Below are 57,671 nucleotides of genomic sequence, written 5' to 3' on the forward strand. Positions count from 1 at the left end.
GGTGCGCAGGTAGCCGTCCGAGCTGGTCTCGGCGTGGCCGAGCAGCAGCGGCAGCACCGCCGGGTGCTCGGGCCAGCGCTTCGCCACCTCGTTGACCACGGTGTAGCGGTCCAGCGAGACGCCGTCGTCGACGAGCCGCAGCAACAGCGGCAGCACCTCGGGCCGTCCGTGCCAGCGCTGGGCCAGGGCGGACACCGCGGAGGCCCGGCTGCCGGACTTGAGCCCGTGGACGGCGAGCGCCAGCGCCGGCCGCACGTCGTCGTGCAGCGTGCAGGCGACGGTGGTGGCGTCCTCGGCCAGCGGCAGGAACTGGCCGCGCAGGCGGAACCAGCGCAGGTAGCGCTCCCGCCCGGACCACCCGGCGCCGAAGCCGGCCAGCGCCGTCAGCGCGGCGAGCAGCGGATTGCTCCCGGGGTGCCCGGCCGCGCCGGTCAGGGCGGCGGTCATGCCGTCGATCGCCCGGTCGCTCTGCGCGGTCAGCAGGCCGATCTTCCGGACCTCGGCCAGCGCACGGATCGCCAGGACCAGCGAGGCGGCGTCCCCCCGGTCGAGCAGGTGGTCGACCACCCGGCCGGCGTCCGCCTCGCTCAGCTCGTTGACGACCAGCAGCAGCACCTCGTGCCAGGTCGGGTCGTCGACCCGGCGGGCGAACACCTCCTCGATCAGCTCCTGCGGCGTCCACTCCCGGTCGACCGTGTAGCGGCGGACGACGTCGGCGGCCGCCAGGTACTCCAGGAACGCCCGGTGCACGAAGCCGTACACCTCGCCGCCGTACCGCGCCAGGATGAAGTTGCGCTCCCGCAGCTGGTCGCGCAGTGCCCGGGCGGCCGCCAGGCACTGGTGGGCGGGCAGGCCGAACTGGGCGAAGTAGTCGCGGAAGACCGTCTCCAGGTCGTCGGCGTGGATGTGGTTGCCCGCGATGCCGCCGATGCCCTCCTGCATCCGCCGGGCCAGCAGGCGCAGCAGTTCCAGGAGTTCGCGGTCGTCGAGCAGGTCGAGGGCCTCGGCGGCGGCGGGGGTCAGCGGGGCGCGCAGGTGCTTGGTGTCGCGGTCCAGGTGGGCGACGAGCACCCGGACGGCGTGCTCGTAGACGCCCCGGCGGTCCCGGGGCAGGGTCTGGCGCCGGCCGATGATCGCGAGGATGGTCAGCAGCAGCGGGTTGCCGGCGAGTTCGCGGATCGGCCGGGACGCCTCGACCGCGCCGCCGATCCGCTCGACCAGCCGGGCGGCGAGCTGCGGGTCGCTCGGGCAGGCGATGGCGTACCAGCGGCGGGCGAAGGCGGTGATCCGGACGGGGTCGAGGTCCTGCAGCATCAGGTGGGTGAAGCCGGCGCCGCCGAGGGTGGCGCGCTGGTAGCCGATGACCCGGGAGGTGACCACGACGCGGATCCGGTCGTAACGGGCGGCGAAGGCGGCGATCCGCTCCGCGGTGGCGGCGCGCGTCCCCGGGTCGAACAGCTCGTCCAGGCCGTCGAAGACGACCACGGCCCGCCCCTCGGTGAGCAGCCGGCGCAGTTCGGGGCCGGGGACGGACATCCCGGTGGTGCGGTGGCGGTGGTCCAGGAAGTCCTCGAAGGTGCGCTCGCGCCACTGCTCCTCGGCGTACTGGCGCAGTTCGACCACCAGGGGCAGCCGGCCGGCGAGCCGGGCGAGCGGTCCGGAGTCGTCGCCCCGGGTGAGGGCGAGCGCGAGGTAGCGGGCCACCGTCGACTTGCCGGAGCCCGGGTCGCCGAGCAGCACGACCCGTTCGCCGCGCGGCCCGGCGAGGACGTCGAGCACGTCCTCGCTCGGGCGGCTCAGGTACCCGGTGCGCAGCCGTTCGACGGTGGACTGCCGCAGGCCCGGCGGGAGTTCGTCCTCCGCGGTGGTCTGCTCGCCGTTCGCGAGCAGGCGCTGCACCAGCTCGCGCGGGAGCTCGACCGGGGGCGGGTCCTCCCGCACCTGCGGGGTGACGAACACCTCGCGCAGCTCCACCACCGGGTGCTCGCCCTGCTCGGAGAGCGGGGTGAGCACCTCCAGGTCCAGCCGCCCGAACGTCTCCCGCACCCGGCGTGCGTACCCGGCGCAGGCGGCGGCCAACGACTCGGCGGTGACCGGGCGTTCGCCGGTGCCACCGCCCTGGTGGACCGTCCCGGCCTGGATGAGGTCGCCGTGCACGACCACGGCGTCCGCCCGGTTGTTCGTCGTCCGATCAGGTTCCCCGCCCATCCGGTCAGGGTAGCCGCCGGTGCCGGTCAGGGCAGGCGTCGCACGAACCGCCGCTGCCACGGGGTCTCCACGGCGTGGCGGTCGTAGTGGTCGCGCACGTACCGGACGGCCTCGGCGGGCGGCACGCCGTCGAGGACCGCGATGCGGGCCAGCGCGGTGCCGGTGCGGCCGCGGCCGCCGGCGCAGCCGACCTCGACGCGTTCGGTCGCCGACCGCTCCCAGGCCTCGCGGAACGCGGCCGCGGCGTCGGCGCGGTCGGCGGGCAGCCGGAAGTCGGGCCAGCGCACCCACCGGCTCTCCCAGGTGACGGGGCGCGGCGGGCGGCCCAGCAGGTGGAGGGCGAAGTCGGGGTGCGGGCCCGGCGGCAGCGGGCGGCTCAGGGCGCGGCCGCGCAGCAGCCGCCCGGAGGGCAGCCGCAGGACGCCGGGGGCGGTCGGGTCCCAGGTGGTCGGTCCGGTCACGGCGTTCCTCGGGGTCGGCGGCGGGGTGGCGGTCAGGGCCTCGGCGGGCGGGTGGTCAGGGTGGCGGTCAGGGCCTCGGCGGGCGGGTGGTCAGGAGGCCACGTGCAGGGCCGGGGAGCCCGGCATCCCCGCGCGGTGCGCCAGCGCCGCCGCCTCGCCGCGCGAGGAGACGCCCAGCTTGGCCAGGATGTTGGCGACGTGGAACTTCACCGTCGACTCGCTGATGTGCAGCGCCGCGGCGATGTCCCGGTTGCGGCGGCCGTGCGCCAGCTGGTCGAGCACCTCCAGCTCGCGCGGCTGGAGCCCGTCCAACGGGTCGCCCGCGACCGGCTGCCCGGGGAGGGCGAGCGGCAGGTCGACCGTCACCGTGGTGCCCCAGCCGGCGACCGCCTCGACGGCGCAGGTCCCGCCCAGTGCGGCGATCCGGTCGGCGGTGCGGTGGACGGCGAGCGCGTCGGCGGCGAGCAGCCCCGGGCCGTCGTCGCGCACCACCGCGCGCAGCGTGTCACCGCTGAACCGCCAGCTCACGTGCAGCCTGCTCAGCCCCTCCTGCTCCAGCATGACCAGCACCGCCGCCCGGACGGCCTCCCGGGCGGTGTGGGCGGTGTCCGCCGGCACGGACCGGTCCGCCTCCACCGGCGGCGCCACCTCCAGCCGCACCCCGGTGTGCCGCAGCAGCGGCCGCAGCTCCCGGTCGAGCCGGGCGAACGCGGCGTCGGCGCTCTGCTCGCTCAGGGCGCGGTCCAGGTCCGCGCCGCGGCGCAGGTCCAGCAGGGCCGTCACCGCGAGTTCGGTGGCGCTGCGGCGCGCCGTGGCGTCGTCCAGCGCGGCCGAGCGCAGCGGCGCCAGGACGGCGGTGAGCGCCGCGCTGTGCATGCCGGTGAACTCGGCGATCGCCCGGGCCCGGGCCGCGGCCGAGGCGCGGGAGACCGCGGCGTGCTTGGGGGCGGCGTCGACGGCCCGGTGGTCGCCGTGGGTGACGACCAGCTCCCACAGCTGCTGGAGCAGGGCCAGCGCCCCCTCGGGGACCGGCTCGGCGCTCTCCCGGACCAGCACCAGCAGCGCGCTGCCGCCGCCCTCCGGGGCCGCCGCGGCGACCACCACCGGCCGCCGCCGGCCCGCCAGTTCGGCCTCGCCCTGCCAGGGGCGGCCGGTCGCGGTGGTCGCGGCGACCGCCCCGGCCAGCCGGTCCAGCTCCACGCTGCCGACGGCCCCGGCCAGTTCGGGCGGGCCGTGGGTGTACGCGGGGGAGACCGTGCAGACGCCGCTGAGCTGGGCGACCGCCACGTGCGGCACGAGCGTGGCGAGCACCTCGGAGAGGCGGTGCAGGAGCTCCGGCCGCGGGGTGCGCAGCACCTCGACGGCGCGCGCCAGGGCGTCCTCCGGGCGGCCCCAGTCCCGCTGCCGTCGTGCGTCCGCGTGCCGTCCGTCGGTTCCGTCCATGCCGTCGAGCCTACGGGCTGCCGGCCGGTCCGCGCCTGGCCGTTCGGCCGGGTGGAACCGGCCGAACGGCGGGCCCGGGCCGCCGCCGTCCGCGCCGCAGGATGGAACGGTCGGAGCGACCGACCACACCGGACCACGAGGACCTTCCATGACCAAGGCGATCGCCTTCCCCGAGTACGGCGGCGCGGACGTGCTGCGCCCGATCGACGTCGAACTGCCCGCCCCGGGCCCCGGCCAGGTCCTGGTCGAGGTCCGCGCGGCGGGCTTCAACCCGCTCGACCACAAACTGCGCAGCGGCGCCGTCCGGGAGTTCTTCCCGGTCGCCCTCCCGGCCGTGCCCGGATTCGAGGTGGCGGGCGTGGTCGCGGCGGTCGGCGCGGACGTCACCGCCTGGGCGCCCGGCGACGAGGTGTTCGGCGCGCTGATGGGCGGCGGCCACGCCGAGCGGGCGCTCGTCGAGGCCGCGCTGCTGGCCCGCAAGCCCGCCTCGCTGGACTGGGCGCAGGCCGCGGCGATCCCGGTCGCCGCGGAGACCTCCGAGCGGGCGCTGGACGTGCTGGGCGTGCGCGCCGGGGAGACGCTGCTGGTGCACGGCGCGGCCGGCGGCGTCGGCACCCTGCTGCTGCAGTTCGCCCGGGCCCGCGGGATCGCCGTGATCGGCACCGCCGGCCCGGCCAACCACGCCTACCTGGCCGAACTCGGCGCCGTCCCGGTGGCCTACGGCGAGGGGCTGGCCGAGCGGGTGCGGGCGCTCGCCCCGGGCGGGGTGGACCGGGTGCTGGACCTGGCCGGACTGGGCGGGGTGCTGCCGCTCTCCGTCGAGCTGGCCGGCTCCGCCGAACGGGTGCTCACCATCGCGGACTTCGCCGGCGCGGCCGAGCACGGGGTCCGCATCACCACGGGGGACGAGGGCGTGCCCTACCACCAGCGCGCCTACGCCGCCGCGCTCGCGCTGCACGAGGCCGGCACGCTGCGGCTGCCGCTGCACCGGGTGCTCCCGCTGGCGGAGGCCGCCGAGGCCCACCGGATCAGCGAGCAGGGCCACCTGCGCGGCAAGATCGTGCTCACGGTCTGACGCATCGCCACCGCCGGAGCCGTCCCGGCTGGACTCCCCGGCGTGCCGCCCAACTGTGCGCCTTGCCAGGAAATCTGACGGACGATCGGTAGAGTCCGGCGTCATGGTGACTGTGAACGAGACCGGAGGCGCGGTGGGTCGGCTGGCCGGCCGGGTCTGCGTGGTGACCGGCGCGGCCAGCGGCATCGGCAGGGCCGTCGCCGAACGCTTCGCCCGCGAGGGCGCGTCGGTGGTCGCCACCGACGTCGACGCCGCCGGTCTGCGCCGGCTCGCGGACCGGCTGCCGCACGCCGTCAGCACCGTGGTCGGCGACGTCTCCCTCGACCAGGACGCCCGCCGGATGGTCGAGGCCGCCGTCGAACGGCACGGCCGCCTCGACGTCCTGGTGGCCAACGCCGGTGTCCTCCCGCTGATGGAGGTCACCGAGGCCACCGCCGAGGACTGGGACCGCGTGATGGCCGTCGACGGCCGCGGCATGTTCCTCACCTGCAAGTACGCGATCCAGACGATGGCCGCGCAGGAGCGGCCCGGTGGCGCGGTCGTCTGCGTCTCCTCCATCTCCGGCGAGGCCGGCCAGCGGGGCCAGGCCGTCTACGGCCCGGCCAAGTTCGTGGCCTCGGGCATCACCAAGCACCTCGCCGTCGAGTGGGCGGACCGCGGCATCCGGGTCAACGCCGTCGCGCCCGGAACCATCACCACCGAGCGCGTCGCCCGGCTCCGGGACGAACCGGGCGGCGCCGAGTACCTCGCCGGGATCGAGCGGCTGCATCCCATGGGGCGCCTCGGGACCCCGGCCGAGGTCGCGGCGGCCGTGCTCTTCCTCGCCTCCGACGACGCCTCCTTCGTCACCGGCGCCGTGCTGCCCGTCGACGGCGGGTACCTGGCGCAGTAGCGCGGTCACCGCGCGGCGGCGGGTCCTCGGTGAGCGGCGGGTCCCCGGTGAGCGGCGCGGCCGTCGGGGAGCGGCGCGGTCACCGCGCATCGGCGCCGTCACCGCGCGGTGGTCCAGGAACCCGCCAGCTCCGCGGGCTCGCCGGAGAACACCACCTCGCCCCGGTGCAGGACGTGCACCACCGACGCCGTGGCGAGGGTGCGCGGCAGCGCCCGCGCGGTCAGCACCACCGTCCGGCCGGCGGCCGTGCCCGCCAGCAGGTGGGCGTGCAGCCGGGCCGCCACGGCGGGCGCCAGCCCGCGCTCCGGCTCGTCGAGCAGCAGCAGCGCCGGGTCGGCCGCCAACGCCCGCCCGATCGCGACCAGTTGCTGCTGGCCGCCGGAGAGGGTGCCCGCCCGCCGGTCCAGCAGCGCGGTCAGCTCCGGGAACAGCGCCGTCGCCCGCGACCGGGCGGGGCCGCCCAGACCCAGGTGCTCGGCCACCGTCAGCGACCCGAACACCCCCCGCTCCGCCGGCACCAGCGCCAGCCCCGCCCGGACCCGCCGGTGCACCGACCACCCCGTGACGTCCCGCCCCCGCCACAGCACCCGCCCGCCCGACAGCGGCACCAGCCCGGCTACCGCGTGCAGCACGCTCGTCCGCCCGGCCCCGTTGCGCCCGAGCAGCACCGTCACGCCGCCACCCGGCACGGCGAGCCCGACGCCGTGCAGGGCCTCCAGCGGCCCGTACCGCACCCGGGCGCCCTGCAGGGCGAGCTCGACGCTCACCGGGCGCCGCCTGCCCGGGCGGCCCGGGGGCGTGCCGCGGACATCAGCCGTGCCGCGGACATCAGCCGGCCCCCCGCCAGGCGCGGGTGACCCGGGGGTCGGCCAGCACGGTGCGGGTGGGCCCGCCGGCGACGAGCCGGCCGTCCGCCAGGGCGTAGACGGAGTCGGCGAGTTCGGCGACCAGCTCGGCGTCGTGCTCGACCAGCAGCAGGGCCATGCCGCGGTCGGCGAGGCCGCGCAGGACGGTCACCAGACGGGCCGTCTGTGCGGTGTCCAGTCCCGCGGCCGGTTCGTCCAGGAGGAGCACCCTGGGTCCGCCGGCCAGGGCCCGGGCCAGCTCCACCAGCCGGAGCACGCCGGTCGGCTGCTCCGCGGCCGGCTCGGCGGCGACGTCCTGCAGCCCGAACAGTCCGAGCGCCCGGGCCGTGCGCTCCGCGGCTGCCCGGGGGTCGGGCCGGCCGCGGTGCTGCTCGGCGCCGACCCGGACGTTGTCGGCGACGGAGAGCGTGGGGAAGACGGCGATCTGCTGGAAGGTCCGGGCCAGCCCGAGCCGCACCCGCCGGTGGGCGGCGAGCCGGGTGACGTCCCGCCCGCCCAGCAGCACCCGGCCCGCGTCGGGGCGGACGGTGCCGGCGAGGCAGTCGAAGAGGGTGCTCTTGCCGGCGCCGTTGGGGCCGATCAGTGCGGTGATCCGGCCCGGCGGCGCCAGCAGGTCCACCCCGGCGACGGCCTCGATCCCGCCGTAGCGGTACACGATGCCGCGCGCGGTGAGACGGGCGGTGGCCGTGGTGGCGGCGGTGGTCACGGCGGACCTCCGTCCGCCCGGGAGGGCCGGTGCCGCCGCTCGTCGGCCAGCCGAGCGGCGACCAGGGCCCGGACGCGCCGGCCGGCCGGGCTGAGGCGGGACGCGGGCAACGGGGGCGCCGTGGCCCGCGGCCGGCGGGCGGGAAGGGCGGCGAGGCCGCCGGGCAGACGGCCGATCGCGACGGCGAGGGCGCCGACGGCGACGGCGGAGACGCCCGCGGTGGTGCCGGCGTCGAGGCCGGTGAGCAGGGCGGCGACGAGGACGGCGCCGAGCGCGCTGTCGGCGCCGGCGACGACGACGGCGGCGAACCAGAGCAGACCGCGGACGGGGTCGAAGGCGGCGGGGTCGAAGGCCCGGCCGGCGAGGCCCATCAGGCCGCCGCCGAGCGCGGCGAGCGCGGCGCCGGCGACGAAGGCGAGCAGCTTGAGGCCGGGGACGTCCACCCCAGCCGCGGTGGCGCCCGCCTCGTGGTCGCGCACGGCGGTGAGGGCGCGGCCGGTGCGGCCCCGGTGCAGGGCGCGGACGGTGAGCAGGCCGAGGCCGAGCAGGAGGAGTTCGGCGAGGTAGAAGGCCCGGTCGCCGCTGAGCAGGGCGGGGCGGTCCAGGGTGAGCCCGGTGGTGGCGTAGGGCTGCTGGAAGACGAAGCGGCTCATCGCGGTGCCGACGGCGAAGGTGACGAGGGCGAGGGCCAGGCCGCGGCGCCGGATCGCGGGCCAGCCGGTGAGCAGGCCGAGCGGCGCGGTGGCCAGGACGGCGAGCAGCAGCGCGGGCAGGGCGGGCAGCGGTGGGACGCCGGGGATCCGGCCGGACATCAGCAGCCCGGTGCCGAGCGCGCCCAGCCCCGCGTACCCGGCCTGGCCGAGCGAGATCTGCCCGCCGTAGCCGGTCACGACGACGACGGAGAGCAGGACGAGGGCGAGCGCGGGCACCAGCAGGGCGCTGCGCAGGTCGTTGCCGCGGAAGCCCAGCGGCAGCAGGAGCAGGACCAGGCAGACCGCCCCGGCGACCCGGCCGCCGCGCCCGCCCCCACCGGGCCCGCCCCCACCCGGCCGGGCCCGGCGGGCGGCCAGCGGCGCGAGGTCGTGGCTGCCGCCGGTGATGTGCGGGCCGGCCAGCAGGGCGGTGACGAGCAGCGCGATGACGAACAGGTTGGACTGCACGGCCTGGACCAGCGGCAGCAGTTGGCCGGACGGCCGGAGCCGGGTGAGTTCCGCCTGGGCGACGCCGAGGCCGAGCCCGGTCGCGACGGCCACCGGGATGCTGCGCAGCCGGGCGGCGACGGCCACCGCCATGGTCTCCATCACCAGCAGCGGTAGCCCGTACGGGTCGAGCAGCAGGTAGGGGGCGAGGGCGACGCCGACCAGCCCGGCGGTGAAGGTGCCGAAGGCCCATCCGGCGGCGGAGAGCCGGTCGGCGTCGACCCCGGCGAGGGCGGCGAGGCGGCGGTCGTCCACGACGGCCCGCAGCCGCAGGCCGAAGCCGGTCCAGCGGGTGACGGCGGTGACGCCGAGACCGAGGACGAGGATGGCGGCCAGCTGGGCGACGGTGTCCGGCCGCAGGGTGTGCCCGCCGGGCAGCCGGATCGGGGTGCCGCCGAGCGGGGAGGGGGCACCGGCGAGCGGGGCCGGGCCCCAGAGCAGCACGACCAGGCCGATGAGCAGCACGAAGACGCCCAGCCCGGCGACCATGGTCTCGGCCGGTCCGGCGCCGCGCCGCTGCAGGGGGCGGTGGACGAGGACGTCGAGCAGGACGCCGAGGGCCGGGGCGACCAGCAGCAGGCAGCAGGCGACGGCGGGCCACACCGGCCAGTGCCGGACCACGACGAGGTCCCGCAGCAGGTAGGCGACGGCCATCGCCTGGGCGCCCTGGGCGATGTTGAGCACGCCGGTGGCGCGGTGGCAGACGACCAGGCCGATGCCGCTGAGCGCGGCGGCGCAGCCGACGGTGAGCCCGGCGAGGGCGAGGTCGACGGTGAGCCCGAGCGAGTCGGCGGGCGCGGCCAGCAGGACGTCCACCGGTTCACCCGCCGGGCGGGGCGGATTCGCCCGGACGGGTGGCGGGCCCGTCCGGGTCGCCGTCCGGCTCGCAGACCGGGCAGGGCGTCAGCGAGCGGTCCCGCACGGCCGCCGCGTCCACCGCCCCGGCCCGCTCCTTGCCGGAGACCAGCGGGCAGTCCGGCCGGTGGTAGTGGGTGCCCCCGGGGAGGGCGCACCGCCCGGTGGCGGCCCCGCCGCCGCCCTGCGGCTCGTCCGGTTCGACCAGCAGCTCGTACAGCCGCGCCACCCGTCGGCCGGTGAGGTCCCCGGGCCCGTCCGGCGGCGGCGGGCGCACGGCCACGATCACCGCGCCGGAGACGATGAGGGCCGCGCCGGGAACGGTCGAGGAGGCCAGGTAGGGGATCTGCTGTTCGGCGAAGCGCTCGCCGGAGACCCCGTACCAGCCGAGCACGCACAGCACCGCCCCGACCGCCAGGAGGATCCAGCCGGCCCACTCCCGCCCGCCCCGGACGGCCCGCAGCCGGCGGGCACCGCGCCGGACGGGGGAAGCCCCCGCCGCGGGGCGGGTGGTCCCTCCGCCGGATTGCGATTCGTCCATGGATCCGCCTTGATGGTGTCACTTGCGACGTTTCCAGGATCGGCCTGGAACAGCATCCGGGACACCGCGAGCGGGACCGGGCGGCGCAGTCGAGAGGGAACACCATGCGCGTGACGCGAAGCGGCACCCCCACGGGCGGCGGCCCGGCCCGGCGGACGGCGGGCGCGCTGCTCGCCCTGCTGCTGGTGGCCACGGCGGCCGCGTGCAGCAGCAGCACGTCCGGGTCCTCGGCGACCACCTCGGCCGCCGCGAGCCCGAGCGCCTCCGCGAGCGCCACCTCCGGCGGTTCGCCGACCGCGTCCGGCGGCACGGCGCCCGCCGATCCGGCCGCCGCGAAGACGGAGGTCACCGCCAACTGGGAGAAGTTCTTCGACCCCGCCACCCCGATCCCGGACAAGGCCAAACTGCTCCAGGGCGGTGACGCGCTGCTCCCGGCGCTGCAGGGCTTCGCACAGGACCCGCGGGTCGGCCAGGTGCAGGCGAAGGTCACCGACGTCGCGTTCACCGACGCGAACGACGCCACCGTCACCTACTCGCTCTCCCTGCAGGGCACCGTCGTCGAGCCCGCCGCGACCGGCCAGGCCGTCCTGGAGAACGGCACCTGGAAGGTGTCCCGCTCGACCCTGTGCGGCCTGATCACCCAGGCCGGCGGCGCCAGCGGCACCCCGATCCCCGGATGCAGCTGACGGCCCCGACGCTCCGCCGGGCCGTCGACGCGACGCCGCGCCGGCGGCCCGGCGGCGCCCCGGGGGTGCCGGGGCTCGCGGCCGTCCTGACGGTCCTGGCGCTGCTGCTGCCGCTCGCGGGCTGCGGGACCCGGCTGCCGGCCGACGCCTTCTCCGCCCGACCGACCCCGGCCGGCGGCACCGGCAGCCCCGGCAGCACCGGCGGGAACCCGGCCTCGGACACCGGCGTCAGCGCCACCGAGATCCGGGTCGGCATCGTCACCTCGACGACCAGCCCCGTCGGCGGCGACGTGTTCAGCGGACCGCGCTACGGCGCCCAGGCCTTCTTCCAGGCCCTCGACGACCGCGGCGGCCTGCACGGACGCACCGTCCGGATCATCACCTGCGACGACGGCGGCAGCGGCATCGGCAACCAGGACTGCGTGCACCGGCTGATCGACCGGGAGCACGTCTTCGCCTTCGTCAGCGGCAGCGTCCTGGACTACGCGGGCGCCCCCTACGTGAGCGCCCAGGCGGTGCCGGACGTCGGCGGCCAGCCGATCGGCACCGCCTACGACCGCTGGCCTCACCTGTACGGGATCTACGGCAGCAGCGCCCCGCGCGACGGACGGGCCGTCGGCTGGAACGGCACGCTCTACCAGAGCACCGAGGTGTTCCGGTTCTTCCGGGAGCGGCTGGGCGCGGGCACCGCCGCCGTGGTCGCCTACAACCAGGCCGACTCGGCCCGCTACGCCGGTCAGCTGAAGGCCGGGCTGGAGGCCGAGGGCTACCGGGTGCTGCTCCAGACGGTGGACTTCGCGCTGCCGAACTTCCAGGCGGTCGCCGCGGCCGTGCGGGCGGACGGCTCACAGCTGCTGTTCGACGCCATGGACACCCGGGGCAACGTGGCGCTGTGCCGGGCCCTGGACGACGCCGGGGTCGGGCTGACGGCCAAGGTCACCAACGTGCAGAACTGGTCGGAGTCGGTGCGCACCGACTACCAGGCCGTGCCGAACTGCCGCGACGTCCTCTGGGCGACCTCCTCCAGCCTCAACTACGCGGACGAGCAGTACCCGGCGGTGCACGAGTTCCGCACCGCGATGGCCCGGTACTACCCGGACCGCGGGCCGCAGCTGTCCGCCTGGGAACTGGAGGGCTGGGCGGGCGCGCAGTGGCTCGCCGACGCGATGGCGTCCTGCGGGGCCGCGCTGACCCGCTCCTGCACGGAGGCCTTCATGAACCGCGTGGAGCCCTACGACGCGCACGGCCTGATCCTGCCCGCCTCCTTCGTCCCGCAGCCGCCGCCCAGCGGGCCGACCAGGGCCTGTCTGAACGCCGCCCGCTGGCAGGACGCGGCGCAGTCGGGCCGGGGCGGCTGGGTCACCCAGGTGCCGTCGATGACGACCACCTGCTTCGAGGTCCCGCAGCTGCCGTACCGGCCGTGACCGGGGTGGTGCAGGGGTGGTGCAGGGGCGGCGTCGGGGGCGGATCCGGGGCGGCGTCGGGGGCGGTTCAGGGGCCACGGGGGCCGTACCGGGGCCCGGGCCGCGGGGCTCCGGGGCCGATCAGGGCAGCCGCTCGACCACGACCATCGCCGCGTCGTCGCCCAGCCGGCCGCCCGCGTGGGCGAGCAGGTCCCGGTGCAAGTGGTTCAGCAGCACGGCCGGGCTCTCGCCCTGCCGGGCCGCGAGGCGTTCGGCGAGCGGGTAGAAGTGCCCGTGCGCGTCCCTGGCCTCGATCACGCCGTCGGTGTAGATCAGCAGCCGGTCGCCAGGGTGGAAGGGGAAGGTCTCCGTCTCGTACCGGACCGGGGCGAGGTCGCCCAGGCCGAGCGGCGGCGCCGGGTGGCGGGCCGCCAGCGTGGTGATGCCGTCGGGGCGCAGCAGCAGCGGCGGCGGGTGGCCGCAGTCGATCAGGCGGACGGCCGAGCCGTCGTCGGGGATGTCGAGCAGCACGGCGGTGATGAAGGACTCCCCGCCGTCCTCCGCCGCCGCGTCCGCCTCCTCGCCCGGCGCCCGCTGCGGGCGGGACTGCTCGGCCGGCTGGGCGAGGCCCCAGCAGACGGTGCCGTCCAGGTAGGCGGCGAGGCCGGGCAGATCGGGGTACAGGTGGGCGGCGGCGCGGAAGGCGCCGAGCAGCAGGGCCGCGTCGCCCAGCGAGGGCAGGCCCTTGCCGCGGACGTCGCCGACCAGCAGCCGGGTGCCGGTGGTCGTGCGGGCGGCCGCGTAGAGGTCGCCGCCGACCTGCGCCTCGGCCTCGGCGGCCAGGTAGACGGAGGCCAGGTGCAGCGGGCCGATCCGCTCCGGCAGCGGGCGCAGCAGCACCCGCTGGGCGGCCTCGGACACCGAGCGGACCTGGGCCAGCTCGCGCTCGTGCCGGGCGCGCAGCACCCGCAGGCCGACGATCAGCACGGAGACGGCCAGCTGGGCACCCAGCTGGGTCTCGTGGTTGGCGGTGGTCACGCCGTCCCGGGCGAGGCCGATCACGGTGAGCCCGGCCAGGGCCAGCAGGGCGACGGCGGCGGTGGCCCGGGGCCCGGCGACGGAGGCGGTGAGCGCGGGGGCGACGATCAGCAGCGGGCCGAGGTGGATGTCCGGCGGGGAGACGATGTCGACGACGGTGATCACGACGATCAGCGCGAGCGACAGGGCCGTCATCACCCGGCTGTCGGGCCGCCAGGAACGGCGGCGGTCGCGGGGGCGGTCGCGCGGGCGCGGGTCACGGGGACGCTGCCGGAGTGGCACCCCTCCTCTGTACACCGTGCGGGCGGTGCGGCGCACCCGGAGCCGGCGGGCGGGCCCGGACGGCGCCGCCCCGCCGTCAGCCCTCTTCGCCGTAGCGGGCCAGGTAGTCGGCGAAACGGGCGACGTCCGCGTCGGACCAGTCGGTGAAGCGGGCCGTGAAGGCCAGCCGGCGCTGCTCGTTGGCATCCCGCAGCAGGGTCAGTCCGGCCTCGGTGGCCCGCAGGATCTGGCCGCGCTGGTCGTCCGGGTCGGCCTCGCGGCGCAGCAGGCCGAGCTTCTCCAGGGCGGTGACCTGGCGGCTGACGGTGGACTTGTCGAGCATGAAGTGGGCGGCCACGTCGGCGGCCCGGCAGCCGCCGCGCTCGGTGATCAGGTCGAGGATGCTGTAGGTGACCAGGGAGAGGTCGGGGTGCAGCTGGGAGGCCTTGTGCCGGGCACGGCGGGCGAAGGCGGTCAGCTCGCGCTGGATGGTGTCGATGGACGACTGGCGGCCGGGCACGGGGTTCCTACCTCCTCGAGATTTGTTGCACTATACAACGGAATCACTCGGGCCCGTGCGCCGCACCCCCGACGGCCGACCGGCCCGGGCCGCTTCCCAGGCGCGGGCTGCGGCGATCCGGCGGGTCGTACTCGGGTGAGTGGCGAACAGTAGCTCAAGCACCCTCGGCGGGTCGACATCGGAGACGTTCGCCAGAGCCAGTCTGCGCTGCATCGCGACGAACTGCTCGGGGTCCGCCGTCAGTTCGAGCGCGTGCCGGTCCGCCCTGGCCTCGATCCGGCGGCTCACCGCACACTGCGCCGGGCCCGACAGCGCGCCCAGCAGCGCCGCGCACGCCGCCAGCAGCGGCAGCGCCCGCGGATCCGCGGCGTCCGTCGCCCCGGCCGCCGACAGCAGCGGCGCCCAGCCGCTCAGCACGCCCAGCACCGCCACCGCCACCGCGGCGCCCAACGCGCCCAGCACGGTGCCCGTCAGCACGTCCCGGTGCTTCACGTGGCCCAGCTCGTGCGCCACCACCAGCTCCACCTCGCGGGGCTGCGCGGTCGACACCAGGGTGTCGTAGGCGACGATCCGCCGGGTCGCGCCCAGCCCCGAGACGTAGGCGTTGAGCGCGGTGGTCCGCCGCGAGGCGTCCGCCACCAGCACGTCCCGCACCCGCACGCCGTCCCGCTCCGCCAGCGCCAGCAGGGCGGTGCGCAGCCCGCCCGGCGCCATCGGGGCGAAGCGGTTGAAGACCGGCTCGATCAGCAGCGGGTGGAGGAAGGAGAGCGCCACGGTGAGCCCGGCCGCGGCCGCGGCCCCCGGCACCCACCAGTACCGCGGCGACCACGCGGTCAGCGCGAACAGCCCGAGCGCGAGCGGCAGCACCAGCGCGAGGCCCAGCGCCAGACCGCGCAGCGCGTCCAACAGCCACCCGGCCCAGCCCTGCGTCACCAGCCCGTACCGGGCCCGGACCACCCGGACCCGGGCGCCGAACGGCAGCTGCAGTGCCTGGCCCAGCACCAGCAGCGCCGCCGCGCCCGCCAGCACCTGGGCCGTCCGGGAGCCGCCGAACCAGCCCCCGACGGCGACGACCAGGCCGGCCCCGGCCGGGGTGAGACCGAGCAGCAGGGTCAGCGCCAGCCCGGCGAGCCGCCCGCCCAGCGCCCACGGCAGCTGGGCGCGGCGCAGCGCGCGGCCGCGGGCGAGCTCGGCGGGGGTGAAGTCGCCGGGGCCGGCGTCGGCTCCGGCTCCGGGATCGGGGTCGGCCGGCGGGGTGGTCACGGTCTCGTCCATGGGCGGCTCGCGGCTCCGGGTTCGGGCGGACGGGGTGGTCGGGGCTCCAGGATCCCGCACCACGGGCGGTCGGCGCCCGGCCCCCGGTCTCGGGGGCGGCCGGTGCGGTGCTCCGCGGGCCTCATCCGGCGCTCCCCGGCCGGGCTCCTCGGCCGGGCTCAGTCCTCGGCCGGGCCGGTGGCGCCGTGGACGCCGGCCCGCAGCAGCTGGTGGCCGAGGTCGACCAGGGCGCGGCCGGCCGCGAACTCGTCCCCGACGGCGGGCGCCGGGGCGTCGAACGGGCCGCGGCGGGCGAGGGCGTCGCTGTGCAGCACGGTGCCGTCGGCGTCCAGCACGGCGTGCACCCGGGTGGTGCCGCCGTCCTCGACCACGTGCAGGCTGAGCTGCCAGTCCTTGGTGCGGACGGGATCGGGGCCCGGTCCGCCGGGCTCCTCGCCGACCGTCGACCGCGCCGCGACGGGCGCCTCCGGCCGGACCGCCGCCCCTGCCGCCTCCGCCGCCTCCGCCGGGACGCGCGGTGCGGCCGAGGCCGTCCCGTCGGCGCGCACGATCACCACCGGGCAGGTCCCGTGTACGGCGCAGCGGACGCTGACCGACCCGAGCAGCGTCCGGGCGAAGGTGCCGCGCCCCCGGCTGCCCAGCACCAGCAGGTCCGCCTCCTCGGCCGCCTCCAGCAGCACCTCGGCGGCGTGCCCGGGCAGCAGGCTCTCCCGGACCTCCACCGGGCGGTCGCGCCCCAGCACCTCGTCCACCTCGGTGGTCAGGGTGCGCCGGGCCGTCTGCTCGAAGCCGTCGTCCACCACCGGCATGTACCAGCCGTACAGCGACGGGTACTCCCAGGCCGCGACGGCGTCCACCACCGCCCCGGTCAGCGCGGCCTGGTCGACCGCCCAGCGCAGTGCGGCCCTCGACGGCGCCGAACCGTCGATGCCGACCACGATCCGGCGCGAGCGGCCGGCGACGGCCTCGATGCTGCCCATGACGAACCACCTCCGGAACGGGCCCGCCGCCCGTGTCGGGCGGCCCCCTCCTCCACGCTGCCCGCCCGGGCGGGCGGAGCGCCAGGGACGGGACGGCCCGGTCCGCGTGCCGGTCGGGACGGACGGGCCCACTGGGGCCGGAGCGGGTCGCCGTGTCGGCCTGTGTCCGAAATGTTGCGGATCCGGGGCGGAGGGGTGGCGGAGCCGTGGCGTAGGCTGACCGCGCTCGGATCGACCTCGGGGGGAACCACTCATGCGCCGTGCCGCGGCCGCCGTCGCGCTGCTCGTCGGGCTGACCGCCGTCACCGCCTGCGGCCCGGACGACCCCGACCCGGCACCCGCCGCCGCGAGCCCCGCCGCCTCCGCCGCGGCGAGCGGCCCGGCCGCCACCCCCGGCGCCGCCCCCACCGGGAGCACCGGCGGGAAGGACACCACCACGCCCCGGCCCGACGGCAGCATCACCGTCGCCTTCGCCGGGGACGTCCACTTCGAGGGCCGCACCGAGGCCCGGCTCGCCGTCCAGCCGCCCGAGCCGGCCCTCGGCCCGCTCTCCCGGACGCTCGCCGACGCCGACCTCTCCGTGCTCAACCTGGAGACCGCGATCACCGATCGCGGCGCCCCCGAGCCGAAGACCTACACCTTCCGCACCTCGCCCAAGGCGCTCTCGGCGCTCAAGGACTCCGGCGTCGACGTCGTCTCGATGGCCAACAACCACGCCGTCGACTTCGGCGCCGACGGCCTCGCCGACACCCTCGCCGCCAAGGACTCCTCGCCGATCCCGGTCGTCGGCGTCGGCCACGAGGCCAAGGAGGCGTACGCCCCCTACGTCACCACCGTGCGCGGCGTGAAGGTCGCGGTGGTCGCCGCCAGCCAGGTGGAGGACCTCACCAACCAGAAGTGGCGGGCCGGCGCCAACAAGCCGGGCATCGCCTCGGCCCTGGACGTCCCCGCCGTGGTCAAGGCGGTCGAGGCGGCGAAGCGGCAGGCGCCCGTCGTCCTCGTCTACCTGCACTGGGGCGACGAGGGCAAGGCCTGCCCGACCGGCCCGCAGACCACCATCGCCAAGAAGCTCGCCGCCGCCGGCGCCACCGCGGTGGTCGGCACCCACGCCCACACCATGGTCGGCTCCGGCATGCTGGGCAGCACCTACGTCGGCTACGGCTTCGGCAACTTCCTCTGGTACGGCACCTCCAACTACGCCTTCTCCAACGAGACCGGCGTCACCACCCTCACCATCGGCAAGGACGGCAAGGTGGACGGGGAGGCCTTCGCCCCGGCGACCATCGACGACAAGGGCGTTCCGCAGCCCGTCACGGGTGCCGCCGCCGAGGCCGCCCTCAAGCGCCGGGACTCCCTGCGCGGCTGCGCCGGCCTCGCCCCGGCCCCGGCGGCACCCGGGGCCGGCGCGGCGCCGACCGGGTCGGGTCCGGCGACGCCCCGCCCGACGGGGGCGGGCCGGGCGACCGGGGCTCCCGCGGCCGGGGCGCCGGCGACACCGGCGCGCTGACCGCGGCCGAGGGCGCACGTTCTCCGCCCGCGCCGGTCCTGCGGCGGCCCGTCGCCGCCGGACCGGGAGCGCCGCAGGCGGGACCCGGCCCCGGACAGCGGTGTCAGAGCGGGCGGCCGTGCCGCCAGTAGCCCTTGGCGTGGAGCAGCTCGCGGGGGACGGCCCGCCCGGCGAGCAGGTGGCGACGGACGTCGTCGACGGCCGAGGCCTCGCCGGCGACCCAGGCCGCGGAGCCGGGCGGCGGCTCGGCGGCGGTGGCGGAGCGGGCGAACAGACGGCCCTTGTCGCCGGGAACGCCGTGGCCGCCGCCCGCGTCGCGCGGCAGCCAGCGCACCGTCAGATCGGCACGGGTGGCGAGGGGGAGGGCGTCCGCGGCGGTGGCGATCTCGAAGTGGGCGGACACCCGGGTGCCCGCGGGGAGCTGTTCGAGCAGGGTGAGCGCCGCGGGCAGGGCGGTCTCGTCGGCGGCCAGCAGCAGGTGCGCCGCGCCGTCGAGCGCGGGGCGTCCACCGCGCGGCCCGACCAGCCGGGCGCGTGCGCCGGGCCTGGCGACGGAGGCCCACCGGGAGAGCGGCCCGCCGCCGTGCAGCACGACGTCCAGGTCGACCTCCTGCTGCGCGGGGCGGTGGTGGCGGATGGTGTAGGCCCGGGACTGGCCGTCGGGGATCGCCAACTTCACCCACTGGGTGGGGAACTCGACGCCGAGGGCGGCCAGGGTGGGCCCGGCGAAGGTGAGCCGGGTGAGGGTGGGGGTGAGCGGGGTGACGGCGGTCAGCACCACGTCGTGCGTGGGGCGCAGGCGTCGGAACACGGCGACTCCTGGATCGGCCCGGGGCGGTCGCGCGCCGGGCTGGAGGAAGGTGGGGTCAGCGCGGGAGGTGGCGGTCGACGAGCGCGGACACGAAGGAGGTGTCCAGCGGGCGGCGCAGCACCAGGGCGCGGTGGTAGAGCGGGGCCAGCAGCGCGTCGAGCAGCGCGGCGGCGTCGTCCTCGGTCAGGCCGAGCTGCTCGCGGACCAGGGAGACGTCCCGGGCGCGCAGCCCGTCGAGGAATCCGGTGTGCAGCAACTCGGCCGTTCGGGCGTCGAGTTGGGCGTGCCCGAGGAGGGCGAGCAGGACCTTGCCGGCCGGTTCCTCGGCGAGGAAGCGGGCGTGCAGGTGGACGTAGCCGCGCAGGTCGGCGGGCTCGGGCCAGGCGAGGGCGCCTTCGGCGTCCAGCACCAGGTTGTCGAAGAGGATGTCGACCTTCGACTTCCACCAGCGGTAGATGGTCTGCTTGGCGACCCCCGCGGCCGCCGCGATGCCCTCGATGGTGAGCGCCTCGAAGCCGTGCTCGACCAGGAGGTCGTCGGCGGCGTTCAGGACGGCCAGGCGCGCGGCCTCGCTGCGGCGGCCGCTGGTGGCGCGGGTGCCGGCGGTGGCGGGGCTGGGCTGGCTGGCGATGGTGCTGGGGTCCTCACGCGGGCGGGGGTACGGCTCGGCCGGGGTCATCCTCTCACGCGTCCCTGCGGTGCCCGGGCCGCGTCCTCCCGGCGCCCGGGTGCAGCGGTGCCACCGCTGCGGAGCAGCCCGGCGGCGACCGCGAGCGCCAGGAGGGCGACGACGGCGCTGAAGACGACCCCGGCCGTGCGCAGGTCGGTGGCCCGGATCAGCAGGCCGACGCCGACCACCGGCACCGACAGCATGGTGTAGAGCACCGCGAAGAACGCGGAGACCGCCTCGCCGCGCTGCTCCGGCGGGACCCCGCCGTTGACGGTGCCGAGTCCGGTCGCCACGGCCGTCCCGGTGGCCAGGCCGTTCACCCCCGCACCGAGCAGCAGCGGCGTGAGCGAGGAGGTGAGCAGGGCCGTCGCGACGAGCGCGGCGGCCAGCACCAGTCCGGCGCAGGCGGCGGGCAGGGCGCGGGCCTTCGGCAGGCTCCGGGCGAGTAGTTGCCCGACGGCCGTGGCGGCGAAGGCGAGGCAGACCACCAGCCCGGCCAGCGCGTGGTCGTGCAGTCCGAGGACGGTCGCCAGGAAGAGCCCGCTGACCGCGGTCAGCACGCCGAGCACGGCGAAGCCGGAGCCGCCGGCGACCGCCGCGCGCCGGAACGCCGGGCGGACGGCGGCGGGCACGCGCAGCGGCTGGAGCCGCGGGCGGAAGCCGACCGGCGCGGTGACGGTCTCCGGCACCGCGAGCAGACCCGTCAGGGCCACGCCCGTGAGGACCAGCATCACCGTCCACGGCAGCCGCAGCGGGGAACCGGCCCACTCGGCGAGCAGTCCGGCCAGCAGGGTGCCGCCGGCCAGGCCGCCCATGTTCGCCGCGAGGGCGACGGTCTGGGCGCGCAGCCGACGCTCCGGCGGGGCGAGGTCGAGCAGGGCGGCGGTGGCGGCGCCGGTGACCAGGGCGGCGGCGAGGCCGGACAGCACCCGGGCGGCGAGCAGCCAGGGCAGCGAGTCGGCGGCCTCGAACAGGCCTGCGGCACCCGCGGCGAGCAGCAGGCCGACGGCGAGGACGGGGCGGCGGCCGATCTCGTCGGAGAGCCGGCCCAGGGCGACCAGCCCGGCGACCACTCCCGCCGCGTACACCGCGAAGATCACCGTGACCGTCAACGGGGTGAAGCCCAGAGCGTGTTGGTAGAGCGGGTAGAGCGGGGTCGGCACGGTGGTGCCGGCCATGGTGGTCCAGAAGGCGAAGGCCAGGGCGGCCCGGGCGAGGCGGCGGCCCGGGGTGGCGGGGCCGGCGCTGTGGGGGTCGGGGCCGGGTGTGCGGGCGCCGGTGGTGCCGCCGGTTCCGGTGGCGGGGGTGGGTGGCCCTGAGGGCATGAGGGTGCTCCCTTCGGAGCGGAAAGTGGACGCAACGTTGCGTTGCGCTTCGTTGGGTCGGAAGCTAGCACTAGACGCAACGTTGCGTCCAGATTCGATGCCGCATCAGGCTGAGGTGGGGTGGAGTCGGTCGGCGAGGCGGGGAGTTGACGGTCGCGCAGACTCTCGGCGCAGGCGAACAAATGTGTTAGGTTAGGCTTGCCTAATCTTGCTGGTCGGAGGGGATGTCCCGTGCAACAGTCCGAATTCGCCGGTACCGTCGCGATGGTCACCGGAGCCGGGCAGGGCATCGGTGCCGCCGTCGCCCGGGCACTCGCCGCCGAGGGAGCCGTCGTCGCGGCGGTGGACCGCAACCCCGGCGCGCTCGCGGCGCTCGCGGAGCACACGGCCGCCGTACACCCCTACGAGCTGGACGTCTCGGACGCCCGCGCGGTGGAGGCCGCCGTCGACGGCATCGAGCGCCGACTCGGGCCGGTGGACGTGCTGGTGAACGTCGCCGGCATCCTGCGCACCGCGCCCGCCGTCGAACTCACCGACCAGGACTGGGCGGACACCTTCGCGGTCAACACCACCGGGGTCTTCCACACCTGTCGCACCGTCGGCGGCCGGATGGCCGGCCGCGGCCGCGGCGCCGTGGTCACCGTCGGCTCCAACGCCGCCGGGGTGCCGCGGGCCGGCATGGCCGCGTACGCGGCGTCCAAGGCGGCGGCCACCATGTTCACCCGCTGCCTCGGGCTGGAGCTGGCCCGCTCCGGTGTGCGCTGCAACATCGTCTCGCCCGGCTCGACCGACACGGCGATGCAGCGGGCGCTCTGGGGCGAGGACGCCGAGGCCGCCGAACGGCGCGTCGTCGAGGGCGACCCGGGCTCCTGGCGGGTCGGCATCCCGCTCGGGCGGATCGCCGCACCAGCCGACATCGCCGAGGCCGTCGTCTTCCTCGCCTCGGACCGCGCCCGGCACATCACCATGCACGACCTGTACGTCGACGGCGGCGCCACCCTGCGGGCCTGACCCGTCGCCGGGCCCGCTCCGGGCCCGTCCTGCCCCGTTCCCCTCCTCCCCGTTCCCCCCCGCTCCTCGCCCGCCGGCCGGCCGGGGGTGCCCCGGCGGCCGCTGCGGCGGCCGTCCCCGCGGTGTGCCCGGCGCCCGGGCCGCCGTGCGGGGGCAGGGGCCGGGGCCCGGCGCATCCGGCAGGCCGAGGCCCCCGATGGCGCCGGCACGCCGGCACACCCCGACCGTCCCGACCGTCCCGACCGTTCCACGACTGGAGAAACCACGGTGACCACGGTGCACCACGCCCCCGCCGGGCCCGCCGCGCTCGCGGACCCCGCCGCCGCCCCCGCGCAGCGCCCCGACCAGGGCCCCGACCACGCGGTGATCGGCGCGGCCAGCGGTCTGCTCGGCCAGTACCGGGCCGCCACCGACGAGGCGTTCTTCGCCTCGCCGACCCGGACCCTGCTCACCACCGGCGTGCACGCCAGGGTGCCGCAGGACGGACGCCCGCTGCCTGAGCGGGTCGCCGCGACACTGGCCGAGGCGCGCCGCGCCGGGGTCGAACGGCCGCTGGTGGTCGGCGCGGTGGCCTTCGACCACGACAGCCGGGCCGAGCTCGCCGTCCCGCTGAAGGTCCGTAGAGCCGGGGCGCTGCGCGACGACCCGCTGATCGCGCTGCCCGCCCCGCCGGCCGAGCAGGTCGCCTGGCGGATCCGCCCGGTGCCCGAGCCGGCCGCGTACGGCGCGGGGGTCGCGGCGGCCGTCGAGCGGCTGCGCGGCGGGGAGCTGAGCAAGGTGGTGCTGGCCCGCACCGTCGAGCTGAGCGCCGACGGCGCCCTCGACCTGCCCGCGATCCTCCAGCGGCTCGGCCGCCGGGACCCGGGCGGCTACACCTTCGCCGTCCCGGCCGGCGGCGGCCGCACCCTGATCGGCGCCAGCCCCGAACTCCTGCTCTCCCGGCGCGGCACGACCGTGCTGGCCAACCCGCTGGCGGGCTCGGTGCCGCGCAGCGCCGACCTCGGCGAGGACGTCCGGCGCGCCGCCGCGCTGCTGGAGTCGCCCAAGGACCTGCACGAACACGCCGTGGTGGTGGACGCGATCCGCACCGCGCTGGCGCCGTACTGCCGCACCCTGGACGTACCGGACCGGCCCACCCTGGTGCGGACCGCCGCGATGTGGCACCTCGCCACCACCATCGGCGGCGAGCTGGCCGACCCGGCGGTCTCCGCCCTCGAGCTGGCCACCGCGCTGCACCCGACCCCGGCGGTCTGCGGCACCCCGACCGACGTGGCCCGGCGGGTGATCGGCGAGGTCGAGCCCTTCGACCGCGGCCTCTACACCGGCATGGTCGGCTGGAGCGACGCGGACGGCGACGGCGAGTGGGTGGTCACCATCCGCTGCGCCGAGGCCGACGAGCGGACCCTGCGGGTCTACGCGGGCGCGGGCGTCGTGGACCGCTCCCGCCCGGAGGACGAACTGGCCGAGACCAGCGCCAAGTTCCGCACCTTCCTGGACGCGGCGGGGGTGCCGCAGTGACGCTCCCGGACGGATTCACCCCGTACCCCGCCGAGTTCGCCGAGCGCTACCGGGCCGCCGGGTACTGGCGCGGCGAGACCTTCGGGCGGATGCTGCGCGAGCGGGCCGCCGAGCACGGCGAGCGCATCGCCGTCGTGGACCCGGCCGGCGCCGGGCGCCGCTGGACGTACGCCGAACTCGACCGCCGCGCCGACCGGATGGCCGCCGGGCTGCTCGCCCGGGGGATCCGCCGGGGCGACCGGGTGGTGGTCCAACTGCCCAACGTGGCCGAGTTCTTCGAGGTGGTCTTCGCGCTCTTCCGGATCGGCGCGCTGCCGGTCTTCGCGCTGCCCGCGCACCGGGCCACCGAGATCGGCCACTTCTGCTCCTTCACCGGCGCGGCCGGCTACGTCGTCCCGGCCGTCGAGAACGGCTTCGACTACCGCGAACTCGCCAGCCGGGTGCAGGCGGAGAACCCCGCGCTGCGGCTGGTCCTGGTGGCCGGGGACGACCCGGGGGAGCACCTGCGGCTCGCCGACGTGCCCTGCGACGGGCCCGGCCCGACCGAGGCGCCCGGCCCGGCCGACGTCGCCTTCCTGCAGCTCTCCGGCGGCAGCACCGGCGTGCCGAAGCTCATCCCGCGCACCCACGACGACTACATCTACTCGCTGCGCGGCTCGGTCGAGCTGTGCGCCCTCGACGCGAACAGCGTCTACCTGTGCGTGCTGCCCGCCGCCCACAACTTCCCGCTCAGCTCGCCCGGTTCGCTCGGCACGCTGTACGCGGGCGGCCGGGTGGTGCTGTGCCCGCAGCCCAACCCGGAGACGGCCTTCCCGCTGATCGAGCGCGAGGGCGTGACCGTCACCGGGCTGGTGCCGCCGCTCGCCCTGCTCTGGCTGGACGCCGCCGAGCGCGGCGCGGCCGGGCCCGGCAGGAACGACCTGGACAGCCTGGAGGTGCTGCTGGTCGGCGGCGCCAAGTTCAGTGAGGAGGCCGCCCGCCGCGTGCGGCCGGTGCTCGGCTGCACCCTCCAGCAGGTGTTCGGGATGGCCGAGGGCCTGGTCAACTACACCCGTCTGGACGACCCGGACGAGCTGATCACCACCACGCAGGGCCGGCCGATCTCCCCGGACGACGAGATCCGGGTGGTCGACGACCAGGACCGCGACGTCCCCGAGGGCGCCACCGGACACCTGCTCACCCGCGGCCCGTACACCATCCGCGGCTACTGGAACGCGCCCGGGCACAACGCCGCCTCCTTCACGGCGGACGGCTTCTACCGCACCGGGGACCTCGTCCGCCGCACCCCCACCGGCCACCTGGTGGTCGAGGGGCGGGCCAAGGACCAGATCAACCGGGGCGGCGAGAAGGTCGCCGCCGAGGAGATCGAGAACCACCTGCTCGCGCACCCCGCCGTGCACGACGCGGCGGTCGTCTCGATGCCCGACCCGTACCTCGGCGAACGCACCTGCGCGTACGTCGTGCTGAGGCCCGAGCACGCCGAACGGCCCCCGAAGTCCGTCGAGTTGAAGCGCTTCGTGCGCGGACGCGGGCTCGCCGAGTACAAGGTGCCCGACCGCGTCGAGTTCGTCGACGCCTTCCCCGCCACCGGGATCGGCAAGGTCAGCAAGAAGGACCTGCGCGCCGCGATCGCGGCCGCGCTGCCGGCCCCCGCCCCCTCCATCCACCCCGTCCCCTAAGGAACCACCGCCGTGGGCCTGCCCCGCATTCCCTCCTATCCGATGCCCGCCGCCGAGGAGCTGCCCGCCAACCGGGTCGCCTGGACGGTGGACCCGGCGCGCGCCGTGCTGCTGGTGCACGACCTGCAGAACCACTTCCTGGACGCCTTCGACACCGCCGCCCCGCCCGTCACCGAACTGTTCGGGAACGTCGCCCGGTTGGCGAAGCTGGCCGCCGTCCACGGCATGCCGGTGGTCTACTCGGCCCAGCCCGGCGGGCAGAGCCCGGCCGAACGCGGCCTCCAGCAGGACTTCTGGGGCCCCGGCATCCCGGACGACCCGCGGGCGACCGCGATCGCCGAGGCCGTCGCCCCGGCGCCGGGCGACACCGTGCTCACCAAGTGGAAGTACAGCGCCTTCGTGCGCACCGACCTGGAGCGGCTGCTGCGCGAGCAGGGCCGCGACCAGCTGGTGATCACCGGCGTCTACGCGCACATCGGGGTCCAGGCCACCGCCTGCGACGCCTGGATGCGCGACGTGCAGGCCTTCGTGGTGGCCGACGCGGTCGCCGACTTCGGCCCGCAGGAGCACCGGGCCGCGCTCGCGTGGGTGGCCGGCCGCTGCGGACTGGTGACGACCGCGGACGCCGTGTCCGCGACGCTGGAAGGGAAGTGACGGGCATGGCCTTCACGGTGGAGCGGATCCGGGCCGAGGTCGCCGACCTGCTCGGGGAGGACCCGGCGGACATCCCGCTGGACGAGAACCTGGCCGACTGGGGCCTGGACTCGGTGCGGCTGATGGCGCTCGCCGAGCGCTGGCGGGCCGAGGGCGCCGAGGTCGGGTTCGTGCAGCTGGCCGAGCGCCCGGCCGTCGAGGCCTGGGCCGCGCTGCTGGGCGCGGCCTGATGGAGGCGCTCGCGGTCCAGAGAGCCGTGGGGGGAGCGGCGGGGGTGACCCCGGCGGCGGAGGCGGGGGGAGCGGTGGGGAGCGCGCCTGGGAGCGCGGCCGTGCGGCCGGCCGGCGGTGTGCTGACCCTGGCTCCGCCGTCCGGGCCCGGTGCGCCGGACCCCCGGGCGGCCCGGGCGCCGAAGCACCCGCCGACCACCGCGGTGGGGCCCGTCGAGGCCCAGGCGGCGCGGACGCCGGAGCTGCCGGCCCTGGTGATCGCGGGCGGCGCCGTCGTCACCTACCGGGAGCTGAACGCCGCGGCCAACCGGCTGGCGCGGGTCCTGACCGCGCGGGGCGCCCGCCCGGGTGCGGTGGTGGGCCTGGCGGCCGCCGGCCGGCCGGCGGACCTGCTGACCTCGCTGCTGGCGGTCGCCAAGTCCGGTGCGGCCTACCTGCCGTTGGACCCGGCGGACGCGCCCGGGCGCCGGGAGCTGCTGCTGGCCCGCACGGCGCCGGTGTGCGTACTGGGGGAGGGGGTGCCGGGGGCGCTCGCCGGGCTGGACGCGGCGGGCGAGCTCGCCACCGACCCGCCCCGGGCGCTCACCCCGCAGCACCCGCTCTGCATCGGGTTCGGGCCGGGCGGGCGACCGGAGGAGGTCCGGCTCACCCACGGCGAGGCGGACCGCCGGGTGCGCGAGCTGCAGGCCGCCCACCCGCTCGGACCGGGCGACCGGGTGCTCCAACTCGGTCTGCCGCTCTGGGAGTTCCTGTGGCCGCTGCGGACCGGCGCCGCCGTGGTGCTGGCCGATCCGCACTGGCCTGGGGACGTCGGAACCCTGGTCCGCGACCTGGGCGTGACGGCGGTCCGGGCGACCTCGACGGCACTGCTCGGCGGGTGACGGGCGGCGGGGGACAGGTGGCGGGGGGCGGATGACAGATTTCAGATGACAGATGATGAAATCTGTCATCTGAAATCTGTCGGCTGAAATCTGAAAGTTGTCAGCTGTCACCCCGCCCGTCCGCTCACCCCGCCCCTCCGCGCCGCCGCGAGGTCGGCGGCCGTCCAGGCCAGGGCGACCGCGCCGTCCAGGACCGCCCGGTCCGCCTCCGGCCCCACGGCGGCCTCGGCGAACGCGGCCTCGTGCGGGGTGCAGGCGCCGCCGGTGATGTCGAGGACGGGGTGGATGGCCGGGACCGCGTGCGACACGTTGCCCATGTCGGTGCAGGCGAAGGGTCCGCTCTCGATCGGCTCCGGCCGGCCGAGGGCCGCCGCGTTCGCCCGCCAGAGGTCGAGCAGGGCGGGGTCGGAACGCATGTCCAGGTAGTCCGGCTCGGGTCGTTCGAGCAGCACCTTGCAGCCGGTGGCGAGCGCCCCGGCCCGGAAGCAGTCCTCGACCCGGGCGCGCAGCTCCGCGAGGTCCTCGGCCGCCGGGGTGCGGATCTCGTACTCGGCGCTGGCGCTGTCCGGGATGAGGTTGGGCGCCGTGCCGGCCGCGGTGGTGATGCCGTGCACCCGCCAGTGCGGCGGGAGTTGCTGGCGCAGCAGCCCCAGGGCGACCTGGGCGACGGTCAGCGCGTCCGCGGCGTTGCGCCCCTCGTGCGGGTTGAGGCTCGGGTGGGCGGCGCGGCCGGTGTAGCGGACGGAGAGCGTGCCGAGGGCGAAGGAGCGGAAGTCGGCGACCTCGACCGGGCACGGGTGCACCATCATCGCGGCGTCCACCCCGTCGAAGGCGCCGTCGGCGAGCAGCAGTGCCTTTCCGGCGCCGCGTTCCTCGGCGGGTGCGCCGATCACCCGCACGGTGAGCCCGAGCCGGTCCGCGTACGGGGCGAGTCCGAGGGCCGCGCCGAGGCCGGCGGCGGCGATCAGGTTGTGCCCGCAGGCGTGTCCGAGGCCGGGCAGCGCGTCGTACTCGCAGACGAGGGCGACGGTGGTGGGCCCGTCGCCGAGGCTCGCGGTGAACGCGGTCGCCAGGCCGTGCGCGGGTGCGGTGACGGCGTAGCCGTGGGTGCGCAGCAGTTCGGCGCACCAGGCGGCGGCGCGGTGTTCCTCGAAGGCCGTCTCGGGGTGGGCGTGGATGCGGCGGCTGAGCGCGAGCAGCTCGTCGCGGTGGGCGTGGACGCGTGCGCGGACGGCCTCTTTGGCGTCGCTCGGGGGCATGGGCGGCGTCTCCGGGGTGTCAGGGCCGTGGCCCCGGGGGGCCGTTGACCAGATCATATGAAGTTAGATTAGGCTAACCTAAGTATGGCGTTTCGTTCGCCGGACCCCGAGGAGCTCTCCGAACCATGCCTGCCGTCGACACCCAGGCCGCCGACGTCCCGCTGCTCGCCGCCCAGGCCGCCATCTGGTACGCCCAGGCGCTTGACCCCGACAGCTCGGCCTACAACACCGGCGACGCCGTCGAGATCACCGGACTCCTCGACGAGGACCTCTTCGAGGAGTCCCTGCGGCAGGCGGTCGACGAGGCCGAGGCGCTGAGCGCCGTCGTCGTCACCGGCCCCGACGGAACGCCCCGTCAGCGGCTGAGCCCAGGCCCGCGCTGGCCGCTGCACCGCCTCGACCTGCGCGCCGCCCACGACCCGGACGCCGAGGCCGAGGCCTGGATGCGCGCGGACCTCGCCCGCCCGGCCGACCTCACCCGCGGCCCGCTGTTCACCCAGGCCCTGATCCGCCTCGCCGACGACCGGACCTGGTGGTACCGGCGGATCCATCACCTCGCCGTCGACGCCTACGCGCTGACCCTCCTCGGCGAGCGGGTCGCCGAGCTCTACACCGCGCACGCCACCGCCACCGAGCCCGCCGCGCGCCCCTTCGCGGACCTCGCCGAGGCCGCCGCCGAGGAGGCCGCCTACCGGGACGGCGAGGAGTACCCGGCCGACCGCGCCCACTGGGCCGCCCGCCTGGCCGACGCCGGCAGCCCCGCCACCCTCCCCGGCACGCCGGCCACGACCCCGGGCCCGACCCCGCCCTCAGCCACAGGCGATGACACCGCGTCACCCGCCGCGTCACCCGCCGCACCCCCGCTGCGCCTCACCGCCGACCTGCCCGCCGGCACCCGCGACCGCCTGGAGCGGGCCGCCGCCCCCGCCCGTGCCACCTGGGCCGAACTGCTCCTCGCCGCCACCGCCGGCTACCTGCACCGGCTGGCCGGCACCGAGGACGTCGTGCTCGGCCTGCCGCTGGCCAACCGCCGCGGCCCGGCCGCCCTGCGCACCCCCGTCGCCACCGCCAACGTGCTCCCGCTGCGCGTGGCCGTCCACGCCGCCGACCCCGCCGAGGAGCTGCTGCGCCGCGTCGTCCGCGAGCTGCGCGCCGTCCGCCGCCACCAGCGCTACCCGCTCGAGGACCTGCGCCGCGACCTCGGGCGCACCGGCGACCGCCGCGCCGTGTTCGGACCGATGGTCAACATCAAGGCCTTCGAGGGCGACCTCGACCTCGCCGGACTGCCCGGCGTCGTCCGCAACCTCGCCGCCGGCCCCGTCGACGACCTCGCGGTCGGCGTGTCGCCGGCCCCCGGCGGCGCCCTGCGCCTCGTCCTGGACGCCGACCCCGCCCGCTACGACGCCGCCTCGCTCGCCGCCCACCGCGACGGCCTGCTGCGCTACCTCGACGCCCTCGCCGAGTTGCTCCTCACCGCCCCGCGGACGCCGATCGCCCGGATCGACCTGCTCGACCCGGCCGCGCTGCGCCGGGCCACCGCCGGCCGCACCGAGGCGCCGGTCGACCGGACGGTGCCCGAGCTCTTCGCCGCCCAGGCCGCCCGCACCCCGGACGCCGTCGCCGTCCGCAGCGGCCGCAGCGCGCTCACCTTCGCCGAGCTGGACGCCGCCGCCAACCGTCTCGCCCACCGCCTGGCCGCCCTGGGCGTACGGGCCGGCGCGCCCGTCGCGATCGCCCTGCCGCGCGGCACCGACACCGTGGTCGCGCTGCTCGGCGTGCTCAAGGCCGGCGGCGCCTGCGTGTCGCTCGACCTGGCCCACCCCCGCCCGCGCCTGGCGGCCGTGCTGGCCGACGCCCGCCCGGTCTGCGCGATCGGCACCCCCGAGACCCTGGCCGCGCTGGACCTGCCGGCCGGGCTGCCCGCCGTCCTGCCCGGCGACGCCGACGGCGAGCCCGCCTCCGCGCCGCCCGCCCCCCGGCTCCAGGACGCCGCCTACGTGCTGCACACCTCCGGCTCCACCGGCCGCCCCAAGGGCGTGCTGGTCACCCACGCCTCGCTCGCCAACCTGTGCGCGGGCCACGGCGAGGACCACATCGCCCCGGCCGTGCGCCGCACCGGCCGCGAGCGCCTCAAGGTCGCCCACAGCGCCTCGTTCGCCTTCGACGCCAGCTGGGACCCGGTGCTCTGGATGGTCCACGGCCACGAGCTGCACCTGCTCGACGACGCCACCTACCGCGACCCCGCCGTGCTGGCCGGCCACCTCCACCGCGAGCGCGTCGACTACCTCGACGTGACTCCCTCCTACCTCGAAGTCCTGCTCGCCGAAGGCATCCTGGACGACGAGTGGCACCGCCCCGCCGTCGTCGCGGTCGGCGGCGAGGCCACCCCGCCCGCGCTCTGGCGCCGGCTGACCGCCGTCCCCGGGCTGCACCCGATCGACCTCTACGGCCCGACCGAGACCACCGTCGACGCCTACGCCTGGACCCCGGGCCCGGACGGCGCCCTGGTCGGCCGGGTGGTGCGCGGCTCCCGCGCCTACGTGCTGGACGGCTCGCTGCGGCCCGCCCCCGACGGCGCCACCGGCGAACTGTACGTGGCCGGCGCCTGTCTGGCCCGCGGCTACCTCGGCCGCCCCGACCTCACCGCCGAGCGCTTCCTCGCCGACCCCTTCGGCCCGCCCGGCGCGCGGATGTACCGCACCGGCGACCTCGCCCGCCGCAGTCCGGACGGCACCCTGGAGTTCCTCGGCCGCGCCGACGACCAGGTCAAGATCCGCGGCTTCCGGATCGAGCCCGGCGAGATCGCCGCCGTCCTCGCCGAACTGCCCGGCGTCGCCCAGGCCGTGGTGATCGCCCGCCCCGGCCCGCACGGCAAGCGGCTGCTCGGCTACGCCGTCCCCGCGCCCGGCGCCGCCCCGGACCCGGACGCGCTGCGCGCCGCGCTCGCCGAGCGGCTGCCCGGGCACATGGTCCCGGCCGCCGTCCTGCTCCTCGACGAACTGCCGCGCACCGCCCACGACAAGCTCGACCACCGCGCCCTGCCGGAACCCGCCGCCCTCCCGGCCGCCGGAGCACCGGCCGCCACACCCCGGGAGGAGCTGGTCTGCGGGCTGTTCGCCGACGTGCTCGGCCTGCCCGCGGCCCCCGGGCGGGACGACTCCTTCTTCGACCTCGGCGGCCACTCGCTGCTGGCCGGCCGGCTCGCCGCCCGGCTGCGCGAGACCTTCGCCACGCCCGTCGGCTTCGCCGACGTCTTCCGCCACCCGACCCCGGCCGGGCTCGCCGACCTGCTGGACGGCTCCGCCGACGCCGCCCCGGAGGCCCGCCCCGCCCTCGTCCCGGCGCCGCGCACCGAGCGGATGCCGCTCTCCGCCGCCCAGCGCGGACTCTGGTTCCTGAACCGGCTCCAGGGCCCGAGCGCCACCTACAACATCCCGCTCGCCCTGACCCTGACCGGCCCGCTCGACCGCGCCGCGCTCACCCTCGCCCTCGGCGACGTCAGCGCCCGCCACGAGGTGCTCCGCACCGTCTACGGCGAGCAGTCCGACGGCACGCCGTACCAGCGGATCCTCCCGGCCGCACCCGTCGAGCTGCACGAGGGCGGCGCGGGCGGCACGGGCGGCACGCTCGCCGAAGCCGTCGGGCACTGCTTCGACCTCGCCGCCGAACCGCCGCTGCGGGCCACCCTGTTCGCGCACGGCCCGCAGGAGCACACCCTGCTGCTCCTGCTGCACCACATCGCCGGCGACGGCGCCTCCACCACCCCGCTGGCCCGCGACCTGGCCGCCGCCTACACCGCCCGGCTGGCCGGCCGCGCCCCGGACCTCCCGCCGCCGGCCCTGCAGTTCGCCGACCACGCGGCCTGGCAGCGGCAGCTGCTCGGCACCGCCGACCGGCCCAGCCCGCTGGCCGCCCGGCAGGCGCAGTACTGGCGCACCGCCCTGGCCGGCCTGCCCGACCAGCTGGAGCTGCCCGCGGACCGGCCGCGCCCCGCCGTCGCCGGCCACCGGGGCGCCACCGTGCCGTTCGCCCTCGACGCCGGGGCCCACACCGCCCTCGCCGCCCTCGCCCGGGCCTGCGGCGGCACCGTCTTCATGGCCGTCCAGGCCGGGCTCGCCGCCCTGCTCACCCGGCACGGCTGCGGCACCGACGTCCCCGTCGGCACCCCGGTCGCCGGGCGCGACGATCCGGCCACCGCCGACCTGGTCGGCTACTTCGTCAACTCCCTGGTCCTGCGCACCGACACCTCCGGCGACCCGACCTTCCGCGAACTGCTCGACCGGGTCCGCGGCACCGTGCTCGCCGCGCACGAGCACGCCGACCTGCCGTTCGACCGGCTCGTCGAGGAGCTCAACCCGCCCCGCTCGCTGGCCCGCCACCCCCTGTTCCAGGTGATGCTCGCCTGGCAGAGCCGACCGGACGACACCCACCCGATGGGCGGCGGCCTCACCGCCCGGATCGCCGCCGTCCCCAGCGGCACCGCCAAGTTCGACCTCACCCTCAACGCGGGCGAGCTGCCCGGCGGCGGCATCGGCGGCTTCCTGGAGTACCGCACCGACCTGTTCGACGCCGCCACCGCCGAGGCCCTCGCCGCCCGGCTCGCCCGACTGCTCACCGCCGCCGCCGGCGACCCGGACACGGCGATCGGCCGGCTCCCGCTGACCGACGAGCGGGAACGGACGCGCGCGCTGGTCGAGTGGAACGGCACTCCCGCCCCGTCCGCCCCGGACACCACCCTGCCCGAGCTGTTCGAGGCCGCGGCCGCCGCCCACCCGCACGCGGTCGCCGTCAGCCACCGCGACGAGCAGCTCGACTACGCCGAACTCGGCGCCCGCGCCGACCGGCTGGCCCGGCGGCTGATCGCCGACGGCATCGGCCCCGGCGCCATCGTCGCCCTCGCCCTGCCGCGCTCGCTCGACCTCGTCGTCGCCCTCCTCGCGGTGGCCAAGTCCGGCGCCGCCTACCTGCCGCTCGACCCCGACTACCCGGCCGACCGCCTCGCCTACATGCTGGCCGACGCCGCCCCCGCCGCCCTGCTCACCGACCGCGCCACCGAGCCCCGGCTGCCCGCCCAGGACCTGCCCCGGCTGCTCGTCGACGGACCGGACCACGGCGACCACCCGGCCACCCCGCCCGCCCAGCACGAGCGCACCCGCCCGCTGCGCCCCGAGGACACCGCCTACGTCATCTACACCTCCGGCTCCACCGGCCGGCCCAAGGGCGTGCCCGTCACCCACCACAACGTGGTGCGCCTCTTCCGCTCCACCGACCACTGGTTCGGCTTCGGCGCCGACGACGTCTGGACCCTCTTCCACTCCTACGCCTTCGACTTCTCCGTCTGGGAGCTGTGGGGAGCCCTGCTGCACGGCGGCCGGCTGGTCGTCGTCCCGCACCTGGTCAGCCGGGACCCGGCGGCCTTCCTCGACCTGCTCGCCCGCGAACGCGTCACCGTGCTCAACCAGACCCCGTCCGCCTTCTACCAGCTCAGCGCCGCCGACCGGGACCGCCCCGGCAGCGAACTCGCCCTGCGCTACGTGGTGTTCGGCGGCGAGGCGCTCGAACTCGCCCGGCTGGACGACTGGTACGACCGCCACCCCGAGCACGCGCCCACCCTGGTCAACATGTACGGCATCACCGAGACCACCGTGCACGTGTCCCACATCGCCCTCGACCGGGCGGGCGCCGCCGCCGGCAGCAGCACCATCGGGGTCAACATCCCCGACCTACGGATCTACGTGCTCGACCAGTACCTGCAGCCCGTCCCGCCCGGCGTCACCGGCGAGATGTACGTGGCCGGGGCCGGTCTGGCCCGCGGCTACCTCGGCCGCCCCGAGCTCACCGCCGGGCGCTTCGTCGCCGACCCGTACGCCGAACTGTTCGGGGAGCGCGGCACCCGGATGTACCGCTCCGGCGACCTCGCCCGCCGCCGCGCCGACGGCGTGCTGGAGTACTTCGGCCGCGCCGACCAGCAGGTGAAGCTGCGCGGCTTCCGGATCGAACTCGGCGAGATCGAGGCCGTACTGGCCGCCCACCCCGGCATCGCCGACGCCGCCGTCGTCGTCCGCGAGGACGCGCCGGGGGACCGCCGACTGGTCGGCTACGCCGTCGCCGCCCGGTCGGCCGACCGGCCCGACCCCGCCCCGGCGGCCGTCACCCCCGAGCAGCTGCGCGCCCACGCCGCCGCCGAACTCCCCGTCCACATGGTGCCCTCCGCCGTCGTCCTGCTCGACCGGCTGCCGCTCACCGCCAACGGCAAGCTCGACCGCCGGGCCCTGCCCGCCCCCGAGGCGCCGGCCGGCGGCGGCGGACGCCCCCCGCGCAACCCGCGCGAACAGCAGCTGTGCGAGCTGTTCGCCGAGGTGCTCGGGGTGCCCTCGGTCGGCGTCGACGACGACTTCTTCGCCCTCGGCGGCCACTCGCTGCTGGTCGTCCGCCTCGCCGGGCGGATCCGCGAGGTGCTCGGACTGGAGGCCGGCATCGGCACCCTGTTCCAGGCACCCACCGTCGCCGCCCTCGACGCGGCCCTGTCCGGCGGCGCCCGGCAGGTCGACGCCCTCGACGTGCTGCTGCCGCTGCGCCCCGCCGCGCCCGGCCGCCGGACCCCGCTGTTCGCCGTCCACCCGGCCGGCGGCCTCAGCTGGTGCTACACCGGCCTGATCCGCCACCTGCCCGCCGACCAGCCGATCTACGGCCTCCAGGCCCAGGGCGTCGGCGCCGCCACCGCCGGCCTGCCGCTGCCGGGCACCCTGGAGGAGCTGGCCGCGCACTACGCCGACCGGCTGCGCGAGGTCCAGCCCGAGGGCCCGTACCGGCTGCTCGGCTGGTCCACCGGCGGGATCATCGCCCACGCCGTCGCCGTCCGGCTGCAGGAACTCGGCCACCGCGTCGACCTGCTGGCCATCCTGGACGCCTACCCCGCCGAGGGCTTCCGCGACCTGCCCGTCCCCGACCAGGCCGAGGCCCTGGAGGCGCTGCTCACCATGGGCGGCTACGGCCCCGCCGACCTGGACGGCCGGCCGCTCGAACTCGGCGCCGTCACCGAACTGCTGCGCCGCGAGGGCAGCCCGCTGGCCGGGCTCGCCGACGCCACCGTGGCCGCGCTGAACCGGATCTACCTCAACACCAACGACCTGGTCCGCGGCTACGACCACCGCCGTTTCGACGGGGACGTGCTGTTCTTCCGGGCCACCGTCGACACCATCGACGAGACCCTCGTCCCCGAGCTGTGGACCCCGTACGTGTCCGGCCGGATCGACAACACGGACGTCGCCTGCTCGCACAAGGACATGACCCTGCCCGCCCCGATCGCGCACATCGCCCGCGTGATCTCCGACCACCTGGAGAAGTCCTCCGATGAGTGACGCCCCCACCAACCCCTTCGACGCCGACGGCCGGTTCCTCGCGCTGGTCAACGACCAGGGCCAGCACTCGCTGTGGCCCGCCTTCGCCGCCGTCCCGGCCGGCTGGGACGTCTCCCACGGGCCCTGCGGGCGCGCCGACGCGCTCGCCTGGATCACCGCCCACTGGACCGACCTGTGACCCCTCCCGCCGCCGGGGCCCCGGCGCGCCCCCTCCTCGCGGGGCGCGCCGCGGTGGTCGTCGTCTACACCGCCGCGATGTGCATGAACGGCCTGGACTCGACCATCGTCAACCCCGCGCTGTTCACCATCGCCGAGGACTTCGGCCGGCCGGTCTCGGCGGCCAACGCCGTGGAGACGGCCTTCCTGGTCGGACTCGCCGTCGGCCTGCCGGTCGCCGGCTGGCTCGGCGACCGGTACGGCGTCAAGCGGGTCTTCCTCGGCTCGCTGGCCGCCTTCACCCTCGCCTCCGCACTCTGCGCCGCCGCTCCCGGCCTCGGCGCGCTCGCCGCCGCGCGGGCCGTCCAGGGCGTGGCCGGCGGGCTGCTCACGCCGGTCGGGATGACCCTGCTGTTCCGGGCGTTCGCCCCGCACGAGCGGGCCGGCCTCGGCCGCGTGCTGATCGTGCCCACGGCCCTGATGCCCGCCCTCGGGCCGCCGCTCGGCGGCTTCCTCACCGAACACCTCTCCTGGCACTGGCTGTTCCTGGTCAACGTGCCGATCGGGGTCGCGGCGCTGGTCACCGGCCTGGCCGGCCTGCGGGCCGAGGCCGAGCCGCCCGCCGGCCGCTTCGACACCACCGGATTCCTGCTCGCCACCCCCGGCCTCGGGCTGCTCAGTTACGCGCTCGGCTTCGGCCCGGCGCACGGCTGGTCCTCGCCGGGCGTGGCGTTCGGCGGACTGGCCGGACTGCTGCTGCTCGGCGCGGCGGTGCGCCACCAACTCCGGGCCGAGGAACCGCTGGTGGACGTGCGGCTGCTCGCCGACCGGGCCTACGGCGCCGCCACCTGGCTCGCCCTGCTCACCTCGGCCGGCCTGATGGGCGCCCTGTTCGCGCTCCCGCTGCTCTACCAGGCGGCGCTCGGGGCCTCGGCGCTGGACGCCGGCCTGAGCGTCTTCCCGGAGGCGCTCGGCCTGATGGCCGCCTCCCAGGTCGTCGACCGCCTGCTGCCGCGGTTCGGTCCGCGCCGCCTCGCCCGGCCCGCCCTGCTGCTGGCCGCGCTCGTGCTGGCCGCCCTGGGCTTCGCCGAGAACCCGTGGGCGGTGCGGGCGCTGATGTTCGCGGTCGGGCTGGTCCTCGGCACCGCCGTGCTCACCGTCCAGATCGCCGGCTTCGCCGACGTCCCGCCGCCCGCGATGGGCCGGGCGATGGGCCTGTTCACCATCGTCCGCACGCTGGGCGGGGCTCTGGGGATCGCCGCCGCGGCCGCCGTGATCGGGGCCCTCGGTGACGACGCCGGCTCGGCGGGCCCCTACCGGGTCGCCCTGCTGGGCACCGCCGGCCTGGTCGCGGTCGGCGTCCTCGTCGCGCAGCGCCTCCCGGTGGAGCCGCCGGCCCCGCCGCCCCCGGAGGACTGACCGGGGCCCGGGGGCGGCGCTGACCGGCGCCGCCCCCGTCTGCCCGCCCGCCCGAGGGGCGGGTTCAGTCGCTGGGCCAGAGGATCAGGTCGGCGAGCGCGTGGCGGGTGGGGCGGCCGCCGAGTTCGGTGAGGGCGGCGCGGATCCGGTGCAGGTGGTCGACGGTCAGTTCGAGCGGCGGCTCGTCGGGCTGGTGGGTGTAGCGGATCGGGTAGTCGACGCCGGGGGTGCGGGTCATCTCGATGTGGCAGCCGAGCACGTGCGTCACCGGTCGCCGTTCGGCGAAGGCGATCAGCCGGTCGATGGTCCTGGTGAAGGCCGGCCAGTCGTCGATGTAGAGCCGGCCGGGGTAGACCGTGTCCCCGGTGAGCAGGAAGCCGGTGTGCGGGTCGTGGAAGGTGACGGCCGCCGGGTGGTGTCCCGGGGTGGCCAGGCACTCCAGGACCCGGCCGCCGAGGTCGACGAGGGCCACCGCCTCCGGGTCGCGGTCGAAGCCGAAGTGGGCCCAGGCGGTGGCCGGGTCCGCCGCGACCACGGTGGTGAGGGGCCGCCCGGTGAACTGTCCGTCGCCGGCGACGTGGTCGCCGTGCGGGTGGGTGTGCAGCACGAGCAGCCGGTAGCCGTCGCGGGGGTTGCGGGCGAGCCATGCGTCGATCAGCCCGTCGACGACCGTGCGCAGCGGGAAGAACGCGGGTTCCGGGGTCGCCCCGGTGTCGATGAGCACCGCCCGCTCGTCCCCGAAGAGCAGGAACAGGAACGGCGCCTCGTAGTTGACCGCCATGTTCTGCCGCAGGATGACGGTGTGCTCGTCGTACTCGTAGACCTGGATCTCCGGGTCCGTGTCGTGCTTCGCCGACGGGGACCCGTGGATCCACCGTACGTCCAGCGGACGGGCGACCGGGGTACCGGCAGCCATGACGCCTCCCAGCGTGCGTCGTCTTGGCGGGCCGGGTACGGCGCACATCTCGTCCGGGGCCGGCGCCGACGCGCCGCCACGGGGACGCTAGCACGCGCCCGCGGCGGCGGTCCGGCCCCGCGGGGGCCGGTGCGGTGAGGGGCCGGTGTCGAGGGGCCGGAGTCGTGAGCGGCCGGTGTCATGAGCCGGTGTCGTGAGGGCCCGGTGCCGCGAGGGGGCGCCTCCCGCCGGGCCCTCAGCCGGTCGGGCCGCCGAGCAGGTGCGCCAGCCCGTCGGCCAGGCCGCCGCGCCAGCAGGCGTAGTCGTGGCCGCCGTTGAACTCCCGGTACTCGAGGTCGTACCCGCGCGCCACGAGGACGTCGCGCAGGTGCCGGTTCTGGGTGAGCAGCATCCACTCCTGGAGGCCGACCTCCAGGTAGAAGCGGGCCGGGCGCCGCTCGTCGGCGGCGAAGCGGCGGGTGAGCCACTCGCTCCCCTCGTCGAAGTCGGTGCCGTCCGGCCACCAGAAGGAGCCGGACTGGGAGAGCGCGTTGCCGAACCGGTCCGGGCGGCGGTGGGCGGCGAACGCGGCGGTGAGTCCGCCCGCGCTCTGGCCGGCGATGACGGTGGCGGCCGGGTCGGTGGTGGCGCCGAACCGGCCGGCGGCCCAGGGCAGCAGCCGGTCGGCGAGGAGGTCGACGAACTCCGGGTTGCAGCTGAGGTCCTCGGGCCGGCCGGGGCCCATGGTGTGGACGAGCAGCGCGACGGTGGGCGGGATCGCCCCGTCGGCCGTGAGGTTGTCGAGGGTGTCGCCGACGGACAGCACCTCGCCCCACATCTCCCCGTCGAGCAGCACCGCCACCGGATGCGGGCCGGCCCCGTGCCCCGCGGGCAGGTGGACGTCGACCCGCCGGCCGGCGTGCTCGGCGGCGACGGTGCGGCCGCGCGGCACGCCGTCGCGGCGCCGGACGTACGGCTGGGCGGGGGCGCCGGGGAGGCTGAGCACGGAGGAGGGGTGGCGCCCGTCGCGGGCGGGCAGCCGGGGCTGCTCGTCGAGCGGGTCCGGCCGGGCGTGGTCGAGGACGTGCAGCCAGTCGGCCCGGGCGGTGCCGGGGGCGGCGCCGCGGTAGGGGTGGAGCTGGTAGGAGGCGCGGTGGTCGGCGCGCAGCCGGTAGGTGATGGTCCAGCGGCCGTCGGCCGTACGGTCCATCAGGTGCGGGGTGAGGTCGCCGGCGTGGCGGTCCTTGTCGGTGACGGTGTGCAGGAGGGCGAGCACGCCGTCGCAGGGCTGGTCCGGCTCGGGCTCGTGGACGAAGGTGACCAGCCGGTACGCGGGGTCGTGCGGGTCGGGTTCGACCAGGGGGTGGGGTTCCACGGGCAGCACTCCGGGACTCGGTGGCGGGAAGGGCGGGGCCGGCAAGAGAAAGGTGGGGCAGGGGCAGGGGACGGGGACGGGCGACGGGACGGGGGCTACGCCGGGTCGCCGCGGCGGCCGAGCAGCACCCACAGCAGGAAGGGCCCGCCCAGGACGGTGGTGACGATGCCGACCGGGATCTCGACCCCGCCGATCAGCACCCGGCCGAGGGTGTCGGCGAGGACGACGAGCAGGGCGCCGGTGAGCGCCGAGCCGAGCACGGGCACCCGGGCGGGCCCGGCGAGGCGCCCGGCGAGGACGGGCGCGGCGAGGGCGACGAAGCCGACCGGTCCGCAGACGCCGACGGCCAGCCCGGCCAGGGCGACGGCCAGCAGCAGGCAGGCGAGCCGGACCCGCCCCGGGTCGACGCCGAGCGAGGCGGCGACGCTGTCGTCGAACCGCAGCACGGCGAGCCGCCGGGCCACCACGAGGGCGAGCGGCACCAGGACGGCCAGCCCGAGCAGGACGGGCGTGGCGACGGCGTAGTCCCGGCCGTTGAGGCTGCCGGAGGTCCAGACGTACAGCGATCCGGCCGAGTTGAGCGAGCGCCGGGCGAGGGCGACCTGGATGACGGCGGAGGCCAGGGCGGACATCGCGAGGCCGACGACCAGCACCCGGTAGCCGCGGGCGCCGAGGCCGCCGGAGACCAGGGCGACGACGAGGACGGCGACGAGGGCGCCCAGCGGCCCGGCCCACCAGGCGCCGAAGGTGCCGGAGGCGGTGGCGGAGATGAGCACGGCGGCGGTGGCGCCGTCGTTGACGCCGAGCAGTTCGGGGGTGGCGAGCCGGTTGCGGGCGAGGGTCTGGGTGAGGCACCCGGCGAGGCCGAGGGCGGCGCCGGCGGCGAGTCCGGCGACGATCCGGCCGAGCCGGAACCTCTGGACCAGCAGCACGTCGAGCCGCTCGCCGTAGCCGAAGACGGCCTGGAAGGTGCGGCCGAGGCCGAGTTCGCTCTGCCCGGCGTGGGCGGAGACGACGACGGCGGTCAGCAGGGCGGCTGCCAGGCCGAGCGCGGCGAGCAGCGACCGGCGGGGGAGCAGCAGGGACCACGCTCCGCGGCGCAGCACCAGGTCGGGTGCGGGCGCGGGCGGTTCGGCCTGCCGGGGGCGGGCGGCCTCGGCCGGGTCGGTGAGGTCGAGGGCGGCCGTGCGGCGGGAGCGGACGATGGCGATCAGCGCCGGGGCGCCGACCAGGGCGACGATGACCGACACCGGCGCCTCGAAGGGCCTGGCCACCACGCGGGCCAGCACGTCCGCCCCGGTGAGCGCGGCGGCGCCGAACAGTGCGGCGAACAGGGTGAGCCGTCCGACCCGGGGTCCGGCGACGGCGCGGGCGAGGAAGCCGGCGAGCAGGCCGAGGAAGGAGATCGGCCCGGCCAGCGCGACGGCCGAGGCGGTGAGCAGGGTGACGGCGATGGCGACGGTGGCACGGGTGGCGCCGGGCCGGTGGCCGAGGCCGCGGGCGAGGTCGTCGCCGAGGGCGAGCGCGGTGAGCGGGCGGGTGGCGAGCAGGGCGAGGAGGAAGCCGGCGGCGAGGACGGGCGCGAGCTGGCGCAGGGTCGCCCAGCCCTCCACGCCGGCGAGTGAGCCGAGCACCCAGACCCGGTACCGGTCGTACGTCTCGGGGGAGTTGACGATCAGCACGCCGGTGAGTCCGCCGAAGGTGGCGCCGACCGCGGACCCGCCGAGGACCAGCCGCATCGGTGATCCGCCGCCCCGGGCGCCGGCGATGAGCAGCACCAGCGTGCTGGCGAGGACGGCGCCGCCGAACGCGCAGGCCAGGTAGCCGTAGGAGGTCTGGACGCCGAGGGCGGCGATGCCGAGCACGACGCCGAGGGAGGCACCGGCGTTGATGCCGAGCAGTCCGGTCTCGGCGAGCGGGTTGCGGGTGACGGACTGCAGTTGGGCCCCGGCGACGCCGAGGGCGGCGCCGACCAGCAGCGCGGTGGCGGTGCGGGGGAGTCGCAGGTCGCCGACGACGAGGGCGAGCCGGCCATCGCCGCGGGCGCCGCCGCGGTCGAGCAGGTAGTCCAGCACCCGCCCGGCGCCGACCTCGCCGGCGCCGACCGACAGCGAGAGCGCGGCCAGCGCGAGCAGGGCGGCCACCGCGCCGAGGGCGATCGGCCAGACGGGCCGGCGGCGGTCGTCCGCCTGCGCCGGCGCAGGCGCCGGCTCAGGCTCCGGCGGCCGGGGTGGCGGCGGGGCGTCGGGTGCGGTGCGGGACGCCGTGGGTTCGCCCACTTGCGACGATGTCATAAGGTAAGGCTAACCTAATGGTCGTACCGTCCTGTGGGGCGCCGCCGGGGCACCGTCACCGCGCCGATCCGTCCGGACGCCGTTCAACTCCCGCAACACCGCTGCCCGGAGGCACCCATGCCGTTTGCCCAGAGCCCGCTCCCCGCCGTCCGCCGCCGTGCGTTCCAGGTGCTGGCCGTCACCGGGGCCGCCGCCCTCCTGCTCGCCGGGTGCGGTTCCTCCGGCTCCTCCGCCCCCGCCGCGGGCGGGTCGTCCGCCGCCGGCAGTGCCGCCCCGGACCAGGCCGGCGGCAAGCGGACCGTCAAGGACGCCACCGGCAAGGCCGTCGAGATCCCCGCCTCGCCCCAGCGGATCGTCACCCTCACCCAGGAGGACCTCGACGCGGTGCTCGCCCTCGGCGTCAAGCCGGCCGGCATCACCAACGGCCAGGGGCTCAACGAGCCGCCGGCGTACCTCAAGGACAAGGTCCAGGGCGTGCCGGTGGTCGGCAACCTGCTCCAGCCCGTCATGGACAAGGTCATCGCGGCCAAGCCCGACCTCATCCTGGCCGGCGACATGCAGGACGAGCAGGTGCTCAAGCAGCTGCGCGAGATCACCCCCGCCACGCTCGTCACCATGGCGCCCACCGACGACTGGAAGCTCGCCTTCCGCGGGATCGGGAACGCCGTCAACAAGCTGGACCAGGCCAACAAGGTGATCGCCGACTACGAGGCCAAGGCGGCCAAGGCCGGCGGTGAGCTCGGCAAGAACAAGGGCGCGGCGGTCTCCATCGTCCGCTGGAACCCGACCGGGCCCAGCTGGATGGAGCGCAAGCAGTTCGCCGGCGGCGTCGCCCTCGACATGGGCCTCACCCGCCCCAAGGCGCAGGACAAGGACGGCAACGCCCACAGCCCCGCGCTCAGCCTGGAGAAGCTCGCCGAGATCGACGGCGACTGGCTTTTCCTCTCCACCCTCACCGACGACGGCAAGGCCGCGCTCAAGGACGTCCAGTCCAAGCCCGCCTACCAGGAGCTGAACGCCGTGAAGAACAACCACGCCGTCACCGTGGACGGTTCGGTCTGGTCCACCCGCGGCGGCCCGCTCGCGGCCGACGTCGTCATCGGCGACATCTCCAAGGCGCTCGCCTCGTCCTGACCTGCCTCGTCCTGACCTGCCTCGTCCTGACCCGCCTCGTCCTGACCCGCCTCGTCCCGACCCGGCCGTCCTGGCCCGGCCGTCCCGATGGGCTCCGTCCCGACGGAACCCGCCCCGACGAGGCCCGTGCCGGGAGCCCCGCGGCTCCCGGCACCCTCCCCGACCGAAGGAACCCGCGATGGAGTTGACGATCCAGGGCCTCACCGCCGGTTACGGCCCGGGCCGCCCGGTGCTCGACGGCGTCGACCTCACGATCCCGGCCGGCCGGGTGGTCGCCGTGGTCGGCCCGAACGGCTGCGGGAAGTCCACCCTGCTGAGGGCCGCCGCCCGGCTGCACCGGCCCGACGGCGGGCGGGTCCTGGTCGGCGGGGAGGACCTCTGGCGGCTGCGGCCCCGGCAGGCCGCGCACCGGGTCGCGCTGCTCCCGCAGAGCCCGCAGGCCCCCGAGGCGGTCACCGTCACCGGGCTGGTCCGCTACGGCCGGCACCCGCACCAGGGGCTGTTCCGCCAGTGGTCGGCCGAGGACGAGCGGCTCACCGCGCGGGCGCTGCGCGCCACCGGCGTCGAGGAGCTCGCCGACCGCCGGCTCGACCGCCTCTCCGGTGGCCAGCGCCAGCGCTGCTGGCTCGCCATGGTGCTGGCCCAGGACGCGCCCGTCGTGCTGCTGGACGAGCCCACCAGCGCGCTCGACCTCGGCCACGCCGTCGAGGTGCTGGAGCTGGTGCGCGAGGTCGCGGCCGGCGGGCGGACCGTCGTCATGGTGCTGCACGACCTGGCGGCGGCCGCCCGCTACGCCGACCTGGTGGTCGCCCTGAGGGGCGGCTCGGTGGTGGCCTGCGGCCCGCCCCGCGAGGTGGTTGACGCGTCGCTGGTGCGGGCGCTGTACGACATCGACAGCGACGTACTGGCCGCGCCGGGCGACGGCGCGCCGGTGATCGTCCCGCGGGCGCCGGCGACCGCCCTGCGGGTCGCGGCGGACTGACGGCTGACGGGCGCTCGGCGCCGCACCGGCCCGCCCGTTGCCGGCCGCCGTCCACCACCGGCTGCCTGCGGCGGGTTGCGGGGGCGGGCCCGGGCCGGTGTGGTGTGCTGGGGCACCCCCGCGCCGAAGCGCCCGACGTCCACGGAGGCCTCCCCGTGCACCCCCGCCGACTCGCCGCCGTCCTGCTGGCCCTGCTGCTGCCGACCGCCTGCTCCTCCACCGCGCTGGCCCCCGCCGGCTCCGGCTCGCCCACTGCGGGCGGTCCGGTGGTGCGGGCCACCGTCGCCGACGGCCTGCCGGTGCCCTGGGGCCTGGCCCTGCTGCCCGACGGCGACCTGCTCGTCTCCGAACGGGACGCCGGGCGGATCGTCCTGGTCGCCGCGGCCGGCGGCGCCACGACCGAGGCCGGCACCGTGCCCGGGGTGACCGCCGGGGGAGAGGGCGGACTGCTCGGCATCGCGACGTCCCCCGACTTCGCCGCCGACCACCTCCTCTACGCCTACCACAGCACCGCCACCGACAACCGGATCGTCCGGCTGCGCTACGACCCGGAGCAGCCCGCAGGCGCCCGGCTCGGCGCCCCCGACGTCCTGCTGGCCGGCATCCCGCGCGGCCCGCGGCACAACGGCGGCCGGATCGCCTTCGGCCCGGACGGGTTGCTCTACGCCACCACCGGCGACAGCGGCACTCCCGCGCTGGCCCAGGACAAGGGCTCGCTCGGCGGCAAGATCCTGCGGCTCACCCCCGACGGCGCACCCGCCCCGGGCAACCCGTTCCCCGACTCGCCCGTCTACTCCTACGGCCACCGCAACGTCGAGGGCATCGCCTGGGACGACGGCGGCCGGCTCTGGGCCACCGAGTTCGGCGAGGACACCTGGGACGAGCTCAACCTGATCCGCCCCGGCGGTGACTACGGCTGGCCCGCCGTCGAGGGCGTCGGCCACGACCCCGCCTACCTCGACCCGGTCGTCGAGTGGCACCCGGCCGACGCCTCCCCGAGCGGCCTCGCCTACGCCGACGGCGCGCTGTGGGTGGCCGCCCTGCGCGGCACCCGGCTGTGGCGCGTCCCGATCACCGGCGACCGGCTCGCCGGGCCGCCGCAGGGCTTCCTCGACGGGGACTACGGGCGGCTGCGCACCGTCGTCGCCGACCGGGACGGCAGCCTCCTGCTGGCCACCGACAACACCGACGGCCGCGGCGAGCCCCGCCCGGGCGACGACCGGGTCCTGCGGCTGTCGCCGTCGCCGTAGCGGGTGCTGACGCCGCTGTCGCTGTCGCGTCGCCGCCGCCGCTGTCGCCGCTGTCGCCGTCGCCGCCGTCGCCGCCGTCGCCGCCGTGGCGGCCGGGGCCGGCAACCGGTCGCTCCCGCGGGGCCAGTGACCCCGGGTCCCCGGCCGCCCGTTCACTCGTTCGACGGGTTTGGGGGTCGTGGGCCGCCGTACGGGCACCCCCTCCGCGGTGGTGTGTCAGTGGGCCTCGCTACGTTCCTCGCATCGCTGACCAGCAGGTGGGAGGAGAACGGCCGTGGCATGGGTGGAAACGGGCGCGGGGGGCTACCGCGTGACGCTCGACGGGGAGGGGCGGGTGGTCTGCCGCAACGCGGCGGGCCGCGAGCTGAAGTCCCTGCCGCCGAAGCTCGGTGACGACCCGGTGGTCGCCCAGCTGAAGCAGCTCGCCGAGTGGCTGGCCGCGCACGAGCGGAGCTGCCTGGACGACGTCGAGCGGTGGATGGTGCGCTCCCTGCCGGTGCCCGCCGCCGTGCTCACCGAAGTCTGGGCGGACGAGGCCTGGCGGGCCGTCCTGCGCGACCTCGTGGTCACCGGCCCGGACGGCGCCGTCGCCGGCTTCCTGCGCGGGGCGGACGCCGAGCGCGGCCTCGGCCTGGTCGACCTCGACGGCGACACCGTGCGCCTCACCGACGGCGAGGTCCTGATACCCCACCCGGTCCTGCTCCAGGACCTCGACGAGCTGCGCGAGTTCGCCGTCGAGCTCGGCGTCTCGCAGCGGGTCCAGCAGCTCTACCGGGAGGTCTGGCACCGCCCGGCCGAGCCACCGGCCGGCACCGAGGTCACCACCTACGCCGGCGGGCGCTACCGCGAGCTGCGCGAACTGGTCGGGCGCTGCGCCCGGCTCGGCCACCGGGTGCGCGGCGGCCACGCCGTCCAGACCGTGGTGGAGGCGGGCCGCAGCGTCGAGGCGCGCGTCTGGGTCGGCGACTACTACGAGTACGACGCCTGCGAGACGGGCGCACTCAGCTGGGCCGGGCCGGACGGCCGGGCCCTGCCGCTCGCCGAGGTCGGGCCGGTCGCCTGGTCCGAGGGCATGAGGATGGCCGCCGCGCTGCACGCCGGCCGCACGATCGAGGGGGAGGAAGCCGCATGACCGCCACCGCGTCCCACCAGCAGGCCGCCCGGGGCACCGCCGCGCACGAGCGCCTGCTCGACGCCGGGGCCGTGCTGCCGCCCGGCACCGTGCCCGGCGCCGGCCGCCCCGACAGCGCCGCCGACGTCCTCACCGCCCGCACCTACACCCACCCCGCGCTCGACGGCCGGCGGATCGTCCGGCTGGTCCCCGGCGCCCTCGGAGCGGCCGAGGACCTCGCCGTCGACTTCCTCGGGCTGGCCCCCGACGGCGCTCCCGCCGAGGTCGGCCAGGTCCGCCAGGAGGCGCTCGGCTTCCCCGCCTGGGCGCTGGTCCACGACCCGGCCAACGGACACCACGCGCTCGCCCTGGTCAAGGAGATGGAGCGGCTCGGCCGCCAGGCCAGGTCCAAGCCCGGCGCCGCCAAGGACGGCTTCGAGGAGCTCGCCACCCGGCTGGGCCGGGCCGTCCCGCACTTCCTGCCCACCTTCTGCGAGGAGGTCGGCCGGATCTTCCTCGCCCACGGCAACCAGACCTACGCCGCCGGGTACTTCGGCAAGGCCCGCGAGGCCGAGCGCACCCACGGCCTGGCCGTCGACGAGGAGCGGCTGCGCGCCGTCTTCCTGGAGTTCGCCCTCGCCGGCGCCCTCACCGTCAAGTCCCTGCGCCAGTACGTCAAGGAGCTCGCCGGCCGGCTCGACCCGGTCACCGCCTGGGAGCGCTTCCGCCAGCTCTGCACCGAGCGCTCCGCGGCCGGCATGGCGCCCTACGCCGGGATCGCCGAGGACGCCCGCGCCCTCCTCCGGGCCGCCGGGCTCGACCGCACCGAACACGAACAGGCCCTGCTCGCCGAACTGCTGGCCGCCCCCGGCGCCAACCGGGCGCCCGCCGCGTTCTGGAAGTCCTGGCACGGGGCGCTGCTCGAACTCGGCACCCGCGACCGGGCCACCCGGGCCCGCCTGCTGGAGCTCACCCCCGACCCGGGCGGCAACGACCCGGCCGCGCAGGACGCCGGCTGGCTCGCCGTCCTCGCCGGGACGGGCGCCGAACAGCTGCTCACCGGTCCGCGCCCGGAGGGTGCCGAGCCCGCCGCGGCCTGGCTCCAGCGCTGGACCAACCACCTCGGCCGCGGCTGGCGCAGCCGGCCCGGCTGCGCCGCCACCGTCGCACTGGCCGGCCGGATGGCCGAGCGGCTGCGGGCCGACGGCGTCCCGGTGGACCTCCACACCGGCGTCCGCCGCAGCCACACCCAACTCGACCTGCTCGACCGGCTGCTCGCCGACGGCGTCCCGGTCGCCGACCCGGCCCCCGAGCACCGCTTCGAGCTCAAGGGCTGGGTCGAGCAGTGCGGCCCCGCCGGCGCGACCCTCGCCGCCGTCGCCGCCGACCCGCGCTTCCGGCCCGCCCTGCGCGCCGCCACCCCGGCCGCCTGGGACGCCGCCGTCACGCACCGGGTACCGGCCCTGCCGCTGCTGCGCGAGCTGCTCGCCGAGTGGGCCGAGCAGCGCGCCGAGGAGCTCTCCGCCGTCCGCGGCCTGGCCGCCGCCACGGATCTGGTCCGCGCGCTGACCCCGCACCGCACCGCGATCCGGGACGTCGCCCCGGCCGCCGCCGAACGGATCGCCGCCCTCGACGTCGCAGGCCTGCTCGCCGCGGCCCTCGGCGCCGGCATCCTCGACGAACTCGGCTGGCCCGCCCTCGAAGAGGCCCTGGCCGCCCTCGCCGACCCGGTGGACGGTGCCGACCGGGACGCCCGGCCCACCGACACCCCCGGCCACACCGCCGGCGGCCTCCTCGGCCTGAGCGTCGAGGACTCCTGGCCGCAGCTGATCCTCACCCGCCACGACAAGGCCGTCGTGGTCGGTCCGCAGGGCGTCGTCCTGGAACACACCCTGCGGGTGCCCAAGCTGGAGAGCTGGAACCGGCCCCGGCTGCGCCACGTCGACGGCGAACTCCTCGTCGTCTGGCAGCAGGACGGCAAGCAGCGGGGCTACTGGTCCAGCCGGCCCGACGAGACGCTCGAACTCGGCGGCGAGCACATCGCCGGCTACCACTACGGCGACCGCACCCCGGAGACGCCCTCCCTGCCACTGCCCGGCGGCGGCCGCACCACCGGCGAGCGCCCGCTGCACCCCGGCGACACCCGGCTGCCCGCCGAACACCGCGTCCTCGGCGACGGCACCGGCCACTGGACGCTGCGCCACGGCCAGGGCGGACCCGCCCTGCGCGAACTCGACCCGCACACCGGTGCGCTCGGCCGCACCGCCGAACCGCCGATCGTCGCCGCCACCTCGGCGGCCGGCCGGCTGGACACGGCACGCACCCGGCTGCTGCCGCTCCAGCCGGGCCTGGAGGGGACGCCGCTCGGCACCGACGGCACCGTGCTCGGCAGCTGGGTCCGGATCGACCCCGGGCGCGCCGTCACCACCGGCACCGCCGCCGGCGAGGCCATCGTCCTGCCGTTCACCGGCCGCCACCCGGGCGCCGTCCCGGTCGGCCGCCTCACCCTCCCCGGCCGGGCCCGACCGGTCGTCACCGAGAACGGCGGCGACGCCCTCGCCCTGACCCTGCCCGACCTGACCGCCGACACCGACCGCACCGCGGACCTGCGCCCCTGCCGGGCCGGTGACCTCGCGGCCGCCGGCACCGCACTCGTCCCGCCGCTCGAGCACTGGCACGCCCTGCGGCCCCGCGACGAGGCCGGCTCGCGCGTCCTGCGCACCGTCGACGCCGAGCGGGCCGCCCGACTGATCGACGCCGCCTGGCCCGTCGACACCGAGCCGGTGCCCGAGGAGGACCAGCGCTGGATCACCACCCAGGGCGTGCGGCGGCCGGTCGCCCAGCGCGGCGACGCCCGTCGCACCCTGCCGGTCCGGGCGGTCGGCGACGTCCTGCCCGGCATCGGCCACCCGCTGCTGCTCGCCGGGGTCGCCGGCCTCGCCCGCGCCGCCGCCGACCTGCTCTACCGGACGGCCCGCTTCGTCCCGCAGCCCGAGGCGGAGAAGCCCTCCCGGGCGGAGGCGGCCGAACTCCGGCCCGACCACGGGCGTGACCACGACCTGCGCGACGCCGTCGCCACCCTGCTGCCCGACGTCGGCGGCTTCGGCGGCTGGGGCACCGCGCGCTGGCGGGTGGTGAACAACCTGCGCACCGTCACCGCCGTCCTCGCCGACCCGCCGGCCGCCGCGGGCGACGGCTGGAGCACCCCGGCCACCGTCACCCTGCAGGGCGGCGACGACAGCCACGCCTGGCTGCACCTGCTCGGCCGCCTCGACGTCCTCGCCTACGCGGCGGCCGCCCCGCTCACCACGCCGGAGCACCGCTCCAGCCTGCTCCTGCTGCTCGGCGAGCTGACCGGCGGCGTGCTCGCCGACCGCGGCGCCACCCTGCGCGAGACGGTGCTCGCCGAACCCGAGGACACCGGCACCGCCCGCCGGGCCGGGGACCACCGCCAGGGCCAGGTGCTGCGCCGCGGCGCACGCACCGTCGTCATCCTCGGCCGGCAGCACACCCACGACGGCACCTCGCACTGGCTCGCCGCCGACCACGACCCGAGCGGCGAGTTCGGCCCGGTGGCCCACTTCACCACCGTCCGGGAACGCGGCACCGAGGAGCGGATCGACGCCGCCTGGGCCACCGCCTTCCGGCGGGCCGTCACCGAGTACGGGGGCGTCCCCTGGCAGCCCGCCCGCGGCACCGCCTTCGGCGAGCTCACCGGGATGGGCGCCGCCCGCGCCGGCCTGCTGCTCAGCCCGCCGCCCGCGCTCTTCCACTGGAACAGTTCCGTCCTGCCCGCCGAGCGCCTCGCCGAGTACGGCCTCAAGGCCACCGAGGCCAAGGCCGCCCGCAACTGGCTGCGCGGGCACCCCCGGGACGGCCTCGCCGCCGTGTGGGGCGCCCTGCTGCCCGCCGACCCGCAGGCCCTCTGGACGGAGGGCCCCGACCTCCAGGCGGGGGCCGCCGCCTGGGTGCGGCACTTCGGACGCCTCGTCACCCTGCCCGAGGCCGACCAGGCCAACGTCAAGGGCGCGCGGATCGAGCACGTCGAGACGGTGCTCAACCCCGCGCGGAGCCCGTGGCTCACCCGCACCACCGCCTTCCGGCCCACCGACTCCGGCCTGGCCGCCGAGGACCCGAGCGCCGCACCCGACGCCGGGGACATCGGCCACACCCTCGCCGCGCTGCGCTGGCTCGCCTACCACCTGCCCGCCGACAGCCCGCTGCGTCCGCTGCTGCCCACCGCTGCCGAGGCCCTGCGCACCCGCCTCGCCGACCCGGAGCTGCTGCTCGACTTCCACCTCGTCCACACCGACAAGGGCGGGTCGCTGGCGGCCGTGCTGCGCCCCCACTTCGGCCTCCCGGCCGAGGGCGGAGCCGATCCGGACGGGCTGGTCCGCTGCGGTCCGGCCCTCGTCCTGACGCCCTACCACAACGAGTACGAGCGGGTCTGGCTGCGCCCAGCCGGGCTCACCGGGCCCGACGACCCGGTGCTCGACCTGCTCGCCGGGCTCGGCCAGGGCTACTACTTCGGCACCGAGCGGGTCGCCATCGCGGCCGTCCTGCGCGGCGACGCGGAGCGCCTCGCCGGATCCGGTGCCGCCGCCGTCCCCGCCCCGGCCGACACCGAGGGCCCCGCGTGGCTGCAGAACCCGCAGGTCACCGTGCCCGCGCTGGTCACCGAGGCGGCCCGCACCCACGGCCTCGGCGAGGACGCGGCCGCGCTCTACCTCCAGCTGCTCGCCCTTCCCGACCCCACCGACCGCAACGTCGCCCGCTGGACGGGCTGGAAGCCCGCCCGGCTCAAGCGGGCCCGCGCCGAACTCGCCGGCACCGGGCTGGTCCTGGAGGCCAAGCGGGCCCGGGCCGGGCGCTCGCTCTTCCTGCCCGGCGGCTGGCAGGAGGCCAGGTCGCCCGCCCTGCCCGTCGAGACCTGGAAGGCCGCCCTGTACGGGCCGACCACCCACGACGCCGCGCTGCCGCTGCAGCCCGTCCCGGAGCTGTTCGCCCGGGCCTGGCAGCGGACGGTCGAGGGCGACACCCCCGGCTACGAAGAGCTCCGGACCAGCAAGCGCAGGAAGGCCCGCCGATGAGCACCACCACCGCCACCACCGCCCCGGGCGGGGCCGACGGCACCGTCGCGGTCCGCCAGACCGTCCCGCCCGAGGAGCGGTACGCCGCCGAACTGGAGTTCCTGGCCGCGCACGACACCGGCCCGCGCCCGCCCGGCTGGCGGCTCACCCCGCGCGCCGTCGTCACCTTCGTGATGGGCAGCGACGGCGAGAAGCTCAAGGCCGGCCGCCGCGGTCTGGTCGTGGAGCAGAAGTTCGTCGGCGAGCGGGCCCTCGTCGAGCGCTGCGTCGTCACCCTCGCCGGGGAGCGCGGCCTGCTGCTCGTCGGCGAGCCGGGCACCGCCAAGTCCATGCTCTCCGAACTGCTCGCCGCCGCCGTCTGCGGCACCAGCGCGCTCACCGTCCAGGGCACCGCCGGCACCACCGAGGACCAGCTGAAGTACGGCTGGAACTACGCCCTGCTGCTCGCCAAGGGGCCCACCCGGGAGGCCCTCGTCCCCTCCCCGGTGCTCACCGCGATGACCACCGGGGCGGTCGCCCGCGTCGAGGAGGTGACCCGCTGCCTGCCCGAGGTGCAGGACGCCCTGGTCTCCCTGCTCTCCGAACGGCGCATCGCCGTGCCCGAGCTGGCCGGGAGCCCGGACGGGCAGCTGCACGCCGCCGCAGGCTTCACCCTGATCGCCACCGCCAACCTGCGGGACAAGGGCGTCAGCGAGATGTCCGCGGCGCTCAAGCGGCGGTTCAACTTCGAGACGGTCGGCCCGATCGGCAGCCTCGCCGCCGAGGTCGAGCTCGTCCGCCGGCAGTCCACCGCCGCCGTCGCCCGCGCCGGAGCGCCCTACGCGGTGGACGACGCCGTCCTGGAGGCCCTGGTCACCGCCTTCCGCGACCTGCGCACCGGGCGCTCCACCGAGGGCTGGGACGTCGAACGCCCCTCCACCGTGATGAGCACCGCCGAGGCGGTCTCCGTCGCCACCGCCCTCGGCGTCACCGCCGCCTACCTCCCCGACGGCGGCGACCTGCTCGGCCGCCTCCCCGGCCAGCTCATCGGCGTCGTCCGCAAGGACGACCCGGCCGACGCCGCCCGGCTGCTCGGCTACTGGGACGGCCCGGTCCGCCGCCGCGCAGAACAGGGCGCCGCCACCTGGCGCACCCTGTGGGACCTCCGCCCGGCACTGGAGGCCTGATCCGATGAGCAGCGCGGTGACGCCCGCCCCGGCAGTCCCCCTCGGCCCGGCACGACCGGACGGCCCAGCACGACCGGACGGCCCGGCGCCCGCAGGCGGTGCCGGCCCGGACGACCCGCGCCGGGCCGTCCGGGCGGAGGCCGACCGGCTGGCCGCCTCCGGCACCGACCGGCCCGGGCCCTACCTGATCGGCGTGCGTCACCACGCGCCGTCGCTCAGCGCGGTCGTCCCCGCGCTGCTCGACGCGGCCCGACCGGAGGTGCTGCTGGTCGAACTCCCCGCCGAGTTCCAGCCCTGGCTCGGCTGGCTGGCGGACGAGGCCACCGAGGCACCGGTCGCCCTCGCGGCCGCGCCCTCCGGCCCCGAGGAGGCCGGGGGCGCCGACGGCCCCGCCTTCTACCCGTTCGCGGACTTCTCCCCGGAGCTGGCCGCCCTGCGCTGGGCGCGCCGCAACGGCGTCGAGGCGGTCGCCTGCGACCTCCCGCTGGCACACCGCCGCACCGCCGGCGGCGACGCTCCGGCCATCCCCGGAGGGCGGGGAGCCGGCGCACCCGTCCCCGGGGAGCCCGGCGTCGCCGACGCGCTGCGCCGGCGGCTCTCCGGACGCGACACCGACGACGACCTGTGGGACCGCCTGGTCGAGACGGCCGCCCCCGGCTCCACCCCCGAGGCGGTCCGGCGCGCCGCCCTGCTGGTCGGCTGGGCGCTGCGCCGCGACGCCGCGGCCGGTCCCGGGGTCGACGGGTACGACCTGCGGCGCGAGGCCTGGATGCGGTCCCGGATCCGGGCCGCCGCGGCGGGCGGCCGCCGGGTCGCCGCCGTGGTCGGTGCCTTCCACGCCCCGGCCCTGCTCGACGATCCCGAGCTCCCGGGCGCTCCCGACCTCCGCGACGCTCCCGGCCGGCCGGCCGTTCGCACCGCCGAGGCGGAGCTGTCCGGCCCGGGCCACGTCCTCTCGCTGATCCCCTACACCTACCCGCTGCTGGACGCCCGCTCCGGCTACCCGGCCGGCATCCGTGACCCGGAGTGGCAGCACACCGTGCTGGACGCCGCGGGAGACCCGGAGCGCCTCGCCCGGGCCCTCACCACCACCGCGGTCCGGATCTGCGCCGCCCTGCGCGACCAGGACCACCCCTCCGGGCCGGCCGACGCCCGCGAGATCGTCCGCCTCGCCGGGGACCTCGCCCGCCTGCGCGGCCACGCCGCCCCCGGCCGCGGCGAACTCGTCGAAGCCGTCCAGACGGTCCTGGCCCAGGGCGAGCCGCTCGGCCGCGGCCGTGCCGTCGCCCGGGCGCTGGAACGCGTCCTGGTCGGCACCCGCACCGGCCGCGCCACCCCGGCGGCCCCGCGCAGCGGCCTCGCCCCCGCCGTCGAGCGCCTCCTCGACGACCTCGGCCTGCCCGGCCCCGCCGACCCGGGCCCCCGGGAGGTACGCCTCGACCCGCTGCGCACCCCGCTGGACCGCCGCCGCGAGATCCTGCTCCGGCGCCTCGCCGCCTGCGGCGTCAGCTACGCCGACCCGGTCCCGACCGCCGGCGCGGGCGGCACGGAGGCCATCGGCACCCGCTGGCGCCTCCACTGGACCCCGGCCACCGCCGCCGTGCTCACCGTCGCCGGCACCCGTGGCGTCACCCCGGCGCAGGCCGCCGAGGGCGCCCTGCGCGAACGCCTGCGCGAGGAGCCGACCGCCCGTGAGGTCGTCCAGGGCCTCGCGGACGCGGCCGCCTGCGGTCTGCCGGTGCTCGCCGACACCCGCCTCGGCCAACTCGCCGCCGTCCTGCCCGCCTCCGGCACCCTCCCCGACCTCCTCGACGCCCTCCCGCTCCTCGACCGCCTGCTGGCCGGCCACGTCGCCGGCTACCCCGTGCCCGGCCCACCGCCGGCGGGCGCCCCGGTCGGCGCGGACGGTGTCGAGGCTGCGGACGACGCCGGGGGCGGCGCCCCCGCCCCGCCCGGTGCGGGCACGGCCGCACGGCTCGGCGCGGTGCGCGAGCTGCTGACGGTCGCGGCCGTGCGGCAGTTGGAGGGCCTCGGCGGGTCCGACGATCCGGCGGACGCCCGCGCGCTGGTGGAGCTGGCGCGGCGGGCGGACCGCGACGGCGGCCTGCGGCTGGGGAAGGTGCTGGCCGACCTCGCCGACCACGGCAGCCCGCTGGTGCGCGGTGCGGCCGGCGCGGTCCGGGTGCTGCTGGGCCAGGAGCCCGCGGCGGCCCTGGGCGGCCGGGCGGCCTCCTGGGTGGACGGCGCGACCGGTCCGCAGGCCCGCCACGCGCTCGGGCGCGGACTGACCGGCCTGCTGACGGCGGCCGAGGGTCTGTTCGACTCCGCACCCGAGGCCCTCGAACCGCTGTTGGAGCGGGTCACCGCGCTGCCGGACGCAGCTTTCCTGGACCGGCTGCCGGCCCTGCGCGGCGGCTTCGACACCCTCAGCCCGGCCGCCCGGGAGCGCCTGCTGACGCTGGTGGAGGAGCGCCTGGGCACCCGGCTGACGGGCCTGCCCGAGGACGTCGACCCCGCCGTGGTCGCCGGCTGGGTCCGCGCGGACCTCGCCGCCCGCGCGGCCCTGGCCCGCCGCGGCCTGCTGCCGACGCCGCCCGCTGAGACCCCGGCCCCCGCACCATCACCGGCCCCGACGCCCGGCCCGGCCCCGGCGCCATCACCGGCCCCGGCACCATCTCCGGCCCCGGCACCCGGCCCGGCCCACACCCTCGCCCCCGCCGAGCGCTGGCGGCTGCTGCTCGGCCGCCCGGGCCGCGGAGGCCTGAGCGGTCGGGGATCCCGACTCGCCACCGCCCTCGACGAGCTGTACGGCACCGGCCACGGCGAGGGGTCCGGCCCGGGTCTGGACAGTCGCGCCGGCCGGGGCGGCCGCGAGGCGCCCTACCCGGGGGTGCGGGAGTGGGCCGAGGAGCTCTCGGCGCTGTTCGGGCCGGGCATCCGGGAGGAGGTGCTGGCGGCTGCGGTCGCCCAGGGGCGCACCGACGCCCTGGAGGCGATCGAGCCGGGTGCCGTCCGCCCCTCGGTCGACCTGCTGCGCACGGTGCTGGAGCACGCGGGCGGGCTGCCGGAGGCGCGGATCGCCCGGCTGCGCCCGCTCGTGCGCCGCCTGGTGGACGAACTGACCCGCGCGTTGGCGACCAGGCTGCGCCCGGCCCTGACCGGCATCAGCGTGCCGCGTCCGACCCGCCGCCCGGGCGGTCGGCTGGACCTGGACCGGACCATCCGGGCCAATCTCGCCACCGCCCGCCCGTCGGACGGCGGCGGCACCCTGATCGTGCCCGAGCGCCCGGTGTTCCGGACCAGGGCCCGGCAGGCGGCCGACTGGCGGCTGGTCCTGGTGGTGGACGTCTCCGGGTCGATGGAGGCGTCCACGGTCTGGGCCGCGCTGACGGCCTCGATCCTGGCCGGGGTACCGGCACTGAGCACCCACTTCGTGGCCTTCTCCACCGAGGTCGTCGACCTGACCGAGCGGGTGGAGGATCCGCTGAGCCTGCTGCTGGAGGTGCGGATCGGAGGCGGCACCAGCATCGCTACCGGCCTGCGCTACGCGCGGAAGCTGGTGTCGGTGCCCTCCCGGACACTGGTCGTGGTGGTCAGCGACTTCGAGGAGGGCGGCCCGCTGGGCGCGCTGCTGGCCGAGACCCGGGCGCTGGTGGACTCGGGCGTGCAGCTGCTGGGCTGCGCCGCGCTGGACGACTCCGGCACGGCCCGCTACTCGAAGGCGGTCGCGGGCCGGCTGGTCGCGGCCGGCATGCCCGTGGCGGCGCTGAGTCCGCTGGAACTGGCCCGTTGGGTGGGGGAGAAGGTGCGATGAGCGTGTCCGAACAGGCGGTCGGCTGGCCGGCGGTCCGGCCGGAGGTGGTCGCCGAGGTGGTGGCCGGGTTGAGCGCCCGGCTGCAGAAGCGGCTGGACGCCGCGGCGGCGAAGCTGGCGGAGCGCCCGGTGCTGCGCACCGGCGACGAGTGGCGGGTGGAGGTGGACGAGGAGGCGGCGCTGGTCCTGCACGCCGCGGGTGCGGTGGTGGCCGACCAGGCCGACGTCCGCTGCGGTTGTCTGCTCGCGCCCTCCTGCGTGCACCGGGCGGCGGCCGTCATGCTCTGCCCGCTGGCCGAGGAACCCGTCGAGGAGCCCGCCGGGGAGTCCGCCGCACCGGCCCCGGCCGGCCCCGAACGGGCCGGAGCCGAGCCCGTCGACCCGGAACCGACCGGCACCGAGTCGGCCGACCCCGAACCGACCGGCACCGAACCGGCCGGCACCGCCCTGACCGGCACCGAGTCGGCCGCCGCCCGCCACCTCCACCGCGCCGGGTGCGCGATCCTGGCGGCGGGGGTGAGCGGCGCGGGCGCCGTCGCCCAGGCCGAGCTGTTGCGGGCGGCCCACCGAGCCCGGCTGGCCGGTCTGCACCGCCCGGCCGCGGCCGCGGTCACCGTGGTGACCAGGGTCCGCGCGGCCCGGTCCGGGGCACCGGAGTACCGCCTGGCGGACCTGGTGGCCGGTCTGCGCGAGCTGCTCGCCCTCACCACGGCGCTGACCTGCGGCGTCGGCCCGGTGGCCGGGCTGCGCGGCACCGCCCGTCAGGTGTACGAGGAGGAGGGCGGGCTGCGGCTGCACGGGCTGTTCGCCGAGCCGGTGCTGACGGCCACCCACGCGGGCGCGCTGAGCTGGGCGGTGGACGCCGCGGGCCGGCTGAGCACGATCGCCGAGGTGGTGCCGCACGGGGACGCGGCGGCGGCCGCCGCGCAGGCGGTCGGGGCGGGCAACCGGGCGGTCCGGCTGGGCGAGGCACAGCTCAGCCACCGGGAGTTCAGCCGGGCGGGGCTGCTCGTCCAGGGCGCGACCAGGTCCGCCGCCGGGCGCCTGGGCGCGGGTGCCGCCGTCCGGGCCGTGCGGGCGTCGGGCGCGGCGTGGACGGCGGAGCCGGTGGCGGCGCTCTGGGCCGAGCCGGCCGCCGTCCAGGTGGCACGGGCGCTGGAGGCGGAGGAGGAACCGCACGACACCCGGCGGGCCGGGAGCGACCTGCTGTTCCTGGACGTGACGCTGCTGGGCGCCGTGCCGGACGGCCCGGGCGGCGCACCGCAGCTGCTGGCCCGTTGCACGGACGGCGCGGAGGATGGGCACGGTGCGGACGCCGGTCCCGGCGCGGACGGGCCGGGCCTGCTGCTCGCGCTGCGGCCGGGGCACGAGCACCCGGGGCTGGCCTTCCGGGCGAACCTCGCCCTGCTGGCCACCGCGCCCGGCCTGCGGCTGCGCGTGATCGGGCGCCTGGAGCGCGCGGAGCGCCCGGCGTTGCGCCTGCTGGCGATCGGCACGCCCCCGGCGCCGCCCCGGGCCCCCGGCGACCACGACCCGCAGGGTGCCCCGGCCCTCGCCCTCCCCGTGGACCGGGCCGACCGGGTCAACCTCGGCCTCGAACGCCTCCAGACCGCCGACCTGGCCGGCGCGGACCGGACGGCTGCCGCCCCCACCGGCCCCGCCCCCACCGGC

General features: G+C 77.3%; 40 protein-coding genes and 1 riboswitch (2 of these 41 cut by a window edge). Of the genes, 22 read left to right on the forward strand and 18 right to left on the reverse strand.

What is annotated here, in order from left to right:
- The 3 genes from ACFYUY_RS00685 to ACFYUY_RS00695 all read right to left on the reverse strand — a co-directional run.
- Nucleotides 1-2,208 carry the 5' portion of a HEAT repeat domain-containing protein gene (locus ACFYUY_RS00685; RefSeq protein WP_387896788.1) on the reverse strand. It extends 1,266 nt beyond the left edge of the window, so the window shows 2,208 of its 3,474 coding nt (coding positions 1-2,208); the start codon lies at nt 2,206-2,208; its stop codon lies off the left edge, out of view.
- A 26-nt stretch (nt 2,209-2,234) separates the two neighbouring features.
- Nucleotides 2,235-2,669 carry a protein phosphatase gene (locus ACFYUY_RS00690; protein WP_387896790.1) on the reverse strand — a complete coding sequence of 145 codons (435 nt, stop codon included), beginning with the start codon at nt 2,667-2,669 and terminating at the stop codon, nt 2,235-2,237.
- A gap of 90 nt (nt 2,670-2,759) precedes the next feature.
- Nucleotides 2,760-4,112, reverse strand: a complete 1,353-nt coding sequence (locus ACFYUY_RS00695; protein ID WP_387896792.1) for a LuxR C-terminal-related transcriptional regulator — start codon at nt 4,110-4,112, stop codon at nt 2,760-2,762.
- 148 nt (nt 4,113-4,260) lie between these two features.
- Between ACFYUY_RS00695 and ACFYUY_RS00700 the strand changes: the two genes are divergently transcribed.
- Nucleotides 4,261-5,187, forward strand: a complete 927-nt coding sequence (locus ACFYUY_RS00700) for an NADP-dependent oxidoreductase (RefSeq protein ID WP_360205085.1) — start codon at nt 4,261-4,263, stop codon at nt 5,185-5,187.
- 103 nt (nt 5,188-5,290) lie between these two features.
- A complete protein-coding gene (locus tag ACFYUY_RS00705) occupies nt 5,291-6,079 on the forward strand; it encodes an SDR family NAD(P)-dependent oxidoreductase (protein WP_360205088.1) in 789 nt (262 codons plus the stop codon).
- A gap of 98 nt (nt 6,080-6,177) precedes the next feature.
- Here the strand turns inward: ACFYUY_RS00705 and ACFYUY_RS00710 are convergent, their stop codons facing one another.
- The 4 genes from ACFYUY_RS00710 to ACFYUY_RS00725 form a co-directional block, all read right to left on the reverse strand.
- A complete protein-coding gene (locus ACFYUY_RS00710) occupies nt 6,178-6,846 on the reverse strand; it encodes an ATP-binding cassette domain-containing protein (protein ID WP_360205091.1) in 669 nt (222 codons plus the stop codon).
- 61 nt (nt 6,847-6,907) lie between these two features.
- Nucleotides 6,908-7,651, reverse strand: coding sequence for an ATP-binding cassette domain-containing protein (locus ACFYUY_RS00715; protein WP_360205094.1), 744 nt, complete (start codon nt 7,649-7,651; stop codon nt 6,908-6,910).
- Nucleotides 7,648-9,666 carry an ABC transporter permease gene (locus tag ACFYUY_RS00720; protein WP_387896795.1) on the reverse strand — a complete coding sequence of 673 codons (2,019 nt, stop codon included), beginning with the start codon at nt 9,664-9,666 and terminating at the stop codon, nt 7,648-7,650. Before ACFYUY_RS00720 ends, ACFYUY_RS00715 begins: the two co-directional genes overlap by 4 nt.
- Before the next feature lie 4 nt (nt 9,667-9,670).
- Nucleotides 9,671-10,246, reverse strand: coding sequence for a hypothetical protein (locus tag ACFYUY_RS00725; RefSeq protein WP_387896797.1), 576 nt, complete (start codon nt 10,244-10,246; stop codon nt 9,671-9,673).
- 104 nt (nt 10,247-10,350) lie between these two features.
- Here ACFYUY_RS00725 and ACFYUY_RS00730 point away from each other — a divergent pair, with 104 nt between their 5' ends.
- Both ACFYUY_RS00730 and ACFYUY_RS00735 read left to right on the forward strand, forming a co-directional pair.
- Nucleotides 10,351-10,932 (forward strand): hypothetical protein, encoded by a 582-nt coding sequence (locus tag ACFYUY_RS00730; RefSeq protein ID WP_360205102.1) that lies wholly within the window; start codon nt 10,351-10,353, stop codon nt 10,930-10,932.
- The gene (locus tag ACFYUY_RS00735; RefSeq protein ID WP_387896798.1) at nt 10,923-12,356 is read left to right on the forward strand and encodes an ABC transporter substrate-binding protein; all 1,434 of its coding nucleotides are present in this window, start codon (nt 10,923-10,925) and stop codon (nt 12,354-12,356) included. Before ACFYUY_RS00730 ends, ACFYUY_RS00735 begins: the two co-directional genes overlap by 10 nt.
- Before the next feature lie 120 nt (nt 12,357-12,476).
- Here ACFYUY_RS00735 and ACFYUY_RS00740 read toward each other — a convergent pair whose 3' ends face one another.
- From ACFYUY_RS00740 to ACFYUY_RS00755, 4 genes are all read right to left on the reverse strand, one after another.
- Complete coding sequence (locus ACFYUY_RS00740) at nt 12,477-13,568, reverse strand: PP2C family protein-serine/threonine phosphatase (RefSeq protein ID WP_387896800.1); 1,092 nt, start codon at nt 13,566-13,568, stop codon at nt 12,477-12,479.
- 163 nt (nt 13,569-13,731) lie between these two features.
- The gene (locus ACFYUY_RS00745; protein WP_360205111.1) at nt 13,732-14,154 is read right to left on the reverse strand and encodes a MarR family transcriptional regulator; all 423 of its coding nucleotides are present in this window, start codon (nt 14,152-14,154) and stop codon (nt 13,732-13,734) included.
- 30 nt (nt 14,155-14,184) lie between these two features.
- On the reverse strand, nt 14,185-15,429 hold the full coding sequence (locus ACFYUY_RS00750; protein WP_387896802.1) for a M48 family metalloprotease: 1,245 nt from the start codon (nt 15,427-15,429) through the stop codon (nt 14,185-14,187).
- 158 nt (nt 15,430-15,587) lie between these two features.
- Nucleotides 15,588-16,409, reverse strand: a complete 822-nt coding sequence (locus tag ACFYUY_RS00755) for a universal stress protein (RefSeq protein WP_360205116.1) — start codon at nt 16,407-16,409, stop codon at nt 15,588-15,590.
- 253 nt (nt 16,410-16,662) lie between these two features.
- On the opposite strand from ACFYUY_RS00755, the gene ACFYUY_RS00760 reads away from it, so the two are divergent.
- Nucleotides 16,663-17,916, forward strand: a complete 1,254-nt coding sequence (locus ACFYUY_RS00760) for a CapA family protein (protein WP_387896804.1) — start codon at nt 16,663-16,665, stop codon at nt 17,914-17,916.
- A gap of 103 nt (nt 17,917-18,019) precedes the next feature.
- On the opposite strand, the gene ACFYUY_RS00765 is transcribed toward ACFYUY_RS00760, so the two are convergent.
- Genes ACFYUY_RS00765 through ACFYUY_RS00775 form a run of 3 tightly spaced genes read right to left on the reverse strand, consistent with a single transcriptional unit; the run spans nt 18,020 to nt 20,722 of the window.
- The gene (locus tag ACFYUY_RS00765; RefSeq protein WP_387896806.1) at nt 18,020-18,727 is read right to left on the reverse strand and encodes a siderophore-interacting protein; all 708 of its coding nucleotides are present in this window, start codon (nt 18,725-18,727) and stop codon (nt 18,020-18,022) included.
- Between the two features lie 55 nt (nt 18,728-18,782).
- Nucleotides 18,783-19,406: a TetR/AcrR family transcriptional regulator gene (locus tag ACFYUY_RS00770; protein WP_387896808.1), complete on the reverse strand. Its 624-nt coding sequence runs from the start codon at nt 19,404-19,406 to the stop codon at nt 18,783-18,785.
- Nucleotides 19,403-20,722 carry an MFS transporter gene (locus ACFYUY_RS00775; RefSeq protein WP_387896810.1) on the reverse strand — a complete coding sequence of 440 codons (1,320 nt, stop codon included), beginning with the start codon at nt 20,720-20,722 and terminating at the stop codon, nt 19,403-19,405. The genes ACFYUY_RS00770 and ACFYUY_RS00775 overlap by 4 nt, the downstream gene beginning before the upstream one ends.
- Nucleotides 20,723-20,986: 264 nt before the next feature.
- On the opposite strand from ACFYUY_RS00775, the gene ACFYUY_RS00780 reads away from it, so the two are divergent.
- From ACFYUY_RS00780 to ACFYUY_RS00805, 6 genes are all read left to right on the forward strand, one after another.
- Nucleotides 20,987-21,733 carry a 2,3-dihydro-2,3-dihydroxybenzoate dehydrogenase gene (locus ACFYUY_RS00780; protein WP_387897481.1) on the forward strand — a complete coding sequence of 249 codons (747 nt, stop codon included), beginning with the start codon at nt 20,987-20,989 and terminating at the stop codon, nt 21,731-21,733.
- Nucleotides 21,734-22,096: 363 nt separating this feature from the next.
- Nucleotides 22,097-23,251 carry an isochorismate synthase DhbC gene (dhbC, locus tag ACFYUY_RS00785; protein WP_360205452.1) on the forward strand — a complete coding sequence of 385 codons (1,155 nt, stop codon included), beginning with the start codon at nt 22,097-22,099 and terminating at the stop codon, nt 23,249-23,251.
- Complete coding sequence (locus tag ACFYUY_RS00790) at nt 23,248-24,930, forward strand: (2,3-dihydroxybenzoyl)adenylate synthase (protein ID WP_387896812.1); 1,683 nt, start codon at nt 23,248-23,250, stop codon at nt 24,928-24,930. The genes dhbC and ACFYUY_RS00790 overlap by 4 nt, the downstream gene beginning before the upstream one ends.
- Before the next feature lie 12 nt (nt 24,931-24,942).
- Nucleotides 24,943-25,584, forward strand: coding sequence for an isochorismatase family protein (locus ACFYUY_RS00795; protein ID WP_387896814.1), 642 nt, complete (start codon nt 24,943-24,945; stop codon nt 25,582-25,584).
- Between the two features lie 5 nt (nt 25,585-25,589).
- Nucleotides 25,590-25,814 carry a phosphopantetheine-binding protein gene (locus ACFYUY_RS00800; protein WP_360205138.1) on the forward strand — a complete coding sequence of 75 codons (225 nt, stop codon included), beginning with the start codon at nt 25,590-25,592 and terminating at the stop codon, nt 25,812-25,814.
- A 101-nt stretch (nt 25,815-25,915) separates the two neighbouring features.
- Nucleotides 25,916-26,695: an AMP-binding protein gene (locus ACFYUY_RS00805; protein WP_387896816.1), complete on the forward strand. Its 780-nt coding sequence runs from the start codon at nt 25,916-25,918 to the stop codon at nt 26,693-26,695.
- A 107-nt stretch (nt 26,696-26,802) separates the two neighbouring features.
- Here ACFYUY_RS00805 and ACFYUY_RS00810 read toward each other — a convergent pair whose 3' ends face one another.
- Complete coding sequence (locus ACFYUY_RS00810) at nt 26,803-27,954, reverse strand: M20 family metallopeptidase (protein WP_387896817.1); 1,152 nt, start codon at nt 27,952-27,954, stop codon at nt 26,803-26,805.
- 125 nt (nt 27,955-28,079) lie between these two features.
- On the opposite strand from ACFYUY_RS00810, the gene ACFYUY_RS00815 reads away from it, so the two are divergent.
- From ACFYUY_RS00815 to ACFYUY_RS00825, 3 genes are read left to right on the forward strand one after another with little or no spacing between them, the layout of a single operon-like run.
- On the forward strand, nt 28,080-35,315 hold the full coding sequence (locus ACFYUY_RS00815) for an amino acid adenylation domain-containing protein (protein WP_387896819.1): 7,236 nt from the start codon (nt 28,080-28,082) through the stop codon (nt 35,313-35,315).
- Nucleotides 35,308-35,493, forward strand: a complete 186-nt coding sequence (locus ACFYUY_RS00820; RefSeq protein ID WP_360205147.1) for an MbtH family protein — start codon at nt 35,308-35,310, stop codon at nt 35,491-35,493. Before ACFYUY_RS00815 ends, ACFYUY_RS00820 begins: the two co-directional genes overlap by 8 nt.
- Nucleotides 35,490-36,890 (forward strand): DHA2 family efflux MFS transporter permease subunit, encoded by a 1,401-nt coding sequence (locus tag ACFYUY_RS00825; RefSeq protein WP_360205150.1) that lies wholly within the window; start codon nt 35,490-35,492, stop codon nt 36,888-36,890. Before ACFYUY_RS00820 ends, ACFYUY_RS00825 begins: the two co-directional genes overlap by 4 nt.
- 64 nt (nt 36,891-36,954) lie before the next feature.
- Here the strand turns inward: ACFYUY_RS00825 and ACFYUY_RS00830 are convergent, their stop codons facing one another.
- The 3 genes from ACFYUY_RS00830 to fhuB form a co-directional block, all read right to left on the reverse strand.
- Nucleotides 36,955-37,806, reverse strand: a complete 852-nt coding sequence (locus tag ACFYUY_RS00830) for an MBL fold metallo-hydrolase (RefSeq protein WP_360205152.1) — start codon at nt 37,804-37,806, stop codon at nt 36,955-36,957.
- 12 nt (nt 37,807-37,818) lie between these two features.
- Nucleotides 37,819-37,886: riboswitch (guanidine-III (ykkC-III) riboswitch) on the reverse strand.
- Between the two features lie 155 nt (nt 37,887-38,041).
- Nucleotides 38,042-39,160, reverse strand: coding sequence for an enterochelin esterase (fes, locus tag ACFYUY_RS00835; RefSeq protein ID WP_387896822.1), 1,119 nt, complete (start codon nt 39,158-39,160; stop codon nt 38,042-38,044).
- 95 nt (nt 39,161-39,255) lie between these two features.
- Nucleotides 39,256-41,454 (reverse strand): Fe(3+)-hydroxamate ABC transporter permease FhuB, encoded by a 2,199-nt coding sequence (gene fhuB, locus ACFYUY_RS00840; protein WP_387896824.1) that lies wholly within the window; start codon nt 41,452-41,454, stop codon nt 39,256-39,258.
- Between the two features lie 117 nt (nt 41,455-41,571).
- Here fhuB and ACFYUY_RS00845 point away from each other — a divergent pair, with 117 nt between their 5' ends.
- The 8 genes from ACFYUY_RS00845 to ACFYUY_RS00880 all read left to right on the forward strand — a co-directional run.
- Nucleotides 41,572-42,588, forward strand: a complete 1,017-nt coding sequence (locus ACFYUY_RS00845; RefSeq protein WP_387896826.1) for an ABC transporter substrate-binding protein — start codon at nt 41,572-41,574, stop codon at nt 42,586-42,588.
- Nucleotides 42,589-42,766: 178 nt separating this feature from the next.
- Nucleotides 42,767-43,570: an ABC transporter ATP-binding protein gene (locus ACFYUY_RS00850; RefSeq protein ID WP_360205162.1), complete on the forward strand. Its 804-nt coding sequence runs from the start codon at nt 42,767-42,769 to the stop codon at nt 43,568-43,570.
- A 155-nt stretch (nt 43,571-43,725) separates the two neighbouring features.
- A complete protein-coding gene (locus ACFYUY_RS00855) occupies nt 43,726-44,820 on the forward strand; it encodes a PQQ-dependent sugar dehydrogenase (RefSeq protein ID WP_387896827.1) in 1,095 nt (364 codons plus the stop codon).
- 274 nt (nt 44,821-45,094) lie between these two features.
- The gene (locus tag ACFYUY_RS00860; protein WP_387896829.1) at nt 45,095-45,952 is read left to right on the forward strand and encodes a DUF4132 domain-containing protein; all 858 of its coding nucleotides are present in this window, start codon (nt 45,095-45,097) and stop codon (nt 45,950-45,952) included.
- The gene (locus ACFYUY_RS00865) at nt 45,949-51,021 is read left to right on the forward strand and encodes a hypothetical protein (protein WP_387896831.1); all 5,073 of its coding nucleotides are present in this window, start codon (nt 45,949-45,951) and stop codon (nt 51,019-51,021) included. The genes ACFYUY_RS00860 and ACFYUY_RS00865 overlap by 4 nt, the downstream gene beginning before the upstream one ends.
- Nucleotides 51,018-52,187: an AAA family ATPase gene (locus ACFYUY_RS00870; RefSeq protein WP_387896833.1), complete on the forward strand. Its 1,170-nt coding sequence runs from the start codon at nt 51,018-51,020 to the stop codon at nt 52,185-52,187. Before ACFYUY_RS00865 ends, ACFYUY_RS00870 begins: the two co-directional genes overlap by 4 nt.
- Before the next feature lie 4 nt (nt 52,188-52,191).
- Nucleotides 52,192-56,001: a DUF5682 family protein gene (locus tag ACFYUY_RS00875; protein WP_387896835.1), complete on the forward strand. Its 3,810-nt coding sequence runs from the start codon at nt 52,192-52,194 to the stop codon at nt 55,999-56,001.
- Nucleotides 55,998-57,671, forward strand: the 5' portion of a protein-coding gene (locus tag ACFYUY_RS00880) for a hypothetical protein (RefSeq protein ID WP_387896837.1). It continues 405 nt past the right edge of the window; the window shows 1,674 of its 2,079 coding nt (coding positions 1-1,674); the start codon lies at nt 55,998-56,000; its stop codon lies beyond the right edge, outside the window. The genes ACFYUY_RS00875 and ACFYUY_RS00880 overlap by 4 nt, the downstream gene beginning before the upstream one ends.

This window comes from Kitasatospora sp. NPDC004745 (assembly GCF_042873275.1).
Taxonomy (GTDB): Bacteria; Actinomycetota; Actinomycetes; order Streptomycetales; family Streptomycetaceae; genus Kitasatospora.

What these genes read in the sequence shown, in the direction of transcription:
- ACFYUY_RS00695 (WP_387896792.1), bottom strand. Translation starts at nt 4,112, where the DNA reads ATGGACGGAACCGACGGACGGCACGCGGACGCACGACGGCAGCGGGAC.
- ACFYUY_RS00700 (WP_360205085.1), top strand. Translation starts at nt 4,261, where the DNA reads ATGACCAAGGCGATCGCCTTCCCCGAGTACGGCGGCGCGGACGTGCTG.
- ACFYUY_RS00705 (WP_360205088.1), top strand. Translation starts at nt 5,291, where the DNA reads ATGGTGACTGTGAACGAGACCGGAGGCGCGGTGGGTCGGCTGGCCGGC.
- ACFYUY_RS00725 (WP_387896797.1), bottom strand. Translation starts at nt 10,246, where the DNA reads ATGGACGAATCGCAATCCGGCGGAGGGACCACCCGCCCCGCGGCGGGG.
- ACFYUY_RS00730 (WP_360205102.1), top strand. Translation starts at nt 10,351, where the DNA reads ATGCGCGTGACGCGAAGCGGCACCCCCACGGGCGGCGGCCCGGCCCGG.
- ACFYUY_RS00735 (WP_387896798.1), top strand. Translation starts at nt 10,923, where the DNA reads ATGCAGCTGACGGCCCCGACGCTCCGCCGGGCCGTCGACGCGACGCCG.
- ACFYUY_RS00740 (WP_387896800.1), bottom strand. Translation starts at nt 13,568, where the DNA reads ATGACGGCCCTGTCGCTCGCGCTGATCGTCGTGATCACCGTCGTCGAC.
- ACFYUY_RS00750 (WP_387896802.1), bottom strand. Translation starts at nt 15,429, where the DNA reads ATGGACGAGACCGTGACCACCCCGCCGGCCGACCCCGATCCCGGAGCC.
- ACFYUY_RS00755 (WP_360205116.1), bottom strand. Translation starts at nt 16,409, where the DNA reads ATGGGCAGCATCGAGGCCGTCGCCGGCCGCTCGCGCCGGATCGTGGTC.
- ACFYUY_RS00760 (WP_387896804.1), top strand. Translation starts at nt 16,663, where the DNA reads ATGCGCCGTGCCGCGGCCGCCGTCGCGCTGCTCGTCGGGCTGACCGCC.
- ACFYUY_RS00770 (WP_387896808.1), bottom strand. Translation starts at nt 19,406, where the DNA reads ATGACCCCGGCCGAGCCGTACCCCCGCCCGCGTGAGGACCCCAGCACC.
- ACFYUY_RS00775 (WP_387896810.1), bottom strand. Translation starts at nt 20,722, where the DNA reads ATGCCCTCAGGGCCACCCACCCCCGCCACCGGAACCGGCGGCACCACC.
- ACFYUY_RS00780 (WP_387897481.1), top strand. Translation starts at nt 20,987, where the DNA reads ATGGTCACCGGAGCCGGGCAGGGCATCGGTGCCGCCGTCGCCCGGGCA.
- ACFYUY_RS00800 (WP_360205138.1), top strand. Translation starts at nt 25,590, where the DNA reads ATGGCCTTCACGGTGGAGCGGATCCGGGCCGAGGTCGCCGACCTGCTC.
- ACFYUY_RS00810 (WP_387896817.1), bottom strand. Translation starts at nt 27,954, where the DNA reads ATGCCCCCGAGCGACGCCAAAGAGGCCGTCCGCGCACGCGTCCACGCC.
- ACFYUY_RS00815 (WP_387896819.1), top strand. Translation starts at nt 28,080, where the DNA reads ATGCCTGCCGTCGACACCCAGGCCGCCGACGTCCCGCTGCTCGCCGCC.
- ACFYUY_RS00820 (WP_360205147.1), top strand. Translation starts at nt 35,308, where the DNA reads ATGAGTGACGCCCCCACCAACCCCTTCGACGCCGACGGCCGGTTCCTC.
- ACFYUY_RS00830 (WP_360205152.1), bottom strand. Translation starts at nt 37,806, where the DNA reads ATGGCTGCCGGTACCCCGGTCGCCCGTCCGCTGGACGTACGGTGGATC.
- fhuB (WP_387896824.1), bottom strand. Translation starts at nt 41,454, where the DNA reads ATGACATCGTCGCAAGTGGGCGAACCCACGGCGTCCCGCACCGCACCC.
- ACFYUY_RS00845 (WP_387896826.1), top strand. Translation starts at nt 41,572, where the DNA reads ATGCCGTTTGCCCAGAGCCCGCTCCCCGCCGTCCGCCGCCGTGCGTTC.
- ACFYUY_RS00850 (WP_360205162.1), top strand. Translation starts at nt 42,767, where the DNA reads ATGGAGTTGACGATCCAGGGCCTCACCGCCGGTTACGGCCCGGGCCGC.
- ACFYUY_RS00865 (WP_387896831.1), top strand. Translation starts at nt 45,949, where the DNA reads ATGACCGCCACCGCGTCCCACCAGCAGGCCGCCCGGGGCACCGCCGCG.
- ACFYUY_RS00870 (WP_387896833.1), top strand. Translation starts at nt 51,018, where the DNA reads ATGAGCACCACCACCGCCACCACCGCCCCGGGCGGGGCCGACGGCACC.
- ACFYUY_RS00875 (WP_387896835.1), top strand. Translation starts at nt 52,192, where the DNA reads ATGAGCAGCGCGGTGACGCCCGCCCCGGCAGTCCCCCTCGGCCCGGCA.